The sequence below is a fragment of the Paraglaciecola aestuariivivens genome (assembly GCF_052983255.1).
In genome coordinates, this window is sequence record NZ_JBRKBA010000013.1 from 1 (window position 1) to 57,671 (window position 57,671).

At 40.6% G+C, this 57,671-nt stretch carries 55 protein-coding genes (1 of these 55 running past the window's edge); 27 read left to right on the top strand and 28 right to left on the bottom strand.

Annotated elements, in window-relative coordinates; genetic code table 11:
• Positions 1–90, top strand: a 90-nt coding sequence (locus tag ACVCDT_RS15170) for an IS3 family transposase (RefSeq protein WP_447133087.1), incomplete at its 5' end; no start/stop codon positions are given.
• Between the two features lie 102 nt (positions 91–192).
• On the opposite strand, the gene ACVCDT_RS15175 is transcribed toward ACVCDT_RS15170, so the two are convergent.
• From ACVCDT_RS15175 to ACVCDT_RS15200, 6 genes are all read right to left on the bottom strand, one after another.
• Positions 193–1,284, bottom strand: a complete 1,092-nt coding sequence (locus ACVCDT_RS15175) for a hypothetical protein (protein ID WP_447133637.1) — start codon at positions 1,282–1,284, stop codon at positions 193–195.
• Positions 1,277–2,143, bottom strand: a complete 867-nt coding sequence (locus ACVCDT_RS15180; protein WP_447133638.1) for a ThiF family adenylyltransferase — start codon at positions 2,141–2,143, stop codon at positions 1,277–1,279. Before ACVCDT_RS15180 ends, ACVCDT_RS15175 begins: the two co-directional genes overlap by 8 nt.
• Positions 2,144–2,196: 53 nt before the next feature.
• Positions 2,197–3,006 (bottom strand): PEP-CTERM/exosortase system-associated acyltransferase, encoded by an 810-nt coding sequence (locus ACVCDT_RS15185; RefSeq protein WP_447133639.1) that lies wholly within the window; start codon positions 3,004–3,006, stop codon positions 2,197–2,199.
• A complete protein-coding gene (locus ACVCDT_RS15190; protein ID WP_447133640.1) occupies positions 3,003–3,869 on the bottom strand; it encodes a patatin-like phospholipase family protein in 867 nt (288 codons plus the stop codon). Before ACVCDT_RS15190 ends, ACVCDT_RS15185 begins: the two co-directional genes overlap by 4 nt.
• Before the next feature lie 79 nt (positions 3,870–3,948).
• A complete protein-coding gene (locus ACVCDT_RS15195) occupies positions 3,949–4,704 on the bottom strand; it encodes a YdcF family protein (RefSeq protein WP_447133641.1) in 756 nt (251 codons plus the stop codon).
• 33 nt (positions 4,705–4,737) lie between these two features.
• Positions 4,738–5,754, bottom strand: a complete 1,017-nt coding sequence (locus ACVCDT_RS15200; protein ID WP_447133642.1) for an NAD-dependent epimerase — start codon at positions 5,752–5,754, stop codon at positions 4,738–4,740.
• Positions 5,755–5,862: 108 nt separating this feature from the next.
• Between ACVCDT_RS15200 and ACVCDT_RS15205 the strand changes: the two genes are divergently transcribed.
• From ACVCDT_RS15205 to ACVCDT_RS15220, 4 genes are all read left to right on the top strand, one after another.
• Complete coding sequence (locus ACVCDT_RS15205) at positions 5,863–6,642, top strand: S1 family peptidase (RefSeq protein ID WP_447133643.1); 780 nt, start codon at positions 5,863–5,865, stop codon at positions 6,640–6,642.
• 135 nt (positions 6,643–6,777) lie between these two features.
• Positions 6,778–7,479 carry a hypothetical protein gene (locus ACVCDT_RS15210; RefSeq protein WP_447133644.1) on the top strand — a complete coding sequence of 234 codons (702 nt, stop codon included), beginning with the start codon at positions 6,778–6,780 and terminating at the stop codon, positions 7,477–7,479.
• 286 nt (positions 7,480–7,765) lie between these two features.
• A complete protein-coding gene (locus ACVCDT_RS15215; RefSeq protein ID WP_447133645.1) occupies positions 7,766–8,608 on the top strand; it encodes an HprK-related kinase A in 843 nt (280 codons plus the stop codon).
• Positions 8,605–9,705: a nucleotidyltransferase family protein gene (locus ACVCDT_RS15220; RefSeq protein WP_447133646.1), complete on the top strand. Its 1,101-nt coding sequence runs from the start codon at positions 8,605–8,607 to the stop codon at positions 9,703–9,705. The genes ACVCDT_RS15215 and ACVCDT_RS15220 overlap by 4 nt, the downstream gene beginning before the upstream one ends.
• Here ACVCDT_RS15220 and ACVCDT_RS15225 read toward each other — a convergent pair.
• The 3 genes from ACVCDT_RS15225 to ACVCDT_RS15235 all read right to left on the bottom strand — a co-directional run bounded on the left by ACVCDT_RS15225 (position 9,702) and on the right by ACVCDT_RS15235 (position 14,724).
• A complete protein-coding gene (locus ACVCDT_RS15225) occupies positions 9,702–11,867 on the bottom strand; it encodes a malate synthase G (RefSeq protein WP_447133647.1) in 2,166 nt (721 codons plus the stop codon). The two genes, ACVCDT_RS15220 and ACVCDT_RS15225, sit on opposite strands and share 4 nt — an antisense overlap.
• Before the next feature lie 100 nt (positions 11,868–11,967).
• Positions 11,968–12,912 carry a LysR family transcriptional regulator gene (locus ACVCDT_RS15230; RefSeq protein ID WP_447133648.1) on the bottom strand — a complete coding sequence of 315 codons (945 nt, stop codon included), beginning with the start codon at positions 12,910–12,912 and terminating at the stop codon, positions 11,968–11,970.
• 210 nt (positions 12,913–13,122) lie between these two features.
• On the bottom strand, positions 13,123–14,724 hold the full coding sequence (locus ACVCDT_RS15235) for an isocitrate lyase (protein WP_447133649.1): 1,602 nt from the start codon (positions 14,722–14,724) through the stop codon (positions 13,123–13,125).
• Positions 14,725–14,977: 253 nt separating this feature from the next.
• On the opposite strand from ACVCDT_RS15235, the gene ACVCDT_RS15240 reads away from it, so the two are divergent.
• Together ACVCDT_RS15240 and ACVCDT_RS15245 are read left to right on the top strand one after the other, a co-directional pair.
• Complete coding sequence (locus ACVCDT_RS15240) at positions 14,978–15,934, top strand: chemotaxis protein CheV (protein ID WP_447133650.1); 957 nt, start codon at positions 14,978–14,980, stop codon at positions 15,932–15,934.
• 104 nt (positions 15,935–16,038) lie between these two features.
• Positions 16,039–17,325, top strand: a complete 1,287-nt coding sequence (locus tag ACVCDT_RS15245; protein WP_447133651.1) for an alkaline phosphatase — start codon at positions 16,039–16,041, stop codon at positions 17,323–17,325.
• 89 nt (positions 17,326–17,414) lie between these two features.
• Here the strand turns inward: ACVCDT_RS15245 and ACVCDT_RS15250 are convergent, their stop codons facing one another.
• The 9 genes from ACVCDT_RS15250 to ACVCDT_RS15290 all read right to left on the bottom strand — a co-directional run bounded on the left by ACVCDT_RS15250 (position 17,415) and on the right by ACVCDT_RS15290 (position 23,919).
• Entirely contained in the window at positions 17,415–18,113 is a 699-nt protein-coding gene (locus ACVCDT_RS15250) for a VC0807 family protein (RefSeq protein ID WP_447133652.1), read from the bottom strand.
• Positions 18,114–18,161: 48 nt separating this feature from the next.
• Positions 18,162–18,734 (bottom strand): rhomboid family intramembrane serine protease, encoded by a 573-nt coding sequence (locus tag ACVCDT_RS15255; RefSeq protein ID WP_447133653.1) that lies wholly within the window; start codon positions 18,732–18,734, stop codon positions 18,162–18,164.
• A gap of 74 nt (positions 18,735–18,808) precedes the next feature.
• Positions 18,809–19,972, bottom strand: coding sequence for a glutathionylspermidine synthase family protein (locus ACVCDT_RS15260; protein WP_447133654.1), 1,164 nt, complete (start codon positions 19,970–19,972; stop codon positions 18,809–18,811).
• A 32-nt stretch (positions 19,973–20,004) separates the two neighbouring features.
• A complete protein-coding gene (locus tag ACVCDT_RS15265) occupies positions 20,005–20,625 on the bottom strand; it encodes a DUF1190 family protein (protein ID WP_447133655.1) in 621 nt (206 codons plus the stop codon).
• Between the two features lie 8 nt (positions 20,626–20,633).
• Complete coding sequence (locus tag ACVCDT_RS15270) at positions 20,634–21,050, bottom strand: DUF350 domain-containing protein (protein WP_447133656.1); 417 nt, start codon at positions 21,048–21,050, stop codon at positions 20,634–20,636.
• Positions 21,051–21,097: 47 nt separating this feature from the next.
• Entirely contained in the window at positions 21,098–21,745 is a 648-nt protein-coding gene (locus ACVCDT_RS15275; RefSeq protein WP_447133657.1) for a YjfK family protein, read from the bottom strand.
• A gap of 3 nt (positions 21,746–21,748) precedes the next feature.
• Positions 21,749–22,798 (bottom strand): potassium channel family protein, encoded by a 1,050-nt coding sequence (locus tag ACVCDT_RS15280; protein WP_447133658.1) that lies wholly within the window; start codon positions 22,796–22,798, stop codon positions 21,749–21,751.
• A 35-nt stretch (positions 22,799–22,833) separates the two neighbouring features.
• Entirely contained in the window at positions 22,834–23,514 is a 681-nt protein-coding gene (locus tag ACVCDT_RS15285; protein WP_447133659.1) for a PspA/IM30 family protein, read from the bottom strand.
• A 15-nt stretch (positions 23,515–23,529) separates the two neighbouring features.
• A complete protein-coding gene (locus tag ACVCDT_RS15290; protein WP_447133660.1) occupies positions 23,530–23,919 on the bottom strand; it encodes a YjfI family protein in 390 nt (129 codons plus the stop codon).
• A 186-nt stretch (positions 23,920–24,105) separates the two neighbouring features.
• Between ACVCDT_RS15290 and ACVCDT_RS15295 the strand changes: the two genes are divergently transcribed.
• Positions 24,106–24,411: a DUF6471 domain-containing protein gene (locus ACVCDT_RS15295; protein ID WP_447133661.1), complete on the top strand. Its 306-nt coding sequence runs from the start codon at positions 24,106–24,108 to the stop codon at positions 24,409–24,411.
• Between the two features lie 362 nt (positions 24,412–24,773).
• Here the strand turns inward: ACVCDT_RS15295 and ACVCDT_RS15300 are convergent, their stop codons facing one another.
• Positions 24,774–25,808: an IS110 family RNA-guided transposase gene (locus ACVCDT_RS15300; RefSeq protein WP_447133662.1), complete on the bottom strand. Its 1,035-nt coding sequence runs from the start codon at positions 25,806–25,808 to the stop codon at positions 24,774–24,776.
• 840 nt (positions 25,809–26,648) lie between these two features.
• On the opposite strand from ACVCDT_RS15300, the gene queA reads away from it, so the two are divergent.
• Entirely contained in the window at positions 26,649–27,698 is a 1,050-nt protein-coding gene (gene queA / locus ACVCDT_RS15305) for a tRNA preQ1(34) S-adenosylmethionine ribosyltransferase-isomerase QueA (RefSeq protein ID WP_447133663.1), read from the top strand.
• A gap of 36 nt (positions 27,699–27,734) precedes the next feature.
• Here queA and ACVCDT_RS15310 read toward each other — a convergent pair whose 3' ends face one another.
• On the bottom strand, positions 27,735–29,225 hold the full coding sequence (locus ACVCDT_RS15310; protein WP_447133664.1) for a GGDEF domain-containing protein: 1,491 nt from the start codon (positions 29,223–29,225) through the stop codon (positions 27,735–27,737).
• Positions 29,226–29,649: 424 nt separating this feature from the next.
• On the opposite strand from ACVCDT_RS15310, the gene tgt reads away from it, so the two are divergent.
• From tgt to ACVCDT_RS15335, 5 genes are all read left to right on the top strand, one after another.
• The gene (gene tgt, locus ACVCDT_RS15315; RefSeq protein WP_447133665.1) at positions 29,650–30,768 is read left to right on the top strand and encodes a tRNA guanosine(34) transglycosylase Tgt; all 1,119 of its coding nucleotides are present in this window, start codon (positions 29,650–29,652) and stop codon (positions 30,766–30,768) included.
• A gap of 43 nt (positions 30,769–30,811) precedes the next feature.
• Entirely contained in the window at positions 30,812–31,150 is a 339-nt protein-coding gene (gene yajC / locus ACVCDT_RS15320) for a preprotein translocase subunit YajC (RefSeq protein WP_447133666.1), read from the top strand.
• 61 nt (positions 31,151–31,211) lie between these two features.
• Complete coding sequence (gene secD / locus ACVCDT_RS15325) at positions 31,212–33,056, top strand: protein translocase subunit SecD (RefSeq protein ID WP_447133667.1); 1,845 nt, start codon at positions 31,212–31,214, stop codon at positions 33,054–33,056.
• 10 nt (positions 33,057–33,066) lie between these two features.
• Positions 33,067–34,008 (top strand): protein translocase subunit SecF, encoded by a 942-nt coding sequence (gene secF / locus ACVCDT_RS15330; protein ID WP_447133668.1) that lies wholly within the window; start codon positions 33,067–33,069, stop codon positions 34,006–34,008.
• Between the two features lie 148 nt (positions 34,009–34,156).
• Positions 34,157–37,087: an insulinase family protein gene (locus ACVCDT_RS15335; protein WP_447133669.1), complete on the top strand. Its 2,931-nt coding sequence runs from the start codon at positions 34,157–34,159 to the stop codon at positions 37,085–37,087.
• Between the two features lie 59 nt (positions 37,088–37,146).
• Here ACVCDT_RS15335 and ACVCDT_RS15340 read toward each other — a convergent pair whose 3' ends face one another.
• Positions 37,147–39,504 carry a penicillin acylase family protein gene (locus ACVCDT_RS15340; RefSeq protein WP_447133670.1) on the bottom strand — a complete coding sequence of 786 codons (2,358 nt, stop codon included), beginning with the start codon at positions 39,502–39,504 and terminating at the stop codon, positions 37,147–37,149.
• A 291-nt stretch (positions 39,505–39,795) separates the two neighbouring features.
• Between ACVCDT_RS15340 and ACVCDT_RS15345 the strand changes: the two genes are divergently transcribed.
• Positions 39,796–40,605 (top strand): transporter substrate-binding domain-containing protein, encoded by an 810-nt coding sequence (locus tag ACVCDT_RS15345; protein WP_447133671.1) that lies wholly within the window; start codon positions 39,796–39,798, stop codon positions 40,603–40,605.
• 52 nt (positions 40,606–40,657) lie between these two features.
• Here ACVCDT_RS15345 and suhB read toward each other — a convergent pair whose 3' ends face one another.
• Positions 40,658–41,431, bottom strand: a complete 774-nt coding sequence (suhB, locus tag ACVCDT_RS15350; RefSeq protein WP_447133672.1) for an inositol-1-monophosphatase — start codon at positions 41,429–41,431, stop codon at positions 40,658–40,660.
• 233 nt (positions 41,432–41,664) lie between these two features.
• Here suhB and trmJ point away from each other — a divergent pair, with 233 nt between their 5' ends.
• The 9 genes from trmJ (at position 41,665) to fdx (ending at position 48,774) form a co-directional block, all read left to right on the top strand.
• Complete coding sequence (gene trmJ / locus ACVCDT_RS15355) at positions 41,665–42,405, top strand: tRNA (cytosine(32)/uridine(32)-2'-O)-methyltransferase TrmJ (RefSeq protein ID WP_447133673.1); 741 nt, start codon at positions 41,665–41,667, stop codon at positions 42,403–42,405.
• A gap of 9 nt (positions 42,406–42,414) precedes the next feature.
• Positions 42,415–43,224, top strand: coding sequence for a serine O-acetyltransferase (gene cysE, locus ACVCDT_RS15360; protein ID WP_447133674.1), 810 nt, complete (start codon positions 42,415–42,417; stop codon positions 43,222–43,224).
• Positions 43,225–43,373: 149 nt separating this feature from the next.
• Complete coding sequence (gene iscR / locus ACVCDT_RS15365; protein WP_447133707.1) at positions 43,374–43,862, top strand: Fe-S cluster assembly transcriptional regulator IscR; 489 nt, start codon at positions 43,374–43,376, stop codon at positions 43,860–43,862.
• A gap of 12 nt (positions 43,863–43,874) precedes the next feature.
• Positions 43,875–45,098: an IscS subfamily cysteine desulfurase gene (locus ACVCDT_RS15370; protein ID WP_447133675.1), complete on the top strand. Its 1,224-nt coding sequence runs from the start codon at positions 43,875–43,877 to the stop codon at positions 45,096–45,098.
• Between the two features lie 99 nt (positions 45,099–45,197).
• The gene (gene iscU, locus ACVCDT_RS15375; RefSeq protein ID WP_447133676.1) at positions 45,198–45,578 is read left to right on the top strand and encodes a Fe-S cluster assembly scaffold IscU; all 381 of its coding nucleotides are present in this window, start codon (positions 45,198–45,200) and stop codon (positions 45,576–45,578) included.
• A 23-nt stretch (positions 45,579–45,601) separates the two neighbouring features.
• Positions 45,602–45,925 (top strand): iron-sulfur cluster assembly protein IscA, encoded by a 324-nt coding sequence (iscA, locus tag ACVCDT_RS15380; protein ID WP_447133677.1) that lies wholly within the window; start codon positions 45,602–45,604, stop codon positions 45,923–45,925.
• A 51-nt stretch (positions 45,926–45,976) separates the two neighbouring features.
• A complete protein-coding gene (gene hscB / locus ACVCDT_RS15385; RefSeq protein WP_447133678.1) occupies positions 45,977–46,504 on the top strand; it encodes a co-chaperone HscB in 528 nt (175 codons plus the stop codon).
• Between the two features lie 34 nt (positions 46,505–46,538).
• Positions 46,539–48,401, top strand: coding sequence for a Fe-S protein assembly chaperone HscA (hscA, locus tag ACVCDT_RS15390; protein ID WP_447133679.1), 1,863 nt, complete (start codon positions 46,539–46,541; stop codon positions 48,399–48,401).
• A 34-nt stretch (positions 48,402–48,435) separates the two neighbouring features.
• Complete coding sequence (gene fdx / locus ACVCDT_RS15395; RefSeq protein WP_447133680.1) at positions 48,436–48,774, top strand: ISC system 2Fe-2S type ferredoxin; 339 nt, start codon at positions 48,436–48,438, stop codon at positions 48,772–48,774.
• Between the two features lie 79 nt (positions 48,775–48,853).
• Here fdx and ACVCDT_RS15400 read toward each other — a convergent pair whose 3' ends face one another.
• Positions 48,854–49,609 carry a thioredoxin family protein gene (locus ACVCDT_RS15400; protein ID WP_447133681.1) on the bottom strand — a complete coding sequence of 252 codons (756 nt, stop codon included), beginning with the start codon at positions 49,607–49,609 and terminating at the stop codon, positions 48,854–48,856.
• A 179-nt stretch (positions 49,610–49,788) separates the two neighbouring features.
• Here ACVCDT_RS15400 and ACVCDT_RS15405 point away from each other — a divergent pair, with 179 nt between their 5' ends.
• A complete protein-coding gene (locus ACVCDT_RS15405; RefSeq protein ID WP_447133682.1) occupies positions 49,789–50,079 on the top strand; it encodes a YebG family protein in 291 nt (96 codons plus the stop codon).
• Positions 50,080–50,087: 8 nt separating this feature from the next.
• On the opposite strand, the gene ACVCDT_RS15410 is transcribed toward ACVCDT_RS15405, so the two are convergent.
• From ACVCDT_RS15410 to ACVCDT_RS15430, 5 genes are all read right to left on the bottom strand, one after another.
• On the bottom strand, positions 50,088–51,179 hold the full coding sequence (locus ACVCDT_RS15410) for an alpha/beta hydrolase (protein WP_447133683.1): 1,092 nt from the start codon (positions 51,177–51,179) through the stop codon (positions 50,088–50,090).
• Positions 51,180–51,364: 185 nt separating this feature from the next.
• Positions 51,365–51,556: a hypothetical protein gene (locus ACVCDT_RS15415; protein ID WP_447133684.1), complete on the bottom strand. Its 192-nt coding sequence runs from the start codon at positions 51,554–51,556 to the stop codon at positions 51,365–51,367.
• Between the two features lie 63 nt (positions 51,557–51,619).
• A complete protein-coding gene (gene glnD / locus ACVCDT_RS15420; protein ID WP_447133685.1) occupies positions 51,620–54,238 on the bottom strand; it encodes a [protein-PII] uridylyltransferase in 2,619 nt (872 codons plus the stop codon).
• Positions 54,239–54,361: 123 nt separating this feature from the next.
• A complete protein-coding gene (map, locus tag ACVCDT_RS15425; RefSeq protein WP_447133686.1) occupies positions 54,362–55,153 on the bottom strand; it encodes a type I methionyl aminopeptidase in 792 nt (263 codons plus the stop codon).
• 113 nt (positions 55,154–55,266) lie between these two features.
• A complete protein-coding gene (locus ACVCDT_RS15430; RefSeq protein ID WP_447133687.1) occupies positions 55,267–56,454 on the bottom strand; it encodes an MFS transporter in 1,188 nt (395 codons plus the stop codon).
• A 257-nt stretch (positions 56,455–56,711) separates the two neighbouring features.
• Between ACVCDT_RS15430 and rpsB the strand changes: the two genes are divergently transcribed.
• Together rpsB and tsf are read left to right on the top strand one after the other, a co-directional pair.
• The gene (gene rpsB, locus ACVCDT_RS15435; protein WP_447133688.1) at positions 56,712–57,443 is read left to right on the top strand and encodes a 30S ribosomal protein S2; all 732 of its coding nucleotides are present in this window, start codon (positions 56,712–56,714) and stop codon (positions 57,441–57,443) included.
• 120 nt (positions 57,444–57,563) lie between these two features.
• A protein-coding gene (tsf, locus tag ACVCDT_RS15440) for a translation elongation factor Ts (RefSeq protein ID WP_447133689.1) crosses the window boundary here: on the top strand, positions 57,564–57,671 show its beginning. The gene runs 765 nt beyond the window's last position; the window shows 108 of its 873 coding nt (coding positions 1–108); it begins with the start codon at positions 57,564–57,566; the stop codon falls past the right edge of the window.

A 57,671-nucleotide genomic window follows, 5' to 3' on the forward strand; every position in this document is an offset into this window, starting at 1 on the left:
ATAAAATATTACAATCACAAACGAATTAAGCTGAAACTAAAAGGCCTGAGTCCGATAGCATATCGAAATCAGGCCTTGGTAGCCGCTTAGAAATGAGTCCAACTTTACGGGGTCACTTCATGTAGCGGGCTTTTTTGTGGGTGAAATAAATAATTGGTTGCTTAACAGTTTACCCTGATTTAAATGTTTAAGTTATTCGAAACTAAGCAGATTTTCAGTGCTATGCCTATTGGTTAAGGCATCTTTAGGCAAGGAGCTAGCTACTTTGCCTACTCTTAATATCCATTGAACTTCTTGGTTTCCTAAGCCTAGAGCTTGTCGTTGCTGTTGCGCTTCTTGCTCGAGTTTAGATGGCTGCATTTTAGCGGCATTAACTATATTCAGCGGCTTTAGAGATTGGTTTAAGATCTCGGCGCTCATTGTAGATGGTTGAAATACATAGCCTTGCTCTGATAAACGCAACAAAACATGCATTAGCTGTTTAGAGGCTAAAACTTTATCGGCTTGAGACGAACCAGAGGGATAAGTAAAAATTAAAAAACTTTTGCTAGAAAACCATAACTTTTTTTGCGTGTGTTGCATCATGAAACGAGCGCCGCAGTATTTTAATAGATCAAACAGCCAGTGATAACGCTGAATGCCTCTAATTAACCAAGCGTCAGCTTTTTTTACACCTAAATTTTTCCAAGGTAACCCCTTAGGACTCTGGGTATCAAAGGCTACCGCATCCATTATGTCTGTGCCTAATGATTTGGAATACCAAATGGCGCTGTCGCAACTGGCAAAAAACGATAGAGTGCTTGCAGCGGCATCGACATGAAGCTGGCAGCCACAATGCGTTAAATCTTGTACAAACTCATCTATCGATAAGTTGATTGATTCTGGGCCAAGATAAGGGCGCCTATCGGTAAAGCGTGTAGTTAACTGTGAAAACAAGCTTGTGTCATTAGATGAAGTAGACTCGCTAACCTTAAGTGTACAGATTGCTTGTTGATTTTGATAAGGCGAGAAGCCTGCAAAATCAAATTCTAACTGGTGAGTGTAGCCAATATTTAGTAATGACTGATCTAAGTACTCTAACAGGCTGCCAAGGGTGAGTATTATAGTGTAATCATCATAGACAAAAGTATGCTTTGCTTCTTCGGCTAGATAATCAATATAAAAGCACTGGTTGGTTGAGTTAAATCTGAATCTAAAGGGCTGGCAGTTATCACCGCTCATATAAAAACGGGCGGTGTATATCACTCTTTTTGCTAGCTCTTTATCCATCATGGGTTTAGTCATCACTTAGTACTATTTTTTTGGCCAGATTAAATTTTAATTTTTGGATCCAGCCTCTGTTACCAAAGGGACACCAGGTTTTGATAAGTTTATTTTTATAGGCATCAAAATGTAGGCCATAAGGTGCTGCTACTACTTCGCCTCGGTTTAGAAGGATTTTTAATACATAAGTGCCGGCCATGCCTGCACAAAAATCTACTGACATAGGGGTAGAGGGGCCTTTTCTGGCTTTAAAGTCGGCCTTAGATTTATCAACTAAATAATCGCGCTGTAACATGCTTGGTGACAAGCCAATTAAAAATTGAATAAATTGCTCGCCTTCGGTTTTTGCATCGTTAAACCTAAAGTATTCTTCGAAATTCATTTTACCTGGCTGAAAGCATACAAAGGCCACTCCCATACCTAAAGGTGCAGCTATGACTACTGGAATGCCTTTTTCATTACATTTAGATAAAACCGTTTTACGTGCTTCTAGGGCAAAAAAATCCAGGCTATCTACGTAAATATCAACCCCATCTAAAAATGCGTCTATATTGTGTTCGAACACGCCTTCTGGGAAAGTAGTGATATTGCTTTCTGGATTGATATCTTTGGCCATGCGTTCCATTACGGCGCATTTTTCTTGGCCTATGGTAGACATAAAGGCGCCCGCTTGGCGATTGAAGTTATGAACTTCGAATTCGTCGAAATCAGAGATATTAAAATTACTTATCCCTAATCTAGATAAGGTTAATAAATGCACACCACCCACACCGCCACAACCAGCAATGGCTACTTTTTTATGCCTTAATGTTTGTTGTTCTGAATCTGTTACCCAGCCAATATTGCGAGAAAATGCGCTTTCGTAATTAAAGTCTGACACTGAGATGATCCTCTTTAAATAAGTCGAACAAGATTAAACCTAGTTTGAGCCAGTTATTTTTTGGCCGAGTGATTTAATGACTTTCTAATATCTTTTAACATTAATTGAAAACCAGGCGTTAGGTTTTTTAATAATAATGAGGGATTAATATAGTAGGGGGCTCGCTTACCATGGTATTCAATGGCAGGGCCGATTTGTTCAAATTGAATGCCTATAAAGCTCATGCTTCGTGCCAATCTTGGCTCCATCATAACAAAAGTGTGTTTAATGTCGTTTTCGATCACAATTGAAGCGGCTGATAGATATAAACCAACTGCGATAAACGGAAAACAGCGTAATTCGTTTTCTGAATACACTTGCTGGTTAATTACACCAGTAGCAGCGCCTTTAAATTTATCGGTTTGTCTTTTTCTAAACTCTTTAGGAACGGCTAGTCTAGAAATTTCACATATTTCGTGAGGTGCAAAGTCTGCAGGATTAATTTTGTCTTTGGCTATGGAGCTGGCGCAGTATTTTAATAAGGGAATAGACTCTCCCTGTTTTTGCGGTCTAACTACCCTTACTGTGCCTGAGAAACGGCCAGTTGGAATATGTTTAATTAAACAATGAGTAGAAAAAGCATCAAAATCGTCTACTTCTAGGCCATTGTTGCCAGTATCTAAAAAGTTTAATTCTTCGCAATAAACTTCGTTTCTAATGCGATAAGACTCGGTTGAGAGCTCGTCATCGGCTATAACAGGGGACAGATAAGTGGAAAAGTGACGCGCAACAGATTTAACTTCGCGATTTACAGCGTAGTCCATAGCTTTTTTCACCAAAGGCCCGATTATGGGTTTGTTGGCGTATTTCCTTAGCTTTTTCAATTTGGTAAATCCATGGTTTTTATTTGGGCCTGTATTGCCGCTTCTTCACCTTTTTGTAACCTTTTAGGGATAAACTCTAGTGCCGTTTGGTAGCCAATTTGGTACAGCTTTTCTTTGTCTTCAATCGACATATTAAAGTCGACTGGTGAGAGTTTGCCAGTGTTTACAATAATAGTATTTTTCCAGTATTGGTCTTGTACATACTCACGAGACATGGCCGTCATAAAGGTTCTAATCAACATCATCACATATTGCACTATAGGTAACCAACTTTTTTTAAAGGGCTTGTCGGTAACCTGATCGCTTTTTAATCTAAAACAAATTGATGGCGTACCATCGCCTTCCCAATCTTTAAAAATAGCATCTTCTGAGAGGATCGCACCATCTACCAATACGTGGTCTTTATAAGATTTAAAGCTGAAAAAAATTGGAATAGACATAGAAAAACGTACGGCTTTTGAAATTTTTAAATCTGGGCTGTTTTCTTTGTTAAATATAATAGGCCCGCCGCCATTTACGTCAGTGGCTAAAATATGCAGATCTTTGGTCAGGTCTTTAAAGGTTTTGCCTTCTAGTTTGTCGTCTATCCAGTTTTCAAAAGCATCGCCAGAGCTTAACCCGCCTTGTAATAATAGGGTCATCAAGCTAAATCCTCTAAACTGCCTAAAGTTGGTTTCTATGGCCAATTTACGAATTTCATCTAGTGGCATGCCCGAACAATAAAGAGAGGAAATAATAGAGCCACCCGATACCCCAACTATGTGTTGGAAATCTATTTTTAGTGTTTTAATCGCATCTAAAATGCCAATGTGAGCTGACAATTTAGTTCCACCACCAGAAAATATCGGAACTATTTTTTGCACTAAATATCCTCCTTAGATTTGTGGATTAGCCAGATTGCCTGTTATTCACTTTAACTTAGTTTTCAAGCACCTAGTTAAGTTATCGCACAAATCTTTGATAAATTAAGCCTAAATATTCGTGAATGGCTCTTTCGCTTCTGTATAGACTAGCAGCATTCGGCAAACCAGCAACTGGCTCGATGTTAATTCGGCTAAAATGTTCTACAGGTATAGGTAAAACAGATACGTTGTGTTCGGCAAAATAGTTTACTGCTCGGGGTAAATGGCTAGCAGAGCTGACTAATGCAACCTGTTTACCTTTTAGCAAACTTGCTAAGGCATTAACTTCTGTTTCGGTATTCACGCCTTTGGGGCTAATAAATATGTGTTCGGGTTTAATACCCATATAAATTAAAAAATCGCGATTATGCACAGCTTGGGGCAATGCATCGGTTTTCGCTAAAATATCGCCGGCCAAATAAATAGGTAACGGATGGGCTTGATACATTAATGCCGCTTGTAAGTTTCTCTGCATTGAGCAGTTTGGCCAGCGCGACACAAAAGGTAGGCCTTTGTCTTCAAAGTGGTTACAGGCCAATACCACTATAGCGTTGGAATTGCGCCATTGTTGAGATTGAATAGGTACTACTGGGTATTGTTCTTCAAGTGGTTTAATTAGCAGCACACTGGGATAAGTCATAGAACAAAGTAACAACCACACTAACCACAAATAGGCTATGCCATTTAGTAGTTTATTTTTGGCGTAGAGGTGGCTAAGCAATTTAAACAACACAAAGAGAGTGAAAGAATGCACCAAAGGAGAGCTAAAAGTTGACGCTATCGAGGCTAATGTCAATTGATGTCCTTGTCTTGTTTGTGCGTGTTAAATTTACTCTTGGTAAAACGTTTTATACCAGGCTACAAATTTTTCAACGCCTTGGGTTAATTGTGTTTTAGGGCTATAGCCCGTATCTTTTGCTAACGACGCTACATCCGCATAGGTAGCGGGTACATCACCGGGTTGCATAGGCAGCATTTCTTTTATGGCGTTTTTACCTAATGCTTTTTCTAAGGTTTCAATAAAGGTTAGTAAATGCACTGGATTGTGTGCCCCTATATTGTAAATTTTAAAGGGCGCTTTGCTGCTACTAGGATCTGGCTGCTTTCCATCCCAATTGGGATTAGCTTCAGCATTTTTGTCTAAAGATAACAATACACCACTGACTATATCGTCAATATAAGTAAAATCTCTATGGTGATTACCAAAATTAAATACTTTGATTGACTGCCCGGTTAATATTGCTTGAGTGAATTTAAACAAGGCCATGTCGGGTCTGCCCCAAGGACCATATACAGTAAAAAAGCGCAAGCCTGTGGTGGGTAATTGGTACAAATGGCTATAGGTGTGGGCCATTAATTCATTGGCTTTTTTACTGGCTGCATAAAGCGAGACTGGGTGGTCGACATTGTCGGTTTCGACAAAAGGTGTGCTTTCATTTGAGCCATATACCGAGCTTGATGAAGCATAAACTAAGTGCTGTATAGAATGATGACGGCAGCCTTCAAGAACATTCATAAAGCCTTGTAAGTTACTATCAACATAGGCATGAGGGTTTTCGATTGAATAACGTACTCCAGCTTGTGCCGCTAGATGTACAACCTTTTCAAAGCCAGAGGATTGAAACAAAGTTTCCATGCTTGACCTGTCGGCAATGTCCATTTTAATAAATGTAAAATTTTCTGACAGTGCATGATTTTCAAGCTCTTTTAAGCGGCCATATTTTAACTTAGTGTCGTAATAATCATTGATATTGTCTATGCCTATTACAGTGTCGCCTCGGGCCAATAATTGTTGGGTAACATGAAACCCAATAAAGCCCGCAGCACCTGTTACTAATACCTTCATTCTTTCAGCCTTTCCATTTTTGTCGCACAATGACTTATTAATCATGGCATAAACTTGTGATAATTGTGATTATACTCAGATACTTACTTGTAATTGTATTGAAACTTTATGTTTATCTCTAAAAATATCCTTAGGCCACTATTCAGCGCCATCTTGCTCACTTTAGCTCAGCCAGTTTTTGCTCACTCAGTCACAGATGTGGTTGCGCGAGTAAAACCCTCAGTAGTGGGAATAGGGCTATACGATGCTTTAGCTGCACAATCTCACCAGTTACGTGGAACTGGTTTTGTGTTTGGTGATGGCAGTTTAATAGCAACTAATCATCATGTCATTGCGCAACGTCTCGATCCGCAAAAAGTGCAATATCACATAGTGTTTGCTGGCATTGGGCGAACACCAAATATTTTTAGAGCCAAGATTTTGGCCAGCGACCCATCGCACGATCTAGCTATTCTTAAAATTGAGGGTAAGCTAAAGCCAGTCACTTTAGCGTTTGACGAATATGTAAAAGACGCCACCGCGGTACTGCTAACTGGCTTTCCAATTGGTGCGGTACTTGGGCTGTATCCAGCTACCCATAGGGGAATAGTGGCAGCCACAACCCCAGATGCCACTCCTAGTCAGCATTCTAGTCAACTAACTGTGCGTAATTTAAATCGGTTAGATCAAAGCTTTATGATCTATCAGTTAGATATGACCGCTTACCCAGGTAATAGTGGCAGTCCACTATACGATGCTCACACGGGCCAAGTAGTAGGCATTTTAAATAAAGTTTTTGTAAAAGAGTCTAAAGAAACCCTGTTGCAAAAGCCTTCTGGAATAAGCTACGCCATACCAGTTAAATACCTTAGGCAGCTTGCATTAGCTCATGGCATAGAGGTAAAATAGTAGCCTTACCAGCAACGTCTGATTTTTTTACAATTTCGTTTTAAGTATAAAAAAATATTGTTGTTTTTCAATAGCTTAATTTTAGGCATGTTATTTGCATTTTAAAAGGTAATGTGTGCAAATCAAGGAGTCACAATGAATATCGACAACCCAAAAGGATCAGAGCCTTCAGTTTCTGCTCAGACTAAAGTACGTAGAACGTTTTTAAAGCGTGCAACTGCGGGGGCGGTCTTAACCTCGTTACCGGCTCATTCTGTTTGGGGAGCGGTTTGTAGTGTGTCTGGTGCTCAGTCGGGCAACTTGTCTGGAATAAGACGCCATAAAGATTGTGAAAAGCCTGAATTGCCGGAGGGAAGATCGCCTGGTTACTGGAAAGGCCTTATTACTTCCTCAGAAAATGTTCATGGTGCATTTACTAGTGTATCTAATAGTGGTGGACCGAATAACACTTATAATCAGTCTGTTCAAGCATGTTATGTTAATGAAGTAACAAATGTTGCAAAGACTTATTCTATGGATATTCCTTCTGAGTTTATAACTCCTGATTTCATCACAAATATTTATGACTCCCTGATGGATGAAGGTCACCTTGATTATAATATGGCGGGTGTTTGGTTAAATGCTTATTTTGGTTTTGGTGGGTTTACACCTGGTGTTGCTAGTGCAAACAAAGTAGTGAGCGACCTTATTGCGTATATTATAATGCAAGAAAGAAGTGGTAATCCTGTTAATGCAGAGGGTAATGCCTTTTTTAACTTTGTTGAGGGTACTACATCTTATCAAGTTACTAGTTGTCATTCCGACCCCTTTGAACCAGAAACTCCTGAGCCAATTTAAATAGGTGGAAAAAAACAGCTTTCAACTCCATCCTTCTATTAGTTTTTCGGTAATGGAGGATGGCAGTGGTATTGCGTTGCATAGCGGCTTAAGTGGCCGCTTGGCTTTTCTAAAAACACTAAATAGTAAAATTGTTAACGGTGTTTCTACTAATACTTTATCCGAAGTGTTTTCTGAACAATATTTAGTTAGCTTATTAAATCTTCAAGAAGCTCAAGCAAAAAAGCTGATACTTTGGCTAATTGAGAACAAATTTCTTATTAAGTGCTCACTTTAAGGACTCCCTTTGCTGCTTAACTTAGGGCTATATATAGTCAATATTAATACTGACCAGCCCATAATACCTTCAATAAATGCCATTTATGGTGATGCAAAAGTTCCTGATGCCCCTGTTGATTTTGAAGTAAGATTACATGCTCCTTCGTTATTACGGCGCTATGTAAGACCCCAAGTTTCCTTTTATTGCGACCAACATACTCCTTTTAAACCGTTACCCGCGTCACAAGCTTTTGCTCTGCTTGAGTGGGGCATGAATTGGTGTATTGCTACCCATGATCACACTAGGCTATTGATCCATGCTGCGGTTATAGTCAAAGATAATCAAGCCATTATTTTTCCTGCTTCGCCAGGCTCTGGTAAAAGTACGTTATCGGCATTTATGGCATTATCAGGTTGGTCTTTATATTCAGATGAAATGGCTGTAATTGATTTAGACAATGGAACGGTTGCTCCTTTATTTAGACCAGTATGTTTAAAAAATGACTCTATAGGTTTAGTTAAAAAATGGTTTCCTAAAAGTATTTTTACCGAAACCTGTAGAGACACACAAAAAGGCGATGTCGCCCATTTAAAAGGCACTACTTGGAATGATTTTGTTAACTATTCTGCGGTTGATATAGCAGCTGTAGTGTTCCCTAAGTTCCAGAAAGATACTCAGCTTAAGATCTATTCAATAAATCAATTACAAGCATTTGAAGGCCTAAGTGAGCACTCATTTAATTGTGGCGTGTTGGCAAATTTAGGGTTTAACTGCATTGATAAAATCATTAAAAATACGGCTTTATTTGAAATTGAATATAGCGACTTATCTGAAGTAAAAGCCTTTTTAGAAGATGAAATTATTTCATGAGTTTATTTAACAACCAACAGCTTGCAAAGTTCTTAGTGCAACCTAAAGAAGCGCAAAGTTTGTCTTTAGATGAGTGGGCTAAATTAATTTTAATCTTAAGAGAAAGTAAATTATTAGCATCTTTATATCACAGTTCGTTAAATTATGGTTGTTTTGAACACTATCCTCAATATGCACAAAAACACCTTTTGTCCGCTTCAATTCATGCTAAAAGACAAAACTCACAAGTTCATTTTGAAAGTGAAAATTTAAACGAGTTATTAACTTCTATTAATGTACAACCCATATATTTAAAGGGGGCTAACTATATTCTGAGGGAAAGTAGAAATAGCTTTGGCCGAATGGTATCTGATATAGATATTTTAGTTAATAAAGACGAGCTGGACATAGTTGAAGCTAAGTTAAAATCCATGCTGTGGAAATCTGATAAAATCTCAGATTATGATGAAAAATACTATAGAAAATGGGCACATGAAATCCCACCTTTATATCATGTACTTAGAAGTACAGTATTAGACGTTCACCATAACCTTTATTTACCTATAAGTGGTCGTTCGCCAAATGTCGCACTTTTTTTAACAAATAATGTGGTATGCAAAAATGGTAGTACTGTTTTAGGACCTGCTGAAACTGTATTGCACAGTATTATTCATTTGTTTTTAAATGAAGATTTTACCAATGCTTTTAGAGACCTATTCGATCTTTATTGGTTAATTGAAGAATATGGCAATAATAGTTTTTGGCAACAGTTGCATTCACTGGCTCAAGAAACCAAGTTTGAAAAAGAGTTGTACTATTGTCTGGCATTATTAATTAAAGTTTATGTTATTGCGCCACCCTCAATTTATGCATTATTAGTAGCTAAGTTTGAAAATCCAAGGAGTCGATTTTTTATTGAGCATATTTTATATAATGCGATTACCCCCAAGCATAGCTTACTGGATAATTTTTATATCAAATCAGCCAGAGCCCTCATATTCTTGAAAGGACACTGGCTAAAAATGCCATTGCACATACTAATAAAGCATTTAGCAATAAAGTCTTACTTTGGCATTGTAGAGTTTATTTTTGGCAAACACTTTTTAGATAAAGACTAACCAGTAAGCTTTTGCTTTAATTCCCTTCTTTTCTCATGCAATAACGGCTCTGTATAGCCATTTGGTTGTTCGTGGCCTTTAAATATCAGTTCTTGCGCGGTTTTAAAGGCAATGGAATCTGCTGTGTTTGGAGTCATGGCTGTGTAGTCTGGGTCGTTGGCATTTTGTTGGTCTACTAGCTTGGCCATAGTTTGCATAGATGCGTCGATTTGCTCTTTGCTTATCACTTTGTGCATCAACCAGTTTGCAATGTGCTGACTCGAAATACGTAAAGTTGCGCGGTCTTCCATCAGCCCGACATTGTTGATATCTGGCACTTTAGAGCAGCCAATGCCTTGATTCACCCAACGTACTACATAACCTAGTATGCCTTGCACATTATTATCTAACTCTCTTTGTATTTGTTCTGCTGTTAGCACTTCGTCTTTTAACAGCGGGATATCTAACATTTGTTTTAACAATTGTTCGGGTTGTCCGGTTATAGATTGTCGAATATCAAACACATTTTCTTGATGATAATGCAGGGCGTGCAGCGTGGCGGCAGTAGGCGAGGGTACCCAAGCTGTATTGGCTCCCGAACGAACATGGGCAAGTTTGGCTTGCATCATATCGGCCATGTTATCTGGTGTTGGCCACATGCCTTTGCCAATTTGTGCTTTGCCTGATAGACCAGATTGAATACCGGTTATTACATTTGATTGTTCGTAGGCGTTTAACCAAGGGCGGGTTTTAATGCTGGCCTTGCTAGCAAATGCACCTAGGTGCATTGAGGTATGGATTTCGTCACCCGTGCGGTCTAAAAATCCTGTGTTAATAAATACCACGCGATTTTTGGCTGCTTGAATACAGGCTTTTAAATTAAGACTGGTGCGTCTTTCTTCGTCCATTAAGCCCATTTTTAATGTGTGGCAAGGAATATCCACAACAGACTCAATTTTGCTAAACAGTAAGTCGGCAAAGGCGACTTCTTCTGGGCCGTGCATTTTAGGTTTAACTATATATACACTGCCAGCTTGACTGTTTTTAAATTTAGTATTGCCAAGTAAATCGTGTTTTGCGATTAAGCTGGTTACTAAGCCATCCATAATGCCTTCGTAAATAGGCTGGTCGTCAAACAAAATGGCATCGGTTTGCATTAAGTGACCTACATTACGCACAAACATTAAACTTCTACCAGCTAAACTAAATGGCTGATCGGTAGGAGATAAGTATTCTCTGTCTGGGTTTAAGCGGCGCACTTTTTGATTGTCACCACTGCCAATGGTGGCGGTTAAGTCACCTTTTATTAGTCCGAGCCAATTTTTATAAACTAAGGTTTTATCTTCAGCGTCTACTGCTGCCACTGAATCTTCACAATCCATTATGGTAGTCAGTGCCGACTCTAAAAGAATGTCTTTAATGCCTGCGGTATCTTGTTGACCAATTTGATGTTGTGCATCAAATTGAATTTCGGCATGAATATTATGATGCTTAAGTAAAATGCTAGCGGCTTGGTTTTTATTACCTTGATAACCCACAAATTGTTTTGGATCTTGTAATTCCACTACAGAATCATCGGCTAAGGTCACCTTTAGTTGGCCGCTGTTAATGTCATACTTTTTACTTTGACTATGGCTACCCTTTGTTAAGGGCGCTATGGTGTCTAACCACTTGCGAGAATAATCTATTACCTGTTGGCCGCGTTTAGGGTTGTATCCTTTAGTGGCAGTTTGTTCCTGCGCAATCACATCAGAGCCATACAAGGCATCGTATAAACTGCCCCATCTGGCGTTTGCTGCGTTTAGGGCAAATCTAGCATTATTGATAGGTACCACTAATTGCGGGCCAGCCATCTGGGCTATTTCGGGATCCACATTTTGGGTGTCTATTTGTACTTCTGCTGGAACAGGTTGCAAATAACCTATCTGCTGTAAAAAGTCTGTGTAGTCATTTAACTCAAGGTTTTGCTGAGTTTGGCAATATTGGTCTATTTGTTGTTGTAATTTACTGCGTTTGAGCAATAAGGCGTTATTTTGTTTAAGCAGCTCGGGTAAGCATTGCTCAAATTTTTTCCATAATTCATCTGGGGATATCTGTAAGCCAGGTAATACCTGTTGCTGAATAAATTGGTTGAGTTGATTGGCAATCTTGAGTCGCCCAATAGTGGTGTAGTCAGTTCGCATTTTTTTGCCTTAAATCTTGCAATAGAGGGTCAGTTTAGGTGTATTAGTTTATTAATATTAGTTTATGAAATTTATTTTCTATATTCATATGAAAAATGGGTTAAGCCGAATTTAAGTCTACCCCTACTTCGGTAATTAATCGTCTTAGCCATATATGGCCAACATCGTGTTGAAGTAGTGCGCTCCATGCCATTTTAAGGGCAATAGGGGGGATATCAAAAGGTGGCTCTAATATTTGTACTTCAGGATCGTTTTTATATAGGTTGGCCGCTCGACTCGGTAAAGTGGCGACTAGGTTTTGTGCTTTGGCTAATTGCAACGCCACATGGTAATGACGAGTAAAAACTCGGATATCTCTTTTTTTGCCTATTTTGGTTAGCTCGGCATCTACCCAGCCCAATTTTTGCACTTCGTTAGGATCAATTCCTACGCCCACCCCAAAGCCGGTTTTACTCACCCAAATGTGTTTGGCTAACAAGTATTTGTCGAGGTCGAAGTTTTCTACAATAGGGTTGTGGCTATTGACCATGCAAGAAAAGGTGTCGTACCAAATTACCTTTTGATGAAATGACAGAGGCAGCTCATCAAACCTGTTGATAGCCATATCAACACGGCCTTGCTCTACATCATGAAAGGTCACATCGCTAGGGGTTATTAAATCTAGGGTAATATTAGGCGCGAGTTTGTTGATACGTCTTATGACTTCCATCAATAGGGTCGATTCAGCATAATCACTGGCCATAATCCTAAAGGTACGCTCACTTTCTAGTGGATTAAATTCGGTGGCCGGTTGAATGGTGGTTTCGAGTTTAGATAACACATCGCGAACAATGGGTTGCAATTCAATGGCACGCTTGGTGGGGGTCATGCCTTCACTGGTTCGTACTAATAACGGATCGTTAAACAGATCGCGCAAGCGTTTCAGCCCATTGCTCATAGCGGGTTGAGTGATGCTAAGTTGATTGGCTGCTTTAGTGACGCTGCCTTCTCTAAGCAGTACATCTAAGTAAACCAACAAGTTTAAGTCTACTTTAGCAATATTCATTGTCGCTATCTCTTTATTTCTTTATATCCTGATGATGAATGTTATCAGCAAAAAAGCTTAAAACCAGAATTAAAATTAATTAATAAAAACAAAAGCTTAGTGATTTGGTGGGTTAATGAACAAATTTAATAAGTTAAAACTTGCTGCATATTAGATTGATTTACTAAATAAAAGCAGCAAGACGAGTTAGCCTTGCTGCTTTTAGGTGTTTTAAGCACTAAGATCAAATTGATTCATAGTGTTGTCTTCACCCGAGGCTTTTAACGCTTGCTCGCCAGAGAAGTACTCTTTGTGATCATCGCCTAAGTTTGAGCCCGCCATAGCTTGGTGTTTAACACAGGCTAAACCTTGACGAATTTCTTGGCGTTGCACACCTTGTACATAAGCCAACATGCCTTGCTCACCAAAATATCCTTTGGCTAAGTTATCTGTAGACAAGGCGGCAGTATGATAGGTCGGCAATGTAATCAGGTGATGGAAAATGCCTGCTTCACTAGCCGCATCGGCCTGGAAGGTTTTTATTTTCTGATCGGCTTCTGCGGCCAATTCAGACTCATCGTATTTGGCAGCCATCAACTCAGCTCTGCTGTAATCTGATACATCTTTGCCTTGCTCTTGCCATGCATCAAATACTTGCTGACGGAAGTTTAGGGTCCAATTAAATGAAGGTGAATTATTGTAAACTAACTTAGCATTTGGCACTGTCTTGCGTATGGCACTAACCATGGCACCTATTTGGCCCACATGCGGTTTTTCGGTTTCTATCCAAAGTAGGTCGGCACCATTTTGTAATGATGTAATGCAATCAAGTACCACACGGTCAAAACCGGTATTGTCTTTAAACTTATACAGGCCGTTAGGTAAACGTACCGGTTTAACCAGTTTGCCGTTTTGTTTTAGAACCGAATCACCTTCAGCTAAGTCGTTGATATCGTTAACTTCTGTGGTTTCTAAAAAGGCATTGTACTGAGCAGCTAAGTCTCCAGGCTTTTGTGACACTGGCAGCTTTTGGGTTAAGCCTGCACCTAAAGAGTCTGTTCGCGCTACTATTACTCCATCATCTACCCCTAGCTCTAAAAATGCGTAACGTACCGCATTAATTTTGGCTAAAAAGTCTTCGTGAGGTACGGTAACTTTGCCGTCTTGGTGGCCACATTGTTTGGCATCTGATACTTGGTTTTCTATTTGAATGCAGCAAGCACCGGCCTCAATCATTTTTTTAGCTAGCAAGTAGGTGGCTTCTTCATTACCAAAACCCGCATCTATGTCGGCAATAATAGGCACCACATGGGTTTCAAAGTTGTCTATTTTATTTTGAATTTCGCTAGTATCTGCACCTTGTTCTTTGGCTTTGTCTAGTTCGTTAAATAAATCGCCTAGCTCTCTTGCATCGGCTTGACGTAAGAATGTGTAAAGCTCTTCAATAAGTGCAGGTACAGAGGTCTTTTCATGCATAGATTGGTCTGGCAAGGGGCCAAATTCAGAGCGCATAGCTGCTACCATCCAGCCTGACAAATACAAATAGCTTTTATTAGTGGTGCCTTGATGTTTTTTGACTGCCAACATTTTTTGCTGACCAATAAATCCATGCCAGCAACCTAGCGATTGTGTATATTGACTAGAGTCAGCATCGTACTCTTGCATATCTTTGCGCAAGATAGCAGCGGTATATTTAGCTATGTCTAAGCCGGTTTTAAACCGATTTTGCGCTTTCATTCTGGCTGCATAGTCTGGATCTATGGCATTCCATGTCCCTGCTTTTGTCGCCTTTAATGATGAAACTTGTTGGATATCTTGTAGATACTGTGACATATGAGTTGTCCTATAAATGTTTACTAAGGTCCAATACAACCGATTGTTGGATACTAGGTTGCTGCTGATAATCATCCTATAAGCTTTTTTTTCATATTAATAATCTATAAGAATCATTTTCGACATAAATTTTGTGAATGTTGAATGGCCTGACTGTATTTAAAATTAGATATTGTGTTGGCCTAGGACTACCCTTAGCCCATGATCAATTCTAAGATTTTGTGTATTTGTTAACTTTGCATTGGGAGAGCGTATGTCTGACCTAATGACTTCTATAGATCAACGCACACAATTGGTAGGCGAAAATCGACTTGAGTTATTGTTATTTAAACTAGGTACCCGCCATACCTTTGCCTTAAATGTGTTTAAAATTAAAGAAGTTATGACAGTGCCAAGTATGCAAAAGCTGCCAGGCTCCCACGAAAATCTAGCTGGGGTTATTCATTATCGTGGGGCAACTATTCCGGTGATTGACTTAGGCTATGCCATAAAAATGCGCAAAAAGGGGCAAGACTTTACTCCTGAAAATGTCATTATTACTGAATATAATAGAAGTGTGCAGGGCTTTTTGATTGGTCAAGTTTTACGAATTATCAATACTTCTTGGAGCGATATTCAGCCCCCTCCACAATTTGCCGGCCAAAATCATTACCTTACCGCTATTTCGCAGCAAACAGTGGATGGGGTACCAGCCTTGGTTGAAATCATAGATGTTGAAAAGGTTTTAGCTGAAATTATTGAATACGATACTAGTATTTCTGAGCAGGTATTAGATTTAGAGGTATCTGGCCAACTTAAGGGTAAAAAGGTTTTAGTGGTAGACGACTCTGCAACGGCAAGGTGGCAAATAAAGGCGACTTTGGGGCAATTGGGGGTTGAGATCATTGAGGTACAAGATGGGCTAATTGCATTAAACCTACTAAAAAAGTGGGCTGCTGAAGGTAAAGATATAACAGATGAAATTATTATGATGTTTACTGATGCGGAAATGCCCGAAATGGATGGCTATAGATTAACTTCAGAAATTCGCAAAGATCCTCGTATGAGTTCATTGTTTATTGTGCTAAATACCTCTTTAAGTGGCAGCTTCAACCAGGCTATGGTTGAAAAAGTTGGCTGCGATCGGTTTATTTCTAAATTCCAGCCTGATCTTTTGGTTGAAGTTGTACAAGACCGCATGCGCGAAATCTTAGGTCATACCACTAATTAACCCGCAGCCGAGTGAATTGTTTAATCAAGGCTAAACACCACGCCCTTTTCCTGCGTATAATAGGCGCAAGTTTTTGATAATACTCTTTCATCAATGGAGAGCAGATGAAGTACGTTTTTTGTTTTTTATGTAGTTGTATGGTGACCTTTGTTTTTGCCAAACCCACACCCAAAAATATTATTGTGTTAGTTGGAGACGGTATGGGACCGGCCTATACCACAGCTTATAGAATGTACGCTGATGATCCTGCCACAGCAGAAGTTGAAAAAACCGTGTTTGATCGACTGCTAGTTGGTATGGCTAGTACCCATCCAGATATAGGCACCGGGTATGTCACAGACTCAGCAGCCAGTGCAACAGCCCTGTCAACTGGCGTTAAAAGTTATAATGGCGCCATAGGGGTTGATGTAAATAAGGCGGCGGTTGAAACCGTTTTAGAGTTAGCCAAATTAAAAGGTTATAAAACCGGTGTGGCTGTAACATCACAAATTAATCATGCTACGCCAGCAAGTTTTAGTACGCATAACGAGAGTCGGCACAACTACAATGAAATTGCTGATAGCTATTATGATCTAAAAGTAAATGGGCAGTTTACTTTAGATGTAATGTTAGGCGGTGGATGGAAGTATTTTATTCGTGAAGACCGCAATTTAGTTGAGCAATTTAAAGCGGCGGGATATCAATACGTAGACAGGCTAAATAAACTAAAAGATGTTGAGCCTAATGGCCCACTTTTGGGCTTGTTTGCTGACACTGGTATGCCTTTGGCGCTAGACAGTGAAAACCAACAAAGACTGCCTTTATTAACTCAAGCTGCTATTCGTCAGTTAGAAAATGACAAAGGTTACCTATTAATTGTTGAAGCCAGTCAAATAGATTGGGCGGGGCATGGTAACGATATCGCTTCGGCCATGGCAGAGATGCATGACTTAGCCTTAACCCTAGAATGGCTTGAACAGTACCTTGTAAAAAATCCTGACACCCTGCTGGTTGCCACTGCCGACCATAGTACAGGTGGGCTAAGCATAGGCGCAAACGGAGTATACAGCTGGCATCCTGAATGGCTAAAACAAGTTAAAGCTTCACCTTATGCTATAGCTAACGAATTACTCAAAGCAAAAAATAAAGGGCAAGTAGCCAGTGACTTATTAGGCTTTGAGTTAAGTAAAGAAGAAGTGGCGAGTTTAGAGGAATTAGAAACCGAAAACGCCAGACCTTATGTGAAGGCCATTTATAAAATTTTAGATAACCGCACTAAAACGGGTTGGACAACCACAGGGCATACTGGGGTAGATGTGCAAATCTTTGCTAAAGGACCAGCTAGTGAGCAGTTTAGTGGGCACTTAGACAATACGGACATTGCTAAAAAGGTTATTGCGCTTTTAGATTAACGATAAGCTGGAATGATTCAGCTCAAGCAGATACAAAAAAAGGATAGCTAGTTTTACTTGCTATCCTTTTTTTTAACCAAATTTTGAGATTAAACGTCGGCCAAAAAGTGCTCTAAGTCTTGACCTGTGAGTTTTTTAATTTGAGAAAAAATATACCAAAGGGCGGCAATTAACATCAGCATACTCGGGATCACTATCACTGGGTAGCTCAATGCCGTCATTCTGCCTAATTCCTCGGTGTAAGCTGTGGTGCCTGGTGGGCTAACTAAAATAACTTTGGCCAAAATATAATTAAGTGCAGCCGATAAAAAGAAGGAGCCCGCTACTATATAAGAGCTAATGGCTAACTTTTTTTCGAATAGGGCTGTTGTACCTTTGTTTTCTAGTGACTGGCTTAGGTTTTGCCAGTTAACAATTTGTTCGTTAAGCACAAAAACCTTTAACAAAGGTTTGCTGGTTCTTTGGGTAAATAATACTGCTAAGCCAATTATGGCGGGAATGCTGGCTTCTTTAATTGCAATGTATTCAGCGGGTAATTCCAACAAACTTATGCCACCGGTTAAAAATACACTCACAATACCCAGTATTGAAAATGGATTCACTTTGGCTGTTTGTTTGAGATCCCAAAGGCCGTAACCTATAGGAAATATTAATGCGGCCACTATGCTCCAAGCAGGGCCTAAATATTCTTCGCTACTAAGGTTAGTTAAAATCAATACAGGAATAACAATATTAAAGGCTAAATTGCCCAATAATCCTGATTGTTTTTGTGGTTTATTTTCTGACATTTTTTACCTGTGCTGACAAAGCTATTTGGGTCATATTATATGCGTTTTCTATACAGAGGGCGATGACTTTGCCCACAATTTGGCGGCTAATAACCCAACAATAAATCCAAATAAATGAGACTCCCAGGAAACAAAAGGGGTGGCTGGTAAAATTCCCCAAATTAATCCCCCATAAAAAAAAGCCACTAGTAGTGAGATTAAAATTAGTTTAAATTTTTTGCTTAACAAACCTGCTAATAACAAATACCCAAAATAACCATAAATTACTCCACTGGCACCTAAGTGGGTAGCGGGCCTGGCAAATAACCAAACCAATACCCCAGTAAATATCACTATCCATAGGCTAACAAGCACAAAACGTTTTAAACCGTACTGCAGTAATAAATAGCTAAAAATAGCCAGTGGAATGATGTTCGAAAAATAATGTTGCAAACTACCATGCAACAAAGGCCCAAAGATAATGCCCTTTAAACCGGGCACATAGCGTGGGATCAGGCCAAATTGATTTAACATGCGCCCAGTCAGCAAATTTAATATTTCAATAATACTTAGCAACAAAAAAATACTTAGTACTAACTGAACTTGTTGTTTAGTGGCAAAAGCCGGGTGCTTTGATGTCATTGATAATTTGTGCTGAATGATAAAAGAGTGCAATAAGTGTGGCTGAAAATATGATGAATAGGCATGTCAAAATGTCACAAAATAATATGCGGTAAATAACGTGACATATCTTGGGTAATAGGCGAAAGATCTTCTCTAACCGAAATGCCGGCTGCTTTATCATTCACTAGCCACGAGCCTATGAGCGTGTGGTTTTTAGCAAATTTTGGTAGTGCATAATAAGCTTGATAGATAAAGCCTTCGTCACCATAGGGTCCATCAGCAGACAGCGTGGTTTTACCGTTTTCTAATACGCTAACATTGGCTCCTTCTCGAGAGAAAATGGGTTTTTTAACGAGTTTTTGCTCTGTGGCTAAGGCTAGTTCATCTTCAAAATAAGCCGGCAGCAAATTAGGGTGATGGGGGAACATTTTCCACAACATGGGCATCAAGGCTTTATTGGATAAAATTGATTTCCATAGTGGTTCTATCCAATTGACTTGTGCTGGCACTATAGCTTGGGAGAATTCTTCGCGTTGCATAAACTCCCACGGATAAAGTTTAAATAAGCTTTGAATTTTATGATTTTGTAAGTCGCTAAAGCTGCCATACTCGGCTAAACCAATATCTTCAATAAACACAAAGTCAGTGCTGAGCCCGGCTTCTTTTGCGCAATCTTGAAGGTATTGAACTGTGCCTCTGTCTTCGTCTGTATCTTGGCAGCAAGCAAAGTGCATTTGCTCAATTTGATAGTGCTGAGCAATGTAGCCAAAACGCTGAATGAGTTTTTCTTGTAATGAATTAAATTGGTCGGCCTGCTTGGCGATTTTGCCAGCATTAACTTGTTCTTCTAACCACAACCATTGCCAAAATCCCGATTCATATAATGAGGTAGGGGTGTCGGCATTGTTTTCATAGAGTTTGGCAGGGCCTTTGCCATGATAAGCAAAATCTAAGCGTGAATATAAACTTGGATCTTGTTGTTGCCATGATTGATAAATAGGTTGCCAAAAGGCCGGTGGAATTTGAAATTTGGCTAACAGCTCTTCACTATTAACCACTTTCTCTACCACAGCTAAACACATTTGATGTATATCTTCACTTGGGGCTTCTAAATCGCGCTCTATCTGTTCTAACGAAAATTGATAGTAGGCAGATTCATCCCAATAGGCTTGGCCATGCATAGTATGAAACTTAAAGCCAAATTCATTAGCTTTACGTTTCCAGTTAGCGCGCTCGCTAATTTCAACTCTAAACATAAAGGTAAGACACAATTAAGGAGTATGGGTTACTAACCACCCCAGCCGCCTTTTTTGCTACTGCTGCCCCAACTCGACTTGGCTCTCACGCTGCTTCCAAAGCCTCCACGACTCATAGTTTTAGTCACTGTGGGTTTAGGTTTTAGGGCTTTTTCGCTTACCCGCATATTGCGACGACGGTAATCACCAAAATCATAGCCATCTGCACCTATCCATCTGTGTCGATAATGCGAGTAGGGTGAATAAGAGGTAAACATGGGTTGAGAATAATAACCCCTTGGAGACATTAAGTTACTCAACATGTAACCAGCCATAAAGGGCATAAAAAACGAACCGCTACCACTGCTATTTTGTACTACATGGCATTGGTTATTGCCAAACTCTGCTTCACAGTCGTTTTTTGAATTGTACTTAGGACCGGTGCGCTCTGCTTCTACTAAAGCATCTTGATAGGCAGTTTGACACTGCTGAGCAAATTCTGGATTGGCATCAGTGCAATCTTCTACACTAGTGTAAACCGTGGCTTCTTGTTTATTACCACAGGCAGATAAACAAATGGCCGCTACACCTAAGGCTAAAGGTTTTACACTAAAGCACTTGCGCATAGTGCTTAGGTTAATTGTTTGACTACGTTTGATTTTATTAGGTTGCATGGGCACTCCTAGTAACTCATACAAGCGGCATTTAGCAGCCCAACAGAAATCGATAAGGCAGCTAAAATGGTGCCAGCCGACAATTCATTTTTGTCGATTCTTTCGGCAATTTTAGGCATAAAAGTAAAACGTAAAAGCGCAAAAGCTAAAGACTGAGCAATGATGGCTACTAGCCCCCAGATCACAAAATCGATAAGAAATTCAGAATTAGAGGCTGCCCCAGCTAAGGCAATACTAAAGCCAACCATAGCCCCGCCAAATCCCACAGCGGCAGCTTGATTTTTATGCACTTTCACTAATTCCCATTCGTTATGCGGGGTGACAAAGGCGTAAACAATTTTAAATACAAATAATAACAAGATGGAAACGGCAAAATACAACGCAAAGTTGCCTAAGCCCGAGATTGAATTTAATACTGCGTCCATTTTTTATCCTTTTTAGTTAAGTATTTTTAAGGTGAAAGTGAATAATATTATCCGTTAATACGTATATCGGCTTGGGCGATATCAAAGCCGGTACTGATAACTAAACATCGATCAAAATTATTGTTGATTAACTTTTCTTCTGCGCTGACTAACAAGGTTTCATTTAAATCATCAGCCAGTTGACGCTCATATAACATCACAAATTGATCGGTTTCGCTAATATCACCGTCTTCTTCATAAGTTTGTTCGGTCATAGCCACAGGCGGAGACTCATCGCCCACCGCATCCCATACTCTTTGATATTGGTGCTCTTCGAGTTGATAGCTAGGTTTAGACACCTGCTGGGCAATGGTGTCTTTCCACTGAGTTTCTGAACCAATGGTTTTAGTTTGGTAAAAATACCAGAGTTTTACGTCGGTAATGTGATTCTCGGTGTCTCCACCATCTAGCACCACTTGTAAAAATGCATCGTCATCGGTGTAAAACCTTAATATTTTTCCACCTGTGTCTAAATGCACTTCACCTACGGCTTGAATAATATGTTGGCTAGCTGCTTTCTCTATCATTAACTGAGGCTCAATTAAGCGCAGTTTTAGCGGATCAAGTTCAAACGAACCACCTAAATACAAGCCCATAATTTCAGGCGCTTTAACTTGCGGTGCTTGGTCTTTTTTGCCAAAAAATTTACTAAACATAACTTAGGCCTCGATAAACTTTTGCCATTGCAGGTTTCTAATGCGTTGGTCGGCAATGTAAAACACTTTATCACCAGGGTTTACCGTCATCTCTAGATCTGGATTCACCTGAATATTAAGTTTGTCGCTCGATTGGCTAACCCCAATTAAAGTGGCACGATAATCAGTTTTAAGGGTATTAAATAATGTGGCTACTGTTATGGCGGGTGTGTTTGCCGGCACTTTAACCGAATACTGTGCAGGACCCTGGTTAACATCGAGCAAGTCGTGATGCAATAAACTCGAACCCGGGTCAAAAGCCGACTTAGCTAACATTTCTACTGCCACGCTTGGGGTACATTCAACATTTGGACAATGTTTTTGCAATAAACCCACTAGGCTTTCGTCGTTAAAATAAGCCACCATTTGAGCACTTGGATTGCGTTGGCTGCAATATAAGGCCGTGGTCATGGTTAAGTCGTCTTCTGGGTTATCCATTAACACTACAGCTGCACTATCAATGCAGGCTCGGTCCATTTCTTCGTCTTGATTAAAAGAGGCGACTTTTACAAATTCAATTTCGTTAGGTAAGGGGTTAGTGATATCAGCTCTCACACATAACACTATAGTTGGCTTATCTTCACTAGATGCTCGCTCGCGCAGCAATAATTCTAATAACCTAATAGTGCGTTGACCATTCCAACCTAACACCAAAATGTGACCTGCCACATCTAAACTTTTCAAACCTCTTGCTCCTTTTTGCCATTGGTTAGACACCCAACTTGCAATTCGCCCTAAAACTAAAGCAAAAATACTTAAACCCAAGGGGATCACATAAAACGAGACTAAATATTTGCCGGCACTAGTAGTGGGTGATAAATCACCGTATCCAACTGTAGAGCCTGTGACAACTAACCAATAAATAAAATCTGTAGATTGGGTGAGGGTTTCTTCACCTGCCCAAATTAATAACAACCAGCTGGTAGAAGCATAAAAAAGAAGCGCCAGTACAATACTGTACCAGCGCATCTCGGCAAATACTCTCACCAACATTTTACGTAATTTTGGAAACATTCTTTGCCTTGTTTAACTTAACTCAAATAAAGCCTTTATTTGCCTAATATGCGGCTAAGTTCGTCGTCTGCTGAACTTTTACCCCCGGCAATACCGGCTTCTGCCAAACGCTTACTTAGGTCGTCGCTAGACTCTTCGCTGGCCAATTCTTCGGCTGCTTGTAACTCAGCATTGCGTAAGTTTTGTTTTTCTTGAATTCGCGAAAGCGACTCAGTGGCGGTTTTCATTTTACTGTTGGCACCTAGATGGCGCGACGACACCGCAACTTGGGCTTTTTGAACCGACTCAGTGGCCTTTACCATATCTACCTGCTGCTCTAAGCGCTTTAAATTGGCTTTGGCTTGGTTGATATTTGCGGCAAGTTGTTTTTCTGACTGCTTAAATTGGTCTAAATAAGATTGCTCAGCGTCTTGCTCTGCACGTAGGTCACTAACTTTCTGTGCACAATCTAGTGCCAGCTGACGATCAGACTCTACCGCTTTACGCGCGTGGGCTTCGTATTGTTCAATTGAACTTTGCAAGCTATCTACTTTTTGTTGCGCAAGTTTGCACTTGGCTAATATTTGCGTGCGAGCGTGGTCTGACTTTCGTAATTCGTCTTTGGCTTCACGAATTTCTTGTTCAAGAATACGAATGGCCTGACTATCCACTACTGATTGTGCCGCTTCAGTGGCGCCGCCTTTAACGGCTGTAACTAACTTTCTCCAAACTGACATATTCTTTCTCCTCAATTACTTCAAATGATCTTGATATGCATCTAAGAATGCTTCGACATTTTGAAATAGGGTAGTTAATTCAATTTCTATACTTTCGGCTTTTGATTGTGAGCTTAACGAACCAAATGCTGTGTAATACTCTTCACCCGCGACTTGCGAAATGCCTACAGTGGTGAGTGGGAAGAGCATATGTGTTTTTAAAATTTCATCGTTTAGGGCCGCGCTATCTTTCACTTCAGATTTAGCAAATAATAATGATTCAATTAAAATTTGTTCGCCGCTTATGGCTAACCATGCATCTAAACCATCACTATTGGCGATCAATAAACAGTTTTCTTCTCTGGTCACAACCAAATCTTGGTTGTTGTTTAAAAGGGTCTCAAGTTGGTTAAGATCCCAAGTCATGGCTACTCTCCTGTTAGGCTAATGACTAATAGGTAAATCAAAGATAGTGGCTATCAGTGATATTACGTGTCACAGTTTAGTCAGTAAAAAGTTAATGTGTCAAACATTTTTTATTAACGTTTGATGTTTATATGTTTTAAATGTAAATTATAATTCACGTTTGGTTAATTCTAAAAGCTTAAGATTATGTCTAAAATGACCGATGAAACAACTCACACTACCATAGCATCTCTTGCCGCTGATTGGCGTCAGCTAGTGCAACGTTTATTAAAGGCCGAAATGTCTAAACGTGGCACTAAATATCAAGATCTAAGTGATAGATTAGCTAATATAGGGATACATCAAAGCGCAGACAACCTCAGAAATAAAGTCAATAAAGGCATAATGGGAGCAGATTTGTTGTTACAAATCATGTACGTGTTGAATATGCGTAAAATTGATCGTGAAGAAATTATTGATATTTTTGCTGATCTGGGTAGCCCGTTAGAGTGATTTTTTGATTGAGTTTTTGTAGCAGATAGCGGTCATTGGGCTTTTGTTCTAAAAGCATTCGCTTACGCTCACTGGCGTCCTGCCAGTTTTGTCTCGAATCCCTTCGAGCCAGTTACTTTTTCTTCAACAGCAAAGAAAAAAGTAACCAAAAATGTATGGTCCGCCTCGTTATTGCAAGTCTAATATTTAGATAACGGAATTGGTTTGCGCTAATGTATTCGGAGTCTTAATTAGGTGCTCCCGCATCCCGCTCCACGATGAGATCCGCGCTGGATTATCCTCAAAAAGGCCACAGTCTTGAAGACTGCTTTCTGGTACAGGTTTTTAATCCAGTGGTTCTACCGTTTTTGTCATCAACATTATCATTGCAAATTCGGATATAAGTTGTTCTGGTTAAACGGCTGTTTAGTTGTCATAACTGCCCAAGCAATACGCACCAATTTGTTTGCTAGAGCTATTGTGGCGACGTTATAGGGTTTTGTTTGCCTCAGTTTTATGAGCCAGTCACCGTATATTTTGCCTACATTTTCTGGTTTAGACATGACGGCTCTTGCGCCATGTACGAACAATGTCCTTAGTGCTTTATTTCCCCGTTTACTGATACCCAATAAGGTTGGTTTTCCTCCTGTTGAGTATTGTCTGGGGACTAAGCCTAACCACGCAGCCATGTTGCGCCCATTTTTAAAGTCTGAAGCGCTACTGATATTGGCGATACACATACTTGCTGTCATGTCACCGATACCGGGTATGGACTTAAGTAAAGTACCTAATGGGTGTTGCTCAACTAGCTGAATGAGCTTTTTTTCTTGCTCTTTAATTTGAGCATTTAGGTATAAGTAATATTCATGCTGACCAACAATCTCTCGCATTAACATAGAAGGAAGTGAGCCTTTTTGCATCGCAAGCCAACTAAATAGTCCTCGCATTTTTCCATGACCTTTAGGCAAGCTGAGCCCAAATTCAAGTAACAAAGAACTAATACGATTCATGCAAGCAGTTCGCTCCTTAACATAACCTTGTCGGATGCGATGAATAGATGAAATAACCTGTGCGTCTTCATTTTTAACCGAAACAAAACGCATATTAGGCCTTGTGGCGGCTTCAGATATTGCCTCAGCATCAACAAAGTCGTTCTTGTTACTTTTAACAAACGGTTTCACATATTGTGGAGGAATGAGTTTAACTGTATGACCTAAAGCTTGGCATTTCCGCCCAAGCCAGTGAGCCCCGCCACAGGCTTCAAAAGCCACAATACAAGCAGGAGTATTTGATAAAAACTCTAAGAGTTGAACACGACTGAATTTCTTCCTAAAAATAGGGACATCGTGCTTATCTCTACCAATGACGTGAAAAGAAGATTTGCCTAAATCAATACCAAATATTTTAATGGGTTCCATGATGATTCGCCTCTAGTGTTTGCCTGCCTTAAATCTAGCTGATAAAGGGTGAGGCGGACCATCTTATTAATGCCGCCGTCGCTTAAAGTTCTTAACCGCAAAAAATGGCTTATTTTAAGGTCGTGAAATATCGCTCCCTTCGGATTTCACTCAAATGGCGTCCATGCCATTTGCCCCTAAAATAAGCCATTTTTTGCTGAAACTTTAAAGGCGGAAAGTCTATGGCTTCGCCACCAAAGCTTTAAAGCAAATGTCGCAGAGCGACTTTGCTTTTATCTTTTGATTTACCTTCGACTCTAGGCTCGCCACTTATTTACTGCTTTTTGTAGGGCAATCGCCGGGATGGGCGATTGAGTAATAGTTCGCCTGGAGCGATTTATTACGACCTGCAAAAAGCAGTAAATAAGTGGATGAAGAGCATTGCGTCGAGCGGCCTTTTTTCCTTAGTTTTTGTGGCTGTAGACAAAAAGTAAGTCGCACAGAAGGGATTCTGTGTGAAAAACCGACACGGAAGTCGTTAAGCGAAAGCGCATGCTTATTCAAACAATCAAAAGTCTGCTTTCTCAGTAATCCAGACACCTCAATCAACACTACTAATAGTTAACAAAATGTCATTTCTAACCAAAGGGGTAAATTTAAGGCAAAAAAAACCCAGCTGCATTGTATTTCAATGGGCTGGGCGAAGAACAGTTTGGGAGAAAACGTCAATAATCTAACTGTGGAACAAGCATAATTCAGCTAGATTTATCTGCAACCGAATAAGGGTATGCGAACTGGATTGCAGGTATTAAAAAATATACGTAAAATAAGCAAAAATTTTTGTTAAGGCGCCAACCCAATATGAAGTTATCGGATTTTCATTTCGATTTACCCGAGCACTTAATTGCTCGTTACCCCACAAAAGACCGCACTGCCAGCCGATTGATGCATTTGGTGGGCAACACTGGGCAGGTGGCTCACAAACAATTTAGCGATATTGTTTCGCTGGTGGATACGGGTGACTTACTTATTTTTAATAATACCCGAGTGATACCAGCAAGACTACTGGGGCAAAAAGAATCTGGTGGTAAAGTTGAGGTTTTGGTTGAAAGATTATTAGACGAACACAGAGTCTTAGCCCATGTTCGTGCTAGCAAAGCGCCTAAAGTTGGTAGTAAATTGATATTAGAGGGCAGAATTCAAGTAGAAATGCTCAAGCGTCACGACGCTTTGTTTGAGTTAAAGTTTTTAGATGCAAAGCCAGTATTGGCCTTGTTAGAAGAATTTGGCCATATGCCTCTACCTCCTTATATAGATCGACCCGATGAAGAATCTGATAAAGAGCGCTATCAAACTGTTTACAACCAAGTGCCTGGTGCGGTTGCGGCACCTACTGCGGGTCTACATTTTGATGAGCAAATTTTGCAACAGTTGGATGAAAAAGGGGTAAAACGTGAGTTTGTTACCTTGCATGTAGGGGCAGGGACTTTTCAACCCGTTAGAGTGGATAATATTTTAGAGCATCAAATGCATTCGGAATATGCAGAAGTGCCACAACAAGTGGTTGAAGCTATTTTAGCCACCAAAGCAGCAGGCAAAAGGGTGATTGCAGTAGGGACAACTTCTGTGCGTTCGATTGAATCAGCCGCCCAAGCAGCGGTACAAGCCAATACAGAGTTGGCACCGTTTTTCTCTGATACCGATATCTTTATCTACCCTGGTTACGAGTTTAAAGTGGTAGATGCCATGTTAACCAATTTTCATTTGTCTGAGTCGACTTTATTGATGTTGGTGAGTGCATTTTGTGGCAAACAAAATATTGATAAAGCCTATCAACAAGCCATAGAACAAGAATATCGATTTTTTAGTTATGGCGATGCGATGTTTTTAGAAAAAGCTGACAATGCTTAATCTACAAACTCAAGGTTAAGCCTTAGGTTACCCACCTTAGGCTTTGGCCACTGTGATGCGATTACGACCTTGTTGTTTGGATTCTATTAAGGCTTTGTCGGCGCGATTAATAAATACAGTATGAGTATTATCCAACTCAGACAATTGGGCTAAACCCAAACTAATAGTCACCTTTATTGGTCCATATGGGGTTTCAATAGGTGAAGCCTCAATTGACCGCCTGGTGCGCTCGGCAATATTCAAGGATTCATTTAGGTCTGAGTTTGGTAGCACTATAATAAATTCCTCTCCGCCAAACCGACCAATGTGTTCGTACTTTCTGAGCTGTTTTTGCATTCTAAGTACAAGTTGTTGCAAGACTAAATCACCGGCCAGATGGCCGTATCTATCATTAACCAACTTAAAATTATCGGCATCTACCATAATAATACATAAAGGTGATTTCTCTCTTAGACTTCGCATAAAAACGTTTTCTAAGGTTGCCATTATGCTGCGTCTATTAGCAATATTGGTTAAGGTATCAGTTAAGGCGAGTTTCTCTAATTGTTCATTGCTAGCGGCAAGGTGATGATTGGCTTTAATGAGTTCTGTGGTCCAAAACTGTATGGCTCTATAGACAAAATAACAACACACAATGACTGCGCCTAACAACACAAACATTGGGTAAGTTAGGCTATCTATGGCATTTAATAAGGCGCGTTTAAGGTCTTCATTGTGTATTTCTTGTATAACCAAATTGGCTTCGGTAATGCCAAAAAAACGTGCTACTGCAACATAGCCAATTAATACCATTAAACCTAAAATCAAGGCTAAAAAGAATTTTTTGCGCCAGACTTCTAATGGCACCTTTTTGGATTGGGGCGCATCAATAAATTTTAGAATACGTTCGCCAAATAAAAATAACAGTGGGCCAACAATTAAAGAAGCTTGCAACCATCCTCCTAACCACCACCCTTGCCAAACAGGGTAAGTATCTGAAATGCCTTGATTATAGGTATGAGCCCATACAAAAGACCCCACACTGCCAGTAAAAGCTGACAAAAGGGAAACCAATACAAAGCCTAATATTGAAGATAAATCTTTGATAACAATAGATAAAGAGGTAACTCGATAAAACAAACTATACATGGCTAACCCTAATGGGTTAGCGAAAGAAAAAACAACAATCCATTGCAGAGGCAGTTCACCGTATAAAGCCACGACAAAAGTCGAAAAGTAAGCAGGGATCGCACCCCACAAAAACCCCATATACATCACTAGAGGTATGCAAACAATTAGTGGTAAATAGATGGAAAGGTGCACTGTTATGCCAGCTACATCCAAAGGAATGCCTGTCCATTCCATAGTGCGAGTAAGAATAGATAAAGGTATAGTGATAGCGCAGATCATCAACCACATTATGACTAAGTGGCGTGCATGTCCGCCATTAATTAGCATTCGAATGGGGTGAAAAGGTAAGCGACTATATTTTACCAATGCTGCTGTTGCATGGTTATTAATTAACTCTGGATTTTGTTTAATGTTCACCTCAATCTTTGTTGATTTTAGCTAGGTTAGGATATTGACCTTGCAATTAAGGTTTAGCAAAAAAAACAAATAATAGTTAATTTAAAAACAAAATATATTCAGCCAACTTAGACTGTTTTGGGATAAATCCCTTAAGGTTCAATCTATACCATTTACACACTAAATCACTAATCTACAAAGCTTACTTTTGTTTTTAATCAGCACTTTTAAATAGCATAGAAATAATTGACAGCAGAAATTACAAATTAAGCAGGATAAATTTTCAAACCTCGCGCTGATTCGTATATAATCTCGCATCGTTTTTGACATGGGTAGTGTAAGAAAGTGCAGAAAATGTGGTCCTTTGCTTGGGTTGCTATTCGGTTAGGCCTTCTCACTAAAACCAGTAACGCTGTAACAAAGTGCTCAGCAGAGAAATAGATGAATGAAATTTGAATTAGACAATACAGACGGCAAAGCACGTAGAGGCCGATTGATTTTTGAGCGTGGCACAGTAGAAACCCCCGCTTTTATGCCTGTAGGTACTTACGGTACGGTAAAAGGCATGACGCCAGAAGAGCTAGAAGAAACCGGAGCGCACATTTGTTTGGGCAATACCTTTCATCTCATGCTTAGACCTGGCACTGAGATCATCAAACAACACGGTGACTTACACGACTTTATGCATTGGGATAAGCCCATTTTAACTGACTCGGGTGGTTTCCAAGTGTTTAGCCTAGGTGATTTGCGTAAAATCACTGAAGAAGGCGTAACCTTCCGCTCACCTATTAACGGTGAAAAAATCTTACTGACTCCAGAAAAGTCAATGCAGGTTCAACGTGACTTGGGCTCAGACATAGTGATGATTTTTGACGAATGTACGCCTTATCCTGCTACTGAAAGTGAAGCCAGAGTGTCGATGGAAATGTCTTTACGTTGGGCTAAGCGCAGCAAAAAAGAACATGGCGATAGCCCTGCTGCGTTATTCGGCATTATTCAAGGTGGTATGTACGAAGGCTTGCGTGATGTGTCACTTAAAGGTTTAGAAGAAATAGGCTTTGATGGGTATGCCATTGGTGGTTTATCTGTTGGTGAGCCTAAAGAAGAAATGATCAAAGTATTAGATCACACCACAGGGCAAATTCCAGCAGACAAACCGCGTTATTTAATGGGGGTGGGTAAACCAGAAGACATAGTTGAAGCGGTGCGCCGAGGTATAGACATGTTTGATTGTGTCATGCCTACCCGTAATGCTCGTAATGGTCACTTGTTTGTTACCGAAGGGGTAGTAAAAATCCGTAATGCGGTGCATAAAACCGACACCGGCCCACTTGACGAAAAATGTGATTGTTACACTTGTAAAAATTATTCTCGGTCATATCTCCATCACTTAGATAAGTGTAATGAGATACTAGGTTCGCGCTTAAATACCATTCATAACTTGCGTTATTATCAGCGCATTATGCAAGGGCTAAGAGATGCGATAGCCGAAAATCAACTCGATGCCTTTGTCAGCGAATTTTATTCACAAAAAAATATGCCAGTGCCTGAATTAAAAGATTAACTGGTTAATACAATAGAAACATTAAAAAATATTAGGGGAAATTATGAGCTTATTTATATCTAATGCCTATGCACAAGGTGCTCCAGGTGGCGCAGCCGGTGGTGGGTTTGAAATGTTAATCATGCTAGGTGTATTTGGTTTGATTTTTTATTTCATGCTTTATCGTCCGCAAGCAAAGCGTGTAAAAGAGCATAAAAACTTAGTCTCATCTTTGAGCAAAGGTGACGAAGTGTTAACGCAAGGCGGCATGGTAGGTAAAATCTCTAAGGTTTCAGAAGAAAAAGACTTTATTGAAATTGCTTTAAATGACAGCACCAATATTGTTATTCAAAAATCTTCGGTATCAGCTGTGTTACCAAAAGGCACAATGAAAGCCATCTAATCAAGAAGGCAAATAGGGGCGCTAGCGCCCCTTTTTAATTGTAAAACGGAAGGAAAGTCTTGTGTTAAACCAAACTCCGCTATGGAAGTACATTTTGGTGATCTTTGTGGTCGGCATCTGTGCTTTATATGCTTCACCCAATTTGTATGGTGAAGATCATGCTGTACAAATTTCTGCCAGTAAAAATGCTGTGGTTGATGAAAATACCATTAACACAGTTAAGGCAGAATTAGCTGCAAAAAATATTACCAGCAAAAGCATTGAACTAGAAAACGATCAAATTTTGGTGCGTTTAAATGATTCAGATACTCAGTTAATCGCGCGTGAAGCCATAGAAAAGGCCTTAGGCGATGACTATTTTGTGGCTATGAACTTAGCCCCTGATACCCCAGAGTGGTTAGAATCCCTCGGCGGTACCCCCATGAAATTGGGCTTAGATTTACGTGGCGGTGTGCACTTTTTGATGGAAGTGGATATGAAATCTGCTTTGTCTAAATCAATGGAAGACATGGTAGGAGATTTTCGTACCGCACTGCGTGAAGAAGGCATTCGTTATAGAACAGTTAAGCAGCTAGACGATGGCGTTGAAATTCATTTTAGAGATCAAGAAACCTTAGACAAAGCAGAGTTTTTCTTAAAAAACCGTAATCGTGATTTGGTTTTTGTTGAGCGTGATAGTTTAGTGATTTTTGCTAGCATGTCTGAGCAAAAATTAGCTGAAACTCGCGATTACGCAGTTAAACAAAATATTACTATTATTCGAAATCGTGTGAATCAACTGGGTGTTGCCGAGCCTACAGTGCAAAAGCAAGGGCCAGATAGAATAGTAGTGCAATTGCCTGGTATTCAAGATACCGCTAAGGCTAAAGAAATTTTGAACGCCACTGCTACCCTAGAATACCGCGAAGTAGACCTAGAGCACGATGTTCGTGATGCAATTAATGGTCGAGTGCCAGCAGGCTCAGAGTTATTGCCATACGATAAAGGCGGCCCGCAATTATTAAAGAAAAAAGTCATAGTGTCGGGTAGCTCAATTATTGATGCTAACAGTGGAGTAGATCAGTACGGCATGCCTCAAGTGTCTATTTCTTTAGACTCAAAAGGTGGCGCCAAAATGCTTAACTTCACTAAACGTGCGGTGGGCAAACCTATGGCTGTGGTATTTATCGAATATAAAGCCACAGATGAGCGTGATAAAGAAGGCAAGCTTATATTTGAAGAGCACAGACGTATTATTAGTGTGGCAACAGTTAATGGAGTATTTGGTAATCAGTTTCAAACCACTGGGTTAGATTCACCACAAGAAGCCTATAACTTAGCCCTATTATTGCGTGCTGGTGCTTTGATTGCTCCTATTCAAATTATTGAAGAGCGTACTGTTGGTCCAAGCCTAGGACAAGAAAACATTGATTTAGGTATGCAGGCCATTATTTGGGGCTTTGTGGCCGTGTTGGCCTTTATGCTGGTTTATTACAAAAAATTTGGGCTAGTGGCAAACGTAGCCCTAACGCTAAACTTGGTCATGATAGTAGGCATTATGTCGATGATCCCAGGTGCGACTTTAACTTTACCTGGCATGGCCGGTATTGTTTTAACTGTTGGTATGGCGGTGGATGCCAATGTACTAATTTTTGAGCGTATTCGTGAAGAGATTAAAGATGGACGTAGTCCACAACAAGCTATTCATCATGGTTACGACAGCGCCTTTTCTACTATTCTAGATGCCAATATCACTACCTTTATTGCAGGGTTAATTCTATTTGCCGTAGGTACTGGCCCGATTAAAGGCTTTTCAATTACCTTAATGATAGGTATCGCGACTTCTATGTTTACTGCAATTATAGTGACGCGCGCCATAGTTAATGCATGGTGGGGCGGAAAACGTCTGACCAAATTGTCGATATAGGAGCACCAGCATGCAAATATTAAACATGAAAGACACTGTCGCCTTTATGGCACTGAGAAAACCCGCAGCCATTTTGTCGATTTTATTGATCATTGGTTCATTAACTTCTTTAGCGGTAAACCAACTCAATTGGGGGCTAGACTTTACTGGCGGTACTCAAATTGAAGTGGGCTATGAACAAGCCGCAGATTTAGAAAAAATTCGTAAGGTCTTAGAAGCCTCTGATTTTAAAGATGCAGTAGTGCAAAACTTTGGTAGTAGCCAAGATGTACTGATCCGCTTGGCCTCGCGTGAAGGAGTAAAACCTTCTGAGTTAGGTGATGCTGCTCTTAAAATCTTAAAAGAAGCCGATAGTACGGCTGAAATGCGTGGCAGTTCTTATGTTAGCTCAAGCGTAGGTGAAGAACTAACAGAGCAAGGTGGCTTGGCCATGTTAGTGGCACTTATTTGTATCCTTATCTATGTTGCCCTGCGTTTTGAATGGCGCTTTGCACTAGGTTCGGTAGCCGCCCTTGCGCACGATGTCATCATTACTTTAGGTTTATTTTCAGTATTACAACTGGAATTTGACCTAACTGTATTGGCCGCTGTGTTAGCCGTCATTGGTTATTCACTGAACGATACCATAGTAGTATGTGACCGTATTCGAGAGAACTTCCGTAAAGTTCGCAAGGGTGAGGCAGAAGAAATCATTAATATTTCACTGACTCAAACCTTAAATCGAACCATAGTGACCTCCATGACTACCATTTTAGTGTTGTTGGCCTTGTTCTTCTTAGGCGGTGCTACTATTCATGGTTTTGCTACAGCTTTATTATTTGGTGTGGTGATAGGTACTTATTCGTCTATTTATGTTGCCAGTTTAGTGGCCTTAACTTTAGGCATAAGTCGCGAAGACTTGATGCCAACAGAAATAGAAAAAGAAGGCGCCGATCAAGACGCACTTATGTAATTAAGTTAGCTTAATATGTTAAAAACCAGCCACTTAGGCTGGTTTTCTTGTGCTTGAAACTAGCTGAATTGACTCGTATTTAAACCTTAAAAAAGGTAAGTTAGGCCAAGTTTAGGGCACCAGCATTTTTAACTAATTGGGAATAATAATGACAGCATTAACACAGTATAAAGTAGGGTTAATATTACTAATATTGAGTTGCTTAACCTTAAATGCCTGTGTGCAGAGCCCAACAAATCAAGCTCAGCATGGGCCTGCTAAGGTTACTAAATCTTTTGCGAATAAAAGCCAGCAATCAGCTATTGTCAAAAGCCCAAATGACAACCGAGAATATGCGGTGGTAGTGCTTGATAACCAGTTAGAAGTGGTGTTGGTTTCTGATCCTAATATTGAAAAATCAGCGGCTGCTTTAAGTGTTGCGGTGGGCTCTTTGCAAGATCCCAAAGCTTTTCAAGGATTGGCTCATTTTCTTGAGCACATGCTGTTATTAAGTACCGAAGATTATCCTAAGGTTGGCAGTTTTTCTGAGTTTATTAATCAACATGGTGGTACCCATAATGCCGAAACCCAGTTAAATAAAACCAATTTTATGATGGCGGTAGACAACTCTGCCTATGATCAGGCGCTAGCGCGATTTAGCCGGTTTTTTTATCAAGCTAAATTTGACCCAAGTACAGTAGAAAAAGAGCGCCAAGCTGTGCATGCAGAATGGAAAATGCGCCAACCCAACGATTGGGTAAAGTTAGAGCAATTAAATGGTTATACCCTAAATCCAGCGCATCCTATTTCTCAGTTTAGCTGGGGGAATCTTGCTAGCCTGCAAGATAATCAACAGCAAAGTTTGCTGCAGGCGGTACAACAAATGTATCAGCAGTATTATTCTGCCAACTTAATGAAAGCTACCTTAATTAGCCCTCTGCCAATTAAACAAATGACCCAATTGGCCACTAAACATTTTTCTAACATTGCTAATAAACGTAGGCCTAAACCCCAGCTTGAGATGCCTGTTGCCACAGCAGAGCATTTTAATAAGCTTGTACGCTACCTACCGCAATCGGATATGCAACAACTACGCATAGAATTTGTGCTGAACACTCAACCCAAGCAGCAAAAGTATAATCCTTATGCGTACGTGCAATATTTACTCACCAACGAAATGCCAGGCAGCTTGGCGTCACATTTACGCGAACAAGGGCTGAGCGAAGCGCTGTATGTCACATACGACCAACATTATTACAACAATGCCGGCAGTTTTTCGTTGTACATAGATTTAACTCGAACTGGTGTGCAAAATCGCGATTATGTTATGGCGGCCACACTCAAATATTTGACTAAGCTACAAACAGACGGAGTGAACAAAAGGTATTTTAAAGAAATTCAACAGTCGTTAAGCAATGCTTTTAGATTTAAAGAGAAGATCAACGATTATAATTATGCTACCCACATTGCCTCGGCCTTACATGATGTGCCGGCCAACTATGTACTAAGCAGTGAATACAGCTTAACTGCATTTAAGCCTAAGGCCATTGATGCTTTACTAAAACAGCTAACTTTAGCGCAAGCTCGGGTATTTTATATAGATAAGAACCAAGCTACAGACACCACTATGCCTCATTTTTTAGGTCAGTATAAAGTGCAGAGTATAACCCCCGAGATGCAAGCCAAATGGCAAGATATGGGCAGTAGTATAGATCTCTCTTTACCTAGGCCAAATACCTTATTGCCAGAGCGATTTGATTTAGTTAAGGCGCGTTATACAAATCATCCTATGCAGTTAAAAACTTCTGCAGCTTATTCGGCATTTTTAGGGCATTCGGCTTTATTTCAACAGCCTAAGGGCATCACTGTATTTGAGCTAAATACTGGCATTCACCAGGCAAGTATTAAAAATCAGGTATTAAGTTATTTACTTGAGCATGGACTTAATCAGCAGTTAACCCAGTTATCGGCTGAAGCTCAGGCAGCAGGTATGGGATTGCATTTTGGGGTAGCCAATGGTTTATCATTCACCCTATCTGGCTTTACCGATAAACAAATAAACTTATTAGACCAAGCCCTTACCCAGCTACAAAACTTTTCTATGAGTCAAAGCCAATTAACCAACCTAAAAGCCAAGCTTAAAGGTGAACTGGCCAGTTTAGACCAGCAAAACTTATTACAACAAGCCAGACAAAAACTAGATCAGCTGTTACATCTTAAATCGGCAGATAAGACACAATGGCTGGCCGAGTTAGACTCAATTAGCAGCCAAGATGTCAATTTGTTAAAGCAGCAGCTGATTTCAGAGGCAAAATTAAGGTTGTTGGCTTTTGGTAACTATGCTGAGCAAAACGTGCAAGAAATGGCAAAAATAACCTTAACTCGGCTGCCATTATCTGTGCCAGCCAAGCCTGACTCACAGCCTTATTATCAAAGTCCCATAGTCAATTTGTCTGCTGGAGGCACCTATAGCTGGAAGCAAAATTCTCAATTGGCCGATGTCGCCCTGATAGATGTGTATTTGTTACCTAAAACCCCTCAAGACTTGGCGGCGGCCAGAGTGCTGGATAGGTTTATTCACTCGGCTTTTGTTCAACAAATTAGAACGCAGGAACAATTAGCTTACGATTTAAGCTTTGACGGGAAAGAGTTACCCCATTCCTTTTTAATCGGGTTTTATATTCAGTCACCTGTAATAGGGTTAGAAAAATTACAGCAACGCATTGAGCAATTTAGCCAAGGCTTTAGCACACAACTTAGTCAGTTCAGTGCCCAACAGTTTATTGAAACTAAAGCGGGTCTGATCACAACTTTGTCGCAACCAGCCAAAAACTTAACTGAAGAAATGAATCAATACTATGCCGATTGGTTGGCCCATAACACTCAATTTGATAGCCGAAAAAACTTGCTGCAAGCGTTAGAAAAAACCAACTTAAAGGACGTTGTTGCCCTATATAAAAAGCTACTGTCAGGCCAGCACATGCCCCGAATTATGCTGCAGTTACGAGGCAGCCAATTTCAACACCAAAACTTTGCCCAACCTGCTGGAGCAAAAGAGATCAAAACCCTAGGCCAATTTCATCAACTAAGTAAACCCTAAAAGCCTAGGTCAATATAATGGACGAATTAAACCCTCAACCTTTTAACATGGTTCATGGCTTATCGCGCGGGATAAAGCTCAAGAGTATATTTAGCTTCACCGGCTAAAAATGCACTGGGTTTACCTAACAACCAATCGTCATGCCCTTTACCATAATACGGGCTCAATGGATGCCCAGTTTGACTAGCGGGCATTTGCATAATGCCTTGCTCTTCAAAACCTGGTGCTACAACCATACGTTGCGACGCGCCATGTTTAGGCGAGGCTACGCGAGGCATATAGCTGTCTCCAGCCTGTGGGGCTTTGGGCATGTCTGTTAAGTAAGCTAAAAAAGGTACGCTACTACTCAGTGGATGCCGAATGTCAGTCCCATTGTAGTCACCCCAAGTTAACTCAGAAAAGCTATGGTCTTTGGTTAGATCTTGTTTGGTTTTCTGCCAAGCTTTTGCCATTAACTCATTCCAGCTGTTATATCCTTCAGGTAAAAGGTGAGCTGGCTGTTGATTGACTAACTGCCAAAGGGGCGATTCAAATGGGCGCCAAACTGTGTGCAACTTAAAGTCGGGGTTTTGTGCTATTAAATAATTAGCCAGTTGCTCAAATACTAACTCACGCAGGGTTATTCTAAATCTATGTACTAATAAATAGCCTTTATCGTCAACAGAGGCGTGACCTGACCAGTTTTTAACTGCAAAATGGGCATCAGAGTCTTGCTTTGGATCCAATACTTGAGCTAAGAGTAGTTCGCGCCAGCGCTGTAAAAATACCGCTTTATCATCAAGTTGCAATTGGAATAAGCTTTGCTCGTTGGCGCTTGGCATGGCCATTAGGCCATCGCGAATTTGTTGTTGCCTTGCGCCTAGGGCATAACCACCTGTGCCAATTTTTTCTAGCATTTGGTTGCCCACTACTCGGGCATTGGCTGTCCACAGTCTATGGCTTGGATGATTATATACTCTAGGGTAGTCTTCTGGTGGTAAGTACCCTTGCCAAGGCGCTTCAGGTGAGTGCCAATAATCGGCAAGATCCTGTTTGGCTGTAGCTCGTTTAGGAATAGGGCCGGCTATGGTCCAACCTATATTGCCCTGATAGTCTGCCACCATTAAGTTTTGTGCGGGTTGGCCGAAGGTATTGGCCACATCAAAGGCTTGTTGAACTGTGCTGACATTTTCCATTTTCATTAGGTTTAAGTTTAACCCTTGCCTATCATGTGCAACCCAGCGACGTACCAGCAGATTACCTTGGTCATCTGTTGCAATAACCGGCCCCCATTGGGTTTCTTGCACAGTTAAGACATGATTGTCTTGGCCTTTTACGCGTATTACTTCTTGTATTTCTTGGAAAGGCAGCATGCCCTTGGCCGTTTGGTAATATTTAGCATCGTCAGAAATGGCAAGGGTAATAATGTCTGTCCAATCTCCTTGGCTGTTAGTAAAACCCCAGGCAACTTTACCATTGCTACCAACTACTACAGCAGGCGTTCCGGGCAAGGTAACCCCTGAAACAAATTTGGCTTGGTTGTTTTCTTGCCATTCAAGTGTGGCTCTATACCAAATATTGGGCACCCCTATGCCTAAATGCATGTCGTTAGCGACTATAGCCCGACCGTCAGCCGTTAACTGTCCTGCTACCGCCCAGTTATTTGAACCATTGATTTGGTCTGCCGAAGTCATATTCCACTGATAAGCGCTTTGTTCTGGTGCCGTTGGCCAAGGGCTAGTAGGAATGGGATTAGGCGAATATTGGCTGCCATCAATAGCGGCATCCCAGCGCGAGCCTTTAGGGGTTAAAAAGGCGAAGAGATCAGGGGCCAGAGTGTTGTGCATTAAACTCAGATTTATTTCTCTTTGCGCATCACGGCCCTGTAAGTCTTGATACATGGCATACATCACTAAGCCAGAATCAACATAACTCCAAGGTTTGATTGAAGTGTTTAATAAATAATATTCAAAAGGTTTAGTGGTGAGTGAATCTATGCCTTGGTTCACCCCTTTGGCATAGGCTTTTAATAGGGCAAGCTGTTGAGGTTCTACTGCATCTAAATGGGCTTTGGCTCTAGTGCTAAATCTATGCATGCGCATGTTTTTATCGGTTTTTAAAGCCAGCTCGCCAAAGAGTTCAGAAAGCTCACCAGCCGCATGACGGCGTAACAAGTCCATTTGAAAAAAACGTTCTTGGGCATGCACTACTCCCAATGCATAAGCTAAATCTAAGCGATTATTGGCACTTAAGGTGGCCATTCCTTGGGCATCTCTAGTTACGCTAACCTTTTCTTTCAAGCCCACTATGGGTTTAGTGCCTTCGAGCTGAGGTAAACTCAGCAACAAAACCAAATAAATACTTAGTGCAACAAATAGCAGTAAGCTTAACACCGCGATAAAACTTTTCACTAGTGTCGATTTAAATCTTGCCAACATAGGTTAATCCTTGTTTACCGTTTTGTTTACTCTACTGTATGGATTGTTGATTTACTAGATTCACAAGTAGTAACAATTTTTTTTAAGTTTTGAAATTATTAGCTTATAAAGCTGATCTTTTTAATTAATAATGCGTAATTATTTTGGCTATATTGGCAGTAACTTGTAATTAAAATTACCCCAGTGATGGACTTTATCTAGATGATTCAAAAACGCCTTCTCAACCAAAGCGTTCGCTCTATTCAGCTAAGCTTAAACTCAATAGCTTATTGTGCTTTGTTAGTGTTTTTTATGCTTACAAGTACACAGGCATCTTCAGTACAACTTGTAAAAACCTTGGAAGTTACTGAAGTGCAACAAGACAGTATTAGTTACTTTAGCCAAGTATTAAATGCTGCGTTATTGGCCTCTGAGCCAGAATTTGGGCCTTATAAAATTGAACATGTACAAATTAGTCACAGTCAAGAGCGGGCGTTGAAGTTACTGGACCAAGGGCAAATTTTAGATGTGTTGCACAGCGTCAGTAGTTTAGCTCGAGAGCAAGATTTTATAGCAATTAAGTATCCATTATTAAATGGTTTAATGGGGATGCGGTTAGCGCTAATCAATCAGCACAGAAAACAAGAGTTTGACCAAGCTAGCATTCAACAAATTAAACAAAAATTAGCCTGCCAAGGGCGCGACTGGCCAGATTCAGATATTTTAGAATTTAATGGTTTTAAGGTATCTAGAGTCTTAATCTTTGAGTCTATGTTTCAGATGGTGTCGAAATCTCGTTGTGATTATTTCCCACGAGGGATCCACGAAGTTTTTTCTGAATACAAACGAAAAATAGATGAACATCCTAACCTAATGATATATAAAGGTTTACTATTAAAATATCATGCTCCCGTCTATTTTTTTGTGAGTAAAAGCAATACTGAATTAGCAAAACGTTTAGAGTCGGGGTTAAGTATTATTTCGCAAAATGGTGAGTTACAAAGGTTATTTGAGCAAGCCGATTTTATTCAAGCTGTGTTGCCTTTGTCTAAATGGGACAATTTAAGAACGGTTAGCTTAATTAATCCTGATTATCCCAAAAATACTATCAATGGGCACTAATACAAAAAAGGCGAACTCATGTTCGCCTTTTGATTCAGTATTTCAACTTAGGTTATTTTAAGTTTTTCACTAAAATTTGTACCACTTTTGCACTACCGGCAACAATTTCACCTTTATGCATAGGATCATTACCTCCAGAAAAATCTGTGACTAAGCCACCAGATTCACGGACTAATAATTCGCCTGCAGCAATATCCCAAGGCTTAATGCCACGCTCCCAGTAACCGTCATATCGACCAGCTGCTACATAGGCTAGGTCTAAAGCGGCAGAGCCACTTCTACGTATGTCGCCTGCTTGCATGAATATTTTGCTAAAGCTTTCTTGATAGCTAGGTAATGAAGACTTGTCTTTAAACGGAAATGCTGTAGCTAATATGGTTTGGCTTAATTCTTTAGCTTTACTCGCACGAATTCTAAAACCGTTAAGTTGAGCACCTACACCACGGCTAGCAGTAAATAACTCACCACGTAAAGGATCAAAAACCACCCCTTGATCGATTCGTCCTTTGTGCATAAGCGCAATAGATACGGCAAAATGCGGAATGCCTTTAATAAAATTAGTGGTGCCATCTAAAGGGTCAATGATCCATTTAAAATCGTCATCGCCCGCAACTATGCCGCCTTCTTCTCCAACAAAACTATGGTCTGGATAAGACTGTTTAATTTTGTGAATAATTGCTTGCTCAGCTTCTTTATCGATACGTGTTACGTAATCGTTGTCGCCTTTCGCTTCTGTAAGCAAGTCGGTTTGATTTTCAAACCCTTTAGCAATAATGTTGCCTGCAGTCCGCGCAGCACGGATCGCTATATTCAGCATAGGATGCATAGTTAACCACCAATTTTAAAAGAACATTAAATATAGCCCAGCAAAGCCTAATTAAAACTTGCTGAACAAAAAATCGCCGCGCAGTGTACCAAAGCCTATCAAATAAGCAATCAGATTCTGAGTTTAGGCCTTGTTTTGAGAGAATTAGACAGCAAAAGCCTACTTTGAGCCTAGTATTGGCTATGCTATTATCCGCGCCTTAAAATTGACTGGGTGAAAAGAAACGATTTAATATGTTAGAAAATATCCGTGTAGTACTAGTTAACACTTCGCATACAGGCAATATTGGCTCAGCTGCCCGAGCAATGAAAACTATGGGTTTAAGTCAATTGGTTTTAGTTGATCCTGTGTCTGCACCAGATGGCAAATCCAGTGCCTTGGCAGCTGGGGCAGGGGATGTGTTAGCCAATGCTAAAACTGTGAGTAATTTAGCCGAAGCTGTAGCCGATTGTGGCTTAGTGATAGGAACAAGCGCTCGTTCTCGAACACTTTCGTGGCCAATGCTTGAACCTAGAGAATGTGGTGAAAAGCTCATAAGTGAAGTGCCTAACTTTCCCGTGGCACTGGTTTTTGGTCGAGAAAATAACGGCTTAACCAACGAAGAATTACAGCAGTGTCATTTTCATGTGTGTATTCCTGCTAATCCAGACTACAGTTCACTTAACTTAGCTGCGGCAGTGCAGACCTTGTGTTACGAAGTTCGTATGGCCTATTTAAATGTAACTCGCGGACAGTTTCCCGAGAGCCAGCCTGAAGACTTTGAATACCCCTTGTCGCAAGATTTAGAGGGTTTTTATAGTCATTTGGAACAAACCCTAATTAAAACGAATTTCATCATTGCTAAACACCCAGGTATGGTGATGACTAAATTACGTAGGTTATTTAATCGCGCGCGTCCAGAGTCTCAAGAGCTCAATATTTTACGCGGTATTTTGGCCTCTATCGAAAAGACAATTCAACACCGAGATAAATAGAACAATCTTATGTTTAGCCGAATGAAAGAAGATATCAAAAGTGTGTTTCGCCGCGATCCTGCTGCGCGAAATACCTTTGAAGTGCTGACTAACTATCCTGGATTGCATGCAATTTGGATCCATAGATTGAGCCACAAATTGTGGAAAGCCAATTGGAAATGGTTGGCGCGCACCATCTCTACTTTTTCACGCTGGTTAACTGGAGTCGAAATTCATCCAGGCGCCACTTTAGGCCGTCGCTTTTTTATTGACCACGGAATGGGGGTGGTGATTGGTGAAACCGCACAAATAGGTGACGATGTCACCCTATACCATGGAGTGACTTTGGGTGGTACAAGTTGGAGTTCAGGTAAACGCCATCCCACCTTAGAGGATAACGTGGTAGTTGGGGCAGGGGCCAAAGTACTAGGTCCAATCACTATGCACAAAGGCGCTAAAATAGGCTCTAATTCTGTGGTAGTACGAGATGTACCAGAAGGCGCCACTGTTATAGGTATTCCGGGCCGAGTGGTTATGGCACAAACAAAAACCACAGCCCCGAGTAATGGTGAACGAGAAAAAATTGCTAAAAAGTATGGCTTTGATGCCTACGCAGTAGCCACAGATAACCCTGATCCTATTGCCCAAGCGATAGGAGTAATGGTGGATCACGTACATTTAATTGATACCAAAGTAGAAGAAATGTGCCGCGCCATTAATGACATGGGGGGCGAAGTCTGTGGTAAGTCGTTGCCAACCCTAGATTTAGAAGACTTTACCGATTGTGACATGGCACAAGATATCAAAAAAGCCTGTGAGTCTTTTGATCCCCAAATCTAATTATTTGGGCATTCGTCTAACTACAATTTCTGTTATTAAAAGCCAACAAAAGAACAGCTAATACTTGACTAAAACACTTGGGTAAATACTTGACTAAATTAGTCGGGTATGGCAGGATCCTGCCCACTATTAGTCTTGAATTAAATGCTATGAAATTGACTTCTAAAGGGCGTTACGCAGTGACTGCTATGTTAGACGTATCTTTGCACTCGTTGCGAGGACCTGTCTCTTTAGCTGATATATCTGAACGCCAAGAAATATCACTTTCTTATTTAGAGCAGCTTTTTTCACGTTTACGTAAAGAAAAGTTAGTTGACAGCGTACGCGGGCCTGGCGGTGGATATAAGTTGGGGCGCGATGCCGCAGATATTTCGATAGGTGAAGTGATCCGAGCGGTGAACGAATCTGTTGATGCCACTAAGTGTCAAGGTCAGGGTGGTTGCCAAGGTGGCGAGCGATGCTTAACTCATAATTTATGGGAAGGCTTAAGCGACAGAATTAGCGTATTTCTTGATGGCATTACCCTTGGCGAGTTAATGCAACAAAAAGATGTCAAGCAAGTAGCTGAAAGACAAGACAAAAACAAACACTTAAATCAAATAGCGTCAAACGACATTTCCATTAGTTTGCAGCTTTAAGCGGAGTACAAAATGAGCGAGTTAAAGCTTCCAATCTACTTAGATTATTCTTCTACAACACCTGTTGATCCTCGTGTTGCAGCTAAAATGGCTGACTGTTTAACCACCGAGGGTGTGTTTGGTAATCCTGCTTCGCGTTCGCACAAATTTGGTTGGGTTGCAGAAGAAGCCGTAGATATTGCCCGAAATCAAATTGCCGATTTGATCAACGCTGACCCAAGAGAAATTGTGTTTACATCAGGTGCAACCGAGTCAGACAACTTAGCCATTAAAGGTGCGGCTAATTTTTATGGCAAAAAAGGTAAGCACTTAATCACAGTTAAAACTGAGCACAAAGCCGTGTTAGATACCATGCGTCAATTAGAGCGCGAAGGCTTTGAAGTGACCTATTTAGATCCTGAATCAAATGGTTTATTAGATTTAGACAAGTTAGTTGCTGCTATCCGTCCTGATACGATTTTAGTCAGCGTCATGCACGTTAATAACGAAATAGGTGTTATCCAAGATATTGCTTCGATTGGAGAAATCTGTCGCGAACGTAAAGTGCTGTTCCATGTTGATGCAGCACAAAGTACCGGCAAGGTACCTATTGATTTACAAAGCCTAAAGGTAGATTTGATGTCGTTTTCGGCACACAAAACCTACGGACCTAAAGGGATAGGCGCCTTGTATGTTCGTCGTAAGCCCCGTATTCGTTTAGAAGCTCAAATGCATGGCGGTGGACACGAGCGTGGTATGCGTTCTGGTACTATGGCGACCCACCAAATTGTGGGTATGGGTGAAGCATTCCGTATTGCCAAAGAAGAAATGGCTGCAGAAAACGAACGTTTATTAATGTTACGCAACAAGTTGTGGGATGGCATTAAAGATATGGAAGCTGTGTATTTAAACGGCGACCTAGAAAACCGTATTGCTGGCAACCTAAACGTAAGTTTTGCTTATGTTGAGGGCGAGTCTTTAATCATGGCATTAAAAGATATGGCTGTGTCTTCAGGCTCAGCTTGTACTTCTGCCAGTTTAGAGCCGTCTTATGTGTTACGTGCTTTGGGCTTAAACGATGAGTTGGCACATAGTTCAATTCGTTTCACTATGGGGCGTTTCACTACCGAAGCCGAAATTGATTATGTGATAAGCGTGATCCGCAGTGCCATAGACAAATTGCGTGAAATGTCACCGCTTTGGGATATGTACAAAGAAGGCATAGATTTAAGCACAGTAGAGTGGGCTCACCATTAATTTTAGGGCACTAAGTGCCATCAGTGAGTGTCAAAACTAAAGGTTTAATAATTATTTATGAGTAGCGAAACAAAGCTACTCACAACAAGGTGAAAGATCATGGCTTATAGCGAAAAAGTAATCGACCATTACGAAAATCCTCGTAACGTAGGTGGGTTTGATAAAAACGACCCGAGTGTTGCAACAGGTATGGTAGGTGCACCTGCATGTGGCGACGTAATGAAACTACAACTAAAAATTGATGACAAAGGCATAATCGAAGACGCTAAGTTTAAAACTTACGGTTGTGGTTCGGCTATCGCATCTAGCTCATTAGTAACTGAATGGGTTAAAGGCAAGTCAATCGACGAAGCGGTAAGTATTAAAAACACCGATATCGCGCAAGAGCTTGCGTTACCACCAGTTAAAATTCACTGCTCTATTTTGGCCGAAGACGCCATTAAAGCCGCAGTAGAAGATTATAAAAGTCGTCAAAAGTAAACCCAATAGAATAGGAGTAACCAGTGGCTATAACTGTATCTGACACCGCGGCACAAAGAGCAAAAACCTTTCTGGAAAACAGAGGAAAAGGTTTAGGTTTACGTCTTGGGGTCAAAACCACTGGTTGTTCTGGCTTAGCCTATGTGTTGGAATTTGTTGATGATCTCAACGACGACGACCAATTGTTTGAAGACAATGGGGTAAAAATCATAGTCGATGGTAAAAGCTTAGTGTATTTAGATGGAACCCATTTAGACTTTACTAAAGAAGGCTTAAACGAAGGATTTCAGTTTACTAACCCTAACGCCAATGGCGAATGTGGTTGTGGTGAAAGCTTTAATGTTTAACATTTATCTCTGTTAATCTGCGCTGTTAGCTGAGCCAACAAGAAACGTGTTATGAATTATTTTGAATTGTTTAATCTGCCTGCCACCTTTGATGTGGATCTTTCTACTTTAGCTAACACTTATCAAAAGCTGCAACGTTTAACCCATCCTGATAAATTTGCCAACGACAGTGCCCAAAATAAAATGCTGGCATTGCAAAAAAACTCACAAGTGAATGATGCCTACTCTGTGCTTAAGTCGCCTATTTCTAGAGCCGAATACTTATTAAGCTTGCGTGGAATTGAGTTGCAGCACGAACAGCAAACTATCAGTGACAACGCATTTTTAATGCAACAAATGGAATGGCGAGAACAATTAGCAGAAGTTGATGAGCAAACCGATCCATTAAGTGCATTAGACGACCTGGCCGAGATTATCGAACAAAGTCTAAAATCTGAATTGAGCCAGTTAAAAGCCTTACTCGATCAAGCACAAAGCGAAGCCGACAAGCAGGCCGCAGACATTATTCGCAAGCTAAAATTTTTATATAAAATGTTAGCTGAAATCGAATTAAAAATAGACGCATTAACCGATGTATAAATTCACTAACGACAAATAAGAAACGAATTCAATCATGGCACTATTGCAAATATCAGAACCCGGACAAAGCGCCGCTCCTCACCAACGTAAATTGGCTGTTGGCATAGACTTAGGCACAACAAATTCTTTGGTTGCCTCGGTTCGAAGTGGCGAAGCTCAAACCTTAGCTGACGAGCATGGCGAACATTTATTGCCTTCTGTAGTGAAATACTCAGAAGCAGGAATAGAAGTTGGGGCCAAAGCTAAACAACTGGCAAGTACCGATCCGACTAATACTATAGTGTCGGTAAAACGCTTTTTAGGTCGCTCTGTTGTCGATATTCAAGCCGCTTATCCAAATTTACCTTATGAATTTACTGATAGCAGTTCACCTGTTATGCAAGTTGCTACAGGTAAAGTTAACCCTGTACAAGTGTCGGCTGAAATTTTAAAAACACTACGCAAGCGTGCTGAACAAACCCTAGGTGATGAACTGCAAGGCGCAGTTGTCACTGTTCCGGCCTATTTTGATGATGCTCAGCGTCAAGGCACTAAAGATGCCGCAACTTTAGCCGGGTTAAATATTTTACGCTTATTAAACGAGCCCACCGCTGCTGCTATTGCTTATGGTTTAGATTCAGGCCAAGAAGGTGTGATTGCTGTCTATGATTTAGGTGGAGGCACCTTTGATATTTCAATTTTGCGCCTTAGCAAAGGGGTGTTTGAAGTTTTATCTACTGGTGGTGACTCAGCTTTAGGCGGCGACGACTTTGATGCCATTTTAGTGGATTTTATTCGCAAGCGTTGTGAGCTAACCGGGCAATTATCTAAAACTTTACATCGCACCTTGTTAGATTTGGCTAAAGAAGCCAAAGAAATGTTAAGCCACGAATCGGCGCATACTGTGCGTTTTAATGACGACAATGGCCAAACACACTCAGTCACTATTAGTATAGATAAGTTTGAAGCCTTAATTGAGCCATTAGTAAAACAAACCCTTAGAGCTTGCCGCCGTGCGTTAAAAGACGCCGAGTTAGAAAAAGAACAGGTGCTAGAAGTGGTCATGGTAGGGGGCTCAACCCGCGTACCTTTAGTTTGCCAGCAGGTGGGTAACTTTTTCCAACGTACACCTCTTACTTCTATCGACCCTGATAAAGTAGTCGCTATTGGGGCTGCCATTCAAGCCGATATCTTAGCCGGTAATAAACCCGACAACGACATGTTATTACTAGATGTATTGCCTTTGTCCTTAGGTATCGAAACTATGGGTGGATTGACCGAAAAGGTAATAGCGCGTAATACCACTATACCTGTGGCAAAAGCTCAAGAATTCACTACCTTTAAAGACGGCCAAACCGCCATGATGGTGCATGTTGTTCAAGGCGAGCGTGAATTAGTTCAAGACTGTCGTTCTTTGGCCAAGTTCACCTTACAAGGCATTCCGCCTATGGCTGCAGGTGCGGCGCATATTAGGGTGACCTTTCAAGTAGATGCTGATGGTTTGCTTAATGTGAGCGCTATGGAAAAATCCACAGGTGTTCAAGCTGAAATTCAAGTTAAACCTTCTTATGGCCTAGAAGACACCGAAATTACAGAAATGTTAAAAGCCTCTATGGAGCATGCGCAAGCCGATATGCAGGCCAGAATGTTAAAAGAACAGCAAGTAGAAGCGGCGCGAGTGCATGAAAATTTGCATGCGGCCATTCAAGCTGATGGCGAGGCCTTGTTAAGCGCTGAAGAGCGTGAAGCCCTAGAAGCTGCGTTAGAGAGTTTAGAGCAATTAGCTAAAGGCTCAGATAAAGACGCCATCAAAGCAGGCATCGAACAAGTTGACAAGCTAAGTGAAGCTTTTGCCCAAAGACGTATGGATCAATCGATCCGCAGCGCTTTTTCTGGCCAATCCGTCGACCAAATTTAGACACTATTAATCACCGAATATTAGGAAACCCACTATGCCACAAGTTATCTTTTTGCCTCACGAAGAACTCTGTCCAGACGGAGCCGTATTAGAGGGTGAAAAAGGCACCTCAGTGTTAAATTTAGCCCTTAAAAATGGCATAGGCATAGAGCATGCTTGCGAAAAGGTCTGTGCTTGCACCACTTGCCATGTAATAGTGCGTGAAGGCTTTGACTCTTTGCCAGAAGGCGATGAATTAGAAGAAGATATGTTAGACAAAGCCTGGGGATTAGAGCCTGATTCACGTCTAAGCTGCCAAGCTATTATTCAAGATGAAGATCTTGTAGTGGAAATTCCAAAATATACTGTGAATATGGTGTCTGAAAACCACTAAGTTTCTACTCGCTTGATTGTTTCATTCAAGATTGAGCCAAGCACATTTATTAAGATAAAAAATGTGCTTGGTATTCCAGCTAAGACTTCCAACTAAATTCAGCAAACTCAGGAAAAGTTAAGCTTTTATTGGGCTCAGCGTTAAGCTGGTTTTGCAAACTGTGAAGATGTTTTTGTAAATTCACTCTAAACTGCCAAACTTCCTCAGAAATAGTCTGTAATTCAGTAACATCCTGTTTTTCACCTGCTCGCACAAGGCGCCATTCTTCTCTTAGATGATCAAAAGCCTGCTTTAATCTTTGCATTTGAATATGGGTAAAGTGCTCTAGCTCAATAGAGCTAACCAAAGGCTGGGGTGGGGTTGAGAATGGCTGATTAAAATACTGAATAAAGTCTTGAGGTTTTTGCTGACTAGCATGTTGCCATTTGGTAATACTAGCGCGATTAACTAATTGGTTAGTGTGTGGGTCGATAATTAACACTGTAGGTGTGGCAAAATACCCCGGATAGCCATATTTTTGTGGCACCCCATGCTTGTCTTCAAAGTAACCCACGTCGATAAAATGGGTTACAAATTTCGCTTTTAAAATTTCATCCACTTCTGAGCGAGAAAACCCTTTAGCTAGATCTTGGCTATCGTGACACCAACTCGCGCCTAATACCAATAACAACAATTTGTTTTGTTGTTGCGCCTCATTTTGGGCTTTTTGTATGCTTGCTAAATAGTCTTGGTCTGGTTCAAATTGGTATTCTGGTAGCACACTGCCTACTGGTGCTGAGGACTGGCAACTAGCCAGTAAAAAAGCAAAAACGCTTAATATGATGATTCTTATCACTATCAAATAGTCCTATTTATTTTTTAAATCTAAGGTGATGATGGGCAATTTAACCACAGATAAATAAGTGGATCAGCAAAGTGTTAACTAAACTTTATAAAGATAGATATTTTAACTGTTTTTATATACAGTGTTTGTGTTAACCTTATTACACTTAGTAAATTACAAGAGAGAAAATTATGGCGGTCATTACACGTTATGTTGTAGAACACAAAGGGGTGGAGAAGTTTGTGAGTGCAGATAAAAAAGAAGCTGATCAATACGATAAAATGCTCGATGTGGCAGATAACCTCAGTGAATATATTGAAGGAAAAGGCATTAAATTAGAAGCCACAGTATTAGAAGACTTAGCCATAATGTTATCTAAGAACAAAGACTCACTAACCAAATTACTTAAAGGCACTTCAGCTGAATCTTTGCTTAGCGACGAAAAAGCTGAAGTGGTAAAAATCGAAAAGAAAAAAGCTTAAAAAGGCGTTTAGGCCTGTAAAAAGTCTAGTACTAAAGGGTACACATCTGTTGCCGCATTTTTACCAATTACACAATCTACGTGGCCATATTCTGGAATTTCATGGCGATGATAATAAGCATGGCCATTAGACGCGCTTAATAACTCTTGGGTTTTCAAGGTACTTTTAGGTAACACACAATCATTGTTAGCTCCGGATAAAAATAACATAGGTAAAGTTAATTTATCTATGTGCGGCAAATAGCTATTTTGGCCATTGGCATCTACTAAGTGATTGGCTAATAACATCTCTGTAAGTTGTTTCATGGCGCGTAAATTGACTCGGCCAAACATACGAGCTAAAGCCTGATGGGTAGCCGAGTTAATTTGGCTATGCTCGTATAATTCTCCAAATATGCTACTAATTCGATGGCATACCGCGTTATTGCAGCGTTCATGCTTAGGTACAGGCATAAAAATTAAACTCGCATCGTAAAACTTATTGCAAAGCCCAGCATTGGTATCAGTGTATGCGGTTAGGTGTTTTTTACCTAAGTAAGGCAACCAAGCAGGTGCGCGTAATTTGGCTTTATTTATATTTAAATCAATAGAATACAAGTGGGTAGAGACTTGCGAGCAAACCACTTTATTTACTTGTTGTAAGCCGGCTAATAAAGCCATGGTAAGAGTAGAGGACCCCACCCCATGGGCAAATATATCTACTGCTTTGGCCTGGGTTTTTTCACAAACAAAGGCCACAGCAGCGGGGTAGTCTAATTTTGCCACGTCATCCATAGAAGACTGCATTGAGCTGGTGGGAAGCTCTATGCTTAACCTATGGTCTAGCAACCATACGTCATATTGCTGTGCCACTAAATACTCCAATAAATTACAGTCTATGGTGTCTATGGCATACATTAGGCTAGACACCCCAATACAATGAGACAATATAATCGGGCCTTTGCTGCCAGCTTGGTAACGTTTGAGTTTAAGTTGAAATCCATCTTTGGTGCTGAAAAAATGAATGTCTGGCGCGCCAACTTCTAGGGCTCTAGTTGCCTCATGACTGTGGTGTGGATCAAAACGTTGAACATGGCTGACATAGTCACTGAAGTTATTCATCTTTGTTTTCCTAACAAAGTGCGAGTAAACAAGACCTAAGTATAGATAACTTGGAAAATTCCACTGCAAATTAAGTCTATCTAAACTGCGCGCAAGGCAAGCATTCATGGCTGAATATAAGAAAAATTGTGTGGTTATGAGGATTTTAGTACGGACAACAACAAGTAAAATCCGTCTGTTGAGTGCTAGCTTTTGTTGCGCCCAGATTTAAAGCCTTGCTTAAAACCCGCAGCATAGGCTTTATTAAATAAATCTAGGTAATGTTTGGCGGTGTTTGCATCGCTGGAGTCTAACCAAATAGTTTGGTGTTTATCCAACACTTGATAGCGAGTCTTATTCGCCATCAAGGTAAAAGCTTGCTCTAGTTCATCAGGCATAGGTAATGCTCCAGCTCAGTGGTATACAACTAAACCTTAGCAGCAAACTAAAAAACAACAGTCTTAGTTATCCAGTGCCTCACATAATCGCTTTTTAAGTTGAACTTGCTCTTTAGGGCTTAGGGGCTGATCTTGTTCATTGCTGATAATAAATAAATCTTCGGCCCTTTCACCAATAGTCGATATTTTGGCTTGGTGCAGTTTAATTTTTAGTTGAATAAACTGCTCACAAATATTGGCCAATAAACCAGGAGCATCAAGGGCTTCTAATTCTACTAAAGTCACATTGGTTTGACTGGGGTAAAAACGCACTTTAGTCGTAACATCAAGCTGTTTCATACGGCGCGACATCTTACGTTTATTGGTGTGTTTTATACCGGGTTTATTGAGTTGATCTTCTACCGCTACTCGTAAACTTTCTAATCGAGAGTCAGAGGTAATGCGATCGCCGTTATGTTCAAAAATAATAAAACTATCAAACATATAGCCATCGTGGGTGCGCATTACCTGAGCATCGTGAATAGAGCAATTTCGGCTGTCTAACACAGAAGCAATTTGGGCAAACATATGTGGGCGATCTTTACCATAAACAATTAACTCGGCCCCAGCTTTCGAAGTATTGGCGCTGGTACCTACCAATAAAAAGTCGTCTGTCATAGGGTGAGACGCTAAGATCACACTTGCATGCCAAATGATTTGTGTAGGTTTAAAACGGGCAAAATAGTCGTCGCTTAAACGCCGCCAAAATTGATCGATTTGCGTTTCGTTCATACCACTTTCAATTAGAGCAGTACGGGCTTTGCTTTGGTGTTGGTCAACCCTGTCTTGTAGCGCGACTTTGCACTCTAAGCCGTTTTCTAAGGCTTTTTGGGTAAGCAAATAAAGCTCTCGTAACAAAGAGGCTTTCCAATCGTTCCACAAATTGTCGTTGGTGGCGCGAATGTCGGCCAAGGTGAGAACATACAAATGATTCAAATTGTTTTGGGTACGTACTGCTTGGGCAAATTCGTTAATTACTTGTGGATCATAAATGTCGCGTCTTTGCGCAATTACCGACATTAACAAATGGCTTTCTACTAACCATCTGATCAGCTCAGTATCTGTGGCATTTATATTATGTGTTTGGCAAAAGGCTTCTACGTCTATGGCACCTAATTTTGAGTGATCGCCATTTCGCCCTTTGCCTATATCGTGGAAAATGGCGGCAATGTATAACAACTCGGGTTTATCTAAATTTTTGACTATGTTACCGCAACGGGGAAAGGCTTTATTTTCGGGCTGACCATAGTGATAAATGTTTTTAACTAATCTGTGCGTGTGCTCATCTACAGTGTAGGCATGAAATAAATCAAATTGCATCATACCTACAATTTGATCCCACTGCGGAATATAAGCCTGCAAAATGCCATGGTTATGCATGATATCCCAACCCAATGTAAAAAAGTTAGGGTGACTTAAAAGCTGCAAAAATAGCACTCGGCAGGGTTCGCGCTCTACAAAGTATTGATTACGAAAGGCGCGTCTTGCTTGTCGAAGTTGGCGCAAACAACTGGAATGCAGATCTTTAATTTCTTCATGATCTGCAACTAAAAGCAAAAACTCTAAAATGGCCTCTGGTGAGGTAAAAACGTTTTCTTGGGTAGGGGCAATCAGGCCATCTAATAATTCAAACTGGTCGTTTATTTTTAGCTGTTGTTTAACTTTTAAGGCTAGAACATCTTGGCGAAAGCGCTGCATCAACATTTTATTTAATTCGCTGATACGCCTTACGGTACGAAAGAAATCTTTCATCATACGTTCAACCGAGGCTTTACCTTGATTACCATACCCCACTAAAGCAGCCACATCGGCCTGATAATCAAACAACAAACGGTTTTCACTGCGTCCAGCGACTATGTGTAAAGCAAAGCGGATCCGCCATAGGTTTTCACGACATTCTAATAATTCGTCATGCTCTAGAGGGTTAAAATACCCATGCTTAACCAGTTCATTGCCTTCTAATACATTAAAATGCTTTTTCGCTACCCAGCCAATAGATTGAATATCGCGTAAACAACCTGGGCTTTCTTTAACATTGGGCTCTAGGTTGTAAGAAGTATCTTTAAATTTACGATGACGCTCTTTTTGCTCTTTAACTTTGGCTAAGAAAAAATCCTTACTGCTCCAATAATGCTTAGAATTTAATTGGTCTTGTAGTGCCGCAAAGGTATCTTCTGAGCCAATTAATAAGCGGGCTTCTACTAGGTTGGTGGCAATAGTGACGTCTTGTTTGGCTTGGGCAAAGGTTTCTTTAATGGTTCGTACCGATTGACCCACATCTAGGCCTATGTCCCACAACAAGGTGATAAACTGACCTAAGCTTTCTTCTTGATGTTTAGACAGCTGTTTTTTACTTAAAATCAGTAAATCTATATCTGAATAAGGCTGTAACTGTCCGCGGCCGTACCCCCCAACCGCCACTAAGGCCACATCTTTTTCTAAGTGTAATTTTAACAATTGCCATATGTGCCTGAGTAAGGCATCAACTAAAGTGGCGCGGCCTAAAACCAAGCCAGAGACTTTGCCACTTGGCAATTCGCTGCTTAACCATTGGTAACTATTGGCCACTATGGCTTTATAGGCGCCAATATTATCTGGGCTATTAATCAGTTTGATTTGGTTGAGCAAGCTATGTAAAGACAAGAGATTTACCTTTAGATTGTTGGGGGTTAAATAACACTCACATAGCTAATTAGCCTAAAAGGTTAGGCAGAGTGAAGGCTCTGCCAATTTGCTTAGATAACAGATTAACTATAGAAGTAGACTTTAATGGCTGATAATACGGTCAATCTCTTCATCGTCACGTAGGGTTAAAATTTCAACGCCATTTTTGGTAACTAGCAAGGTATGTTCCCACTGAGCACTTAAACTGCGATCTTTAGTCACAACAGTCCATTGGTCGGGTAGAAGTTTCGAATACCTCTTTCCAGCATTCACCATAGGCTCTATGGTAAAGCACATACCTTCAACTAAGGTTTCACCTGTATTAGGTTTGCCATAGTGAACGACTTGAGGTTCTTCATGAAAGCTTGCGCCTATGCCATGCCCACAATATTCGCGGACAATAGAATAGTTATGGCTTTCTGCATGTTGTTGAATAACATGACCAATATCCCCTAAACGTACCCCAGGTTTAACCATTTTAATGGCCTTGTACAAAGACTCTTGGGTTACACGGATCAGGCGCTCAGTCAAAATAGATGGCTTACCCACAACAAACATTTTAGAGGTGTCACCGTGGTAGCCATCTTTTATGACTGTGACATCGATATTCACCGAATCACCATCTTTTAGTTTTTTGTCAGAAGGGATCCCATGACAAATAACATGATTGACCGAGGTGCAAATAGATTTGGGAAAAGGGGGATGACCGTAATTAAGAGGAGCGGGTATACACTTTTGCTCATTAACTATGTAGTCGTGACAAATTTGGTTTAATTCATTAGTGGTCACACCTTTTTTAACGTGTTCACCAATCATTTGTAATACATCTGCGGCAAGCCTTCCGGCTACGCGCATTTTTTCAATTTCGGTTGCAGTTTTAATAATAGCAGGCAAGGTCAGTTCCTAAATTCAGTGCTAATAATAGATTCAATCTATTGTATCTTTTCGCTTGTGTTCTCGCCAGCCTTGAATAAAGAACCCTATTTACTAACTCATAATAAAAGGTGTTATTTTTCTGCCGGTAAACTAAAAGTATGAACTAGGCCAAGGGTCATAACTAGCGCCATCAGCAACACAATATAATCACTGATCCACAAGTGCAGCAAAGCATATAAGCCGCCTAACAATAACAACACATAACCTACACAGGTATTGGCTGCCGCAACAAAGATAGTACGCTGCGAGCCTTCGGCTATATCTAAAATATAGGTTTTACGACCTGTTCTTACGCCGGCGTAGCCTAAATTTAAAATAAAGAACAAGCCAACATTTAGCGCGGGCCACTGCAAAGTGCTTAAAAAGAAAAAACTAAAAGAGGCAATCACACAAACGAAAGTGGCAAAAAATAAAGTTTTAACCGCGCTTTTATCTGCTAATTTTCCCCACAGATAAGAACTAATAAAGGCCGCTAAAGCGCTGGCAATAATATAATAAGGTAGGCTAAAACCTGTGGCATGACTGGCTGAGGCACTCACAAAAAAAGGCGCGATTAAGGCGCCGTGTAATAACAAACAGCGACTTACAATTAAATTGCGCAAACTAGCTTGGGTGCGAATGGTGCGCCAAATACCTGTTTGTTGGTCTGTATTATCTTGGTCTTGTAGCTCTGCAGTTAACCCTCTTGATAAAACCAAACTGATTAACATCACAGCTATAGATAACCCAAGTAGCCCATGCATGGCTAAATTTGATTGGTTGTTTGGGGAGTACAGCATTAACGCCGCGGTAAGCAATGACAATATGCCTGAAATAGAAGACGCTATGCCTACCAGCTTGCCCCTTTGTCCTTTAGAAATATTAATGCCTTGAATATCTTTCATGCTTAAAGAGGTTAAAGCCCGGCCTAAACTAAGGATTAATAAAAACAGCAGTATCAATAAGCCAGCAGTGTGGTTTTGGGTAAAAAGTGCAGCTAGTAAAATTAAGCCAATTGCCAACGTTTGGATCACTATGCCCGCTCGCCACAAAATTAAACGATTCGTTAACTTTTGGGTGCGCTGTTTAATAGGCCACTGAGGGATCAACGACCCCGACTCGCGTATGGGGACCAATAATGAAATGATCCAAGCTGGCGCCCCTAAACTGGTTAACAGCCAAGGCAAGGTGGTTTTAGCTGAAATCAGTAAATCAGCTAACTTGGTAAAACTTGATATACCAATTAACTGGAGAAAAGGTTTTTGCGATTTTTGGCTCAAAATGACACTCACTTTGTTTAATTTAGGCTATTTAACCGTTCTACTATTGAACCTAAGCTAGGCTCATGCTATAAAGCGCACCGCTGAAATTAATGAGGGTAGTTATCCCAATTAATTATCGCGAAGTGGCTAATTAATTTAGCGTAAATAACACACATACATCGACACATTTTTCGGGGTGTCTACGTAAATTTTTATTGCGTGGATCGAAAACTGGGATGTATGGAGGCCTAACCCCATATTGAGGAATCTTTATAATGGCAAATGTATCTATGCGCGACATGCTTCAGGCAGGCGTACACTTTGGACACCAAACTCGTTACTGGAATCCAAAAATGAAACCTTTCATTTTTGGCGCACGTAACAAAGTTCACATCATCAACCTTGAAAAAACTGTTCCTATGTTCAACGAAGCACTTAACTTTGTTGGCGGCGTTGCAGCTAAAAAAGGTAAAATTCTTTTTGTTGGTACTAAACGTGCTGCAAGTGATGCGGTGAAAGAAGCAGCAGAAAAATGTGACCAATTCTATGTTAACAAACGCTGGTTAGGCGGTATGTTGACTAACTGGAAAACGGTTCGTCAATCAATCAAGCGTCTTAAAGATCTTGAGCAACAAAGCCAAGACGGCACTTTTGATAAGTTGACCAAAAAAGAAGTATTAATGCTTCAACGTGAAATGACCAAGCTTGAAACTAGCTTAGGTGGAATTAAAAACATGGGTGGCTTACCAGACGTATTGTTCGTTGTTGATGCTGACCATGAGCACATTGCTATCACAGAAGCACGTAACTTGGGTATTCCAGTTGTATCTGTAGTAGATACTAACTCTAACCCAGATGGTGTTGATTACATCGTACCTGGTAACGATGATGCAATCCGTGCAGTACAGCTTTATTTGAACGCTGCTGCTGATGCAGTCATCGAAGGTCGTGACCAAAACCTTGAAGCGCAAGCTGAAAAAGGTGAGTTCGTAGAAGCGGCTGAGTAATCAGTCACGCACGACTTTAAGCTAGCGAATTAACCCGCTAGCGAATCGAATCAATCAAACGGGGGCGATCGCCCCTGTTTTTAAATGTTTAATATCAAATTATTTGCTGAGGAAACGAAAATGGCAGTGACTGCAGCCCTAGTTAAAGAATTGCGTGAGCGTACAGCCGCCGGCATGCTTGATTGTAAAAAAGCCCTAGTTGAAACCAATGGTGACATCGAGCTAGCA

Bases quoted from the DNA above. Each gene is read 5' to 3' on its own strand.
- ACVCDT_RS15175 (WP_447133637.1), bottom strand. From the start codon at position 1,284: ATGACTAAACCCATGATGGATAAAGAGCTAGCAAAAAGAGTGATATAC.
- ACVCDT_RS15200 (WP_447133642.1), bottom strand. From the start codon at position 5,754: ATGAAGGTATTAGTAACAGGTGCTGCGGGCTTTATTGGGTTTCATGTT.
- ACVCDT_RS15205 (WP_447133643.1), top strand. From the start codon at position 5,863: ATGTTTATCTCTAAAAATATCCTTAGGCCACTATTCAGCGCCATCTTG.
- ACVCDT_RS15210 (WP_447133644.1), top strand. From the start codon at position 6,778: ATGAATATCGACAACCCAAAAGGATCAGAGCCTTCAGTTTCTGCTCAG.
- ACVCDT_RS15220 (WP_447133646.1), top strand. From the start codon at position 8,605: ATGAGTTTATTTAACAACCAACAGCTTGCAAAGTTCTTAGTGCAACCT.
- ACVCDT_RS15225 (WP_447133647.1), bottom strand. From the start codon at position 11,867: ATGCGAACTGACTACACCACTATTGGGCGACTCAAGATTGCCAATCAA.
- ACVCDT_RS15230 (WP_447133648.1), bottom strand. From the start codon at position 12,912: ATGAATATTGCTAAAGTAGACTTAAACTTGTTGGTTTACTTAGATGTA.
- ACVCDT_RS15235 (WP_447133649.1), bottom strand. From the start codon at position 14,724: ATGTCACAGTATCTACAAGATATCCAACAAGTTTCATCATTAAAGGCG.
- ACVCDT_RS15240 (WP_447133650.1), top strand. From the start codon at position 14,978: ATGTCTGACCTAATGACTTCTATAGATCAACGCACACAATTGGTAGGC.
- ACVCDT_RS15245 (WP_447133651.1), top strand. From the start codon at position 16,039: ATGAAGTACGTTTTTTGTTTTTTATGTAGTTGTATGGTGACCTTTGTT.
- ACVCDT_RS15250 (WP_447133652.1), bottom strand. From the start codon at position 18,113: ATGTCAGAAAATAAACCACAAAAACAATCAGGATTATTGGGCAATTTA.
- ACVCDT_RS15255 (WP_447133653.1), bottom strand. From the start codon at position 18,734: ATGACATCAAAGCACCCGGCTTTTGCCACTAAACAACAAGTTCAGTTA.
- ACVCDT_RS15260 (WP_447133654.1), bottom strand. From the start codon at position 19,972: ATGTTTAGAGTTGAAATTAGCGAGCGCGCTAACTGGAAACGTAAAGCT.
- ACVCDT_RS15265 (WP_447133655.1), bottom strand. From the start codon at position 20,625: ATGCAACCTAATAAAATCAAACGTAGTCAAACAATTAACCTAAGCACT.
- ACVCDT_RS15270 (WP_447133656.1), bottom strand. From the start codon at position 21,050: ATGGACGCAGTATTAAATTCAATCTCGGGCTTAGGCAACTTTGCGTTG.
- ACVCDT_RS15275 (WP_447133657.1), bottom strand. From the start codon at position 21,745: ATGTTTAGTAAATTTTTTGGCAAAAAAGACCAAGCACCGCAAGTTAAA.
- ACVCDT_RS15280 (WP_447133658.1), bottom strand. From the start codon at position 22,798: ATGTTTCCAAAATTACGTAAAATGTTGGTGAGAGTATTTGCCGAGATG.
- ACVCDT_RS15285 (WP_447133659.1), bottom strand. From the start codon at position 23,514: ATGTCAGTTTGGAGAAAGTTAGTTACAGCCGTTAAAGGCGGCGCCACT.
- ACVCDT_RS15290 (WP_447133660.1), bottom strand. From the start codon at position 23,919: ATGACTTGGGATCTTAACCAACTTGAGACCCTTTTAAACAACAACCAA.
- ACVCDT_RS15295 (WP_447133661.1), top strand. From the start codon at position 24,106: ATGTCTAAAATGACCGATGAAACAACTCACACTACCATAGCATCTCTT.
- ACVCDT_RS15300 (WP_447133662.1), bottom strand. From the start codon at position 25,808: ATGGAACCCATTAAAATATTTGGTATTGATTTAGGCAAATCTTCTTTT.
- queA (WP_447133663.1), top strand. From the start codon at position 26,649: ATGAAGTTATCGGATTTTCATTTCGATTTACCCGAGCACTTAATTGCT.
- tgt (WP_447133665.1), top strand. From the start codon at position 29,650: ATGAAATTTGAATTAGACAATACAGACGGCAAAGCACGTAGAGGCCGA.
- yajC (WP_447133666.1), top strand. From the start codon at position 30,812: ATGAGCTTATTTATATCTAATGCCTATGCACAAGGTGCTCCAGGTGGC.
- secF (WP_447133668.1), top strand. From the start codon at position 33,067: ATGCAAATATTAAACATGAAAGACACTGTCGCCTTTATGGCACTGAGA.
- ACVCDT_RS15335 (WP_447133669.1), top strand. From the start codon at position 34,157: ATGACAGCATTAACACAGTATAAAGTAGGGTTAATATTACTAATATTG.
- ACVCDT_RS15340 (WP_447133670.1), bottom strand. From the start codon at position 39,504: ATGTTGGCAAGATTTAAATCGACACTAGTGAAAAGTTTTATCGCGGTG.
- ACVCDT_RS15345 (WP_447133671.1), top strand. From the start codon at position 39,796: ATGCTTACAAGTACACAGGCATCTTCAGTACAACTTGTAAAAACCTTG.
- suhB (WP_447133672.1), bottom strand. From the start codon at position 41,431: ATGCATCCTATGCTGAATATAGCGATCCGTGCTGCGCGGACTGCAGGC.
- trmJ (WP_447133673.1), top strand. From the start codon at position 41,665: ATGTTAGAAAATATCCGTGTAGTACTAGTTAACACTTCGCATACAGGC.
- cysE (WP_447133674.1), top strand. From the start codon at position 42,415: ATGTTTAGCCGAATGAAAGAAGATATCAAAAGTGTGTTTCGCCGCGAT.
- iscR (WP_447133707.1), top strand. From the start codon at position 43,374: ATGAAATTGACTTCTAAAGGGCGTTACGCAGTGACTGCTATGTTAGAC.
- ACVCDT_RS15370 (WP_447133675.1), top strand. From the start codon at position 43,875: ATGAGCGAGTTAAAGCTTCCAATCTACTTAGATTATTCTTCTACAACA.
- iscU (WP_447133676.1), top strand. From the start codon at position 45,198: ATGGCTTATAGCGAAAAAGTAATCGACCATTACGAAAATCCTCGTAAC.
- hscB (WP_447133678.1), top strand. From the start codon at position 45,977: ATGAATTATTTTGAATTGTTTAATCTGCCTGCCACCTTTGATGTGGAT.
- hscA (WP_447133679.1), top strand. From the start codon at position 46,539: ATGGCACTATTGCAAATATCAGAACCCGGACAAAGCGCCGCTCCTCAC.
- fdx (WP_447133680.1), top strand. From the start codon at position 48,436: ATGCCACAAGTTATCTTTTTGCCTCACGAAGAACTCTGTCCAGACGGA.
- ACVCDT_RS15405 (WP_447133682.1), top strand. From the start codon at position 49,789: ATGGCGGTCATTACACGTTATGTTGTAGAACACAAAGGGGTGGAGAAG.
- ACVCDT_RS15410 (WP_447133683.1), bottom strand. From the start codon at position 51,179: ATGAATAACTTCAGTGACTATGTCAGCCATGTTCAACGTTTTGATCCA.
- ACVCDT_RS15415 (WP_447133684.1), bottom strand. From the start codon at position 51,556: ATGCCTGATGAACTAGAGCAAGCTTTTACCTTGATGGCGAATAAGACT.
- rpsB (WP_447133688.1), top strand. From the start codon at position 56,712: ATGGCAAATGTATCTATGCGCGACATGCTTCAGGCAGGCGTACACTTT.